The 56,781-nt window shown below is 61.4% G+C and carries 56 protein-coding genes and 1 pseudogene (2 of these 57 running past the window's edge); 35 read left to right on the top strand and 22 right to left on the bottom strand.

Features of this window, described 5'->3' with window-relative positions; all coding sequences use genetic code 11:
• Together ACLRGI_RS02780 and ACLRGI_RS02775 are read right to left on the bottom strand one after the other, a co-directional pair.
• Positions 1-399 carry the 5' portion of a MarR family winged helix-turn-helix transcriptional regulator gene (locus ACLRGI_RS02780; RefSeq protein WP_024819327.1) on the bottom strand. It extends 111 nt beyond the left edge of the window, so only the first 399 of its 510 coding nucleotides appear in the window; its start codon is at positions 397-399; its stop codon lies off the left edge, out of view.
• Positions 400-468: 69 nt separating this feature from the next.
• Positions 469-2,187, bottom strand: a complete 1,719-nt coding sequence (locus tag ACLRGI_RS02775; protein WP_419200186.1) for an AMP-binding protein — start codon at positions 2,185-2,187, stop codon at positions 469-471.
• 134 nt (positions 2,188-2,321) lie between these two features.
• Between ACLRGI_RS02775 and ACLRGI_RS02770 the strand changes: the two genes are divergently transcribed.
• Entirely contained in the window at positions 2,322-3,539 is a 1,218-nt protein-coding gene (locus ACLRGI_RS02770; protein ID WP_419200185.1) for an acyl-CoA dehydrogenase family protein, read from the top strand.
• A 17-nt stretch (positions 3,540-3,556) separates the two neighbouring features.
• Here the strand turns inward: ACLRGI_RS02770 and ACLRGI_RS02765 are convergent, their stop codons facing one another.
• From ACLRGI_RS02765 to ACLRGI_RS02755, 3 genes are all read right to left on the bottom strand, one after another.
• A complete protein-coding gene (locus ACLRGI_RS02765; protein WP_419200184.1) occupies positions 3,557-5,158 on the bottom strand; it encodes an APC family permease in 1,602 nt (533 codons plus the stop codon).
• A 156-nt stretch (positions 5,159-5,314) separates the two neighbouring features.
• Positions 5,315-6,967 carry a GMC family oxidoreductase gene (locus tag ACLRGI_RS02760; protein WP_419200183.1) on the bottom strand — a complete coding sequence of 551 codons (1,653 nt, stop codon included), beginning with the start codon at positions 6,965-6,967 and terminating at the stop codon, positions 5,315-5,317.
• Positions 6,968-8,479, bottom strand: coding sequence for an aldehyde dehydrogenase family protein (locus ACLRGI_RS02755; RefSeq protein WP_419200182.1), 1,512 nt, complete (start codon positions 8,477-8,479; stop codon positions 6,968-6,970). It lies immediately after the preceding gene.
• Between the two features lie 104 nt (positions 8,480-8,583).
• Between ACLRGI_RS02755 and ACLRGI_RS02750 the strand changes: the two genes are divergently transcribed.
• Complete coding sequence (locus ACLRGI_RS02750) at positions 8,584-10,170, top strand: molybdopterin-dependent oxidoreductase (RefSeq protein ID WP_419200181.1); 1,587 nt, start codon at positions 8,584-8,586, stop codon at positions 10,168-10,170.
• Between the two features lie 312 nt (positions 10,171-10,482).
• Positions 10,483-11,022 (top strand): GIY-YIG nuclease family protein, encoded by a 540-nt coding sequence (locus tag ACLRGI_RS02745; RefSeq protein ID WP_419200180.1) that lies wholly within the window; start codon positions 10,483-10,485, stop codon positions 11,020-11,022.
• A gap of 245 nt (positions 11,023-11,267) precedes the next feature.
• Here ACLRGI_RS02745 and ACLRGI_RS02740 read toward each other — a convergent pair whose 3' ends face one another.
• On the bottom strand, positions 11,268-11,486 hold the full coding sequence (locus ACLRGI_RS02740; protein WP_419200179.1) for a hypothetical protein: 219 nt from the start codon (positions 11,484-11,486) through the stop codon (positions 11,268-11,270).
• Positions 11,487-12,083: 597 nt separating this feature from the next.
• Complete coding sequence (locus tag ACLRGI_RS02735; RefSeq protein ID WP_419200178.1) at positions 12,084-12,443, bottom strand: hypothetical protein; 360 nt, start codon at positions 12,441-12,443, stop codon at positions 12,084-12,086.
• A gap of 79 nt (positions 12,444-12,522) precedes the next feature.
• On the opposite strand from ACLRGI_RS02735, the gene ACLRGI_RS02730 reads away from it, so the two are divergent.
• From ACLRGI_RS02730 to ACLRGI_RS02715, 4 genes are all read left to right on the top strand, one after another.
• Positions 12,523-12,753: a hypothetical protein gene (locus tag ACLRGI_RS02730; RefSeq protein WP_419200177.1), complete on the top strand. Its 231-nt coding sequence runs from the start codon at positions 12,523-12,525 to the stop codon at positions 12,751-12,753.
• A 1,073-nt stretch (positions 12,754-13,826) separates the two neighbouring features.
• Positions 13,827-13,958, top strand: a complete 132-nt coding sequence (locus ACLRGI_RS02725; RefSeq protein ID WP_419200176.1) for a hypothetical protein — start codon at positions 13,827-13,829, stop codon at positions 13,956-13,958.
• Positions 13,959-13,975: 17 nt separating this feature from the next.
• Complete coding sequence (locus tag ACLRGI_RS02720) at positions 13,976-14,278, top strand: hypothetical protein (RefSeq protein WP_419200175.1); 303 nt, start codon at positions 13,976-13,978, stop codon at positions 14,276-14,278.
• A 405-nt stretch (positions 14,279-14,683) separates the two neighbouring features.
• Positions 14,684-15,001, top strand: coding sequence for a hypothetical protein (locus ACLRGI_RS02715; protein ID WP_419200174.1), 318 nt, complete (start codon positions 14,684-14,686; stop codon positions 14,999-15,001).
• 317 nt (positions 15,002-15,318) lie between these two features.
• Here the strand turns inward: ACLRGI_RS02715 and ACLRGI_RS02710 are convergent, their stop codons facing one another.
• Both ACLRGI_RS02710 and ACLRGI_RS02705 read right to left on the bottom strand, forming a co-directional pair.
• A complete protein-coding gene (locus tag ACLRGI_RS02710) occupies positions 15,319-15,531 on the bottom strand; it encodes a hypothetical protein (protein ID WP_419200173.1) in 213 nt (70 codons plus the stop codon).
• A 115-nt stretch (positions 15,532-15,646) separates the two neighbouring features.
• A complete protein-coding gene (locus tag ACLRGI_RS02705) occupies positions 15,647-16,237 on the bottom strand; it encodes an SDR family oxidoreductase (protein WP_419200172.1) in 591 nt (196 codons plus the stop codon).
• A 67-nt stretch (positions 16,238-16,304) separates the two neighbouring features.
• Here ACLRGI_RS02705 and ACLRGI_RS02700 point away from each other — a divergent pair, with 67 nt between their 5' ends.
• The 3 genes from ACLRGI_RS02700 (at position 16,305) to ACLRGI_RS02690 (ending at position 18,039) form a co-directional block, all read left to right on the top strand.
• Positions 16,305-16,637, top strand: a complete 333-nt coding sequence (locus ACLRGI_RS02700; protein ID WP_419200171.1) for a metalloregulator ArsR/SmtB family transcription factor — start codon at positions 16,305-16,307, stop codon at positions 16,635-16,637.
• Positions 16,638-16,768: 131 nt separating this feature from the next.
• Positions 16,769-17,365 carry a hypothetical protein gene (locus ACLRGI_RS02695; RefSeq protein WP_419200170.1) on the top strand — a complete coding sequence of 199 codons (597 nt, stop codon included), beginning with the start codon at positions 16,769-16,771 and terminating at the stop codon, positions 17,363-17,365.
• 446 nt (positions 17,366-17,811) lie between these two features.
• The gene (locus ACLRGI_RS02690; protein ID WP_419200169.1) at positions 17,812-18,039 is read left to right on the top strand and encodes a hypothetical protein; all 228 of its coding nucleotides are present in this window, start codon (positions 17,812-17,814) and stop codon (positions 18,037-18,039) included.
• 213 nt (positions 18,040-18,252) lie between these two features.
• Here the strand turns inward: ACLRGI_RS02690 and ACLRGI_RS02685 are convergent, their stop codons facing one another.
• From ACLRGI_RS02685 to ACLRGI_RS02665, 5 genes are all read right to left on the bottom strand, one after another.
• Positions 18,253-18,738, bottom strand: coding sequence for a hypothetical protein (locus tag ACLRGI_RS02685; RefSeq protein ID WP_419200168.1), 486 nt, complete (start codon positions 18,736-18,738; stop codon positions 18,253-18,255).
• A gap of 759 nt (positions 18,739-19,497) precedes the next feature.
• Positions 19,498-20,199 carry a hypothetical protein gene (locus ACLRGI_RS02680; RefSeq protein WP_419200167.1) on the bottom strand — a complete coding sequence of 234 codons (702 nt, stop codon included), beginning with the start codon at positions 20,197-20,199 and terminating at the stop codon, positions 19,498-19,500.
• A 25-nt stretch (positions 20,200-20,224) separates the two neighbouring features.
• A complete protein-coding gene (locus ACLRGI_RS02675; protein ID WP_419200166.1) occupies positions 20,225-20,890 on the bottom strand; it encodes a hypothetical protein in 666 nt (221 codons plus the stop codon).
• Positions 20,887-21,492 (bottom strand): RNA polymerase sigma factor, encoded by a 606-nt coding sequence (locus ACLRGI_RS02670; RefSeq protein WP_419200165.1) that lies wholly within the window; start codon positions 21,490-21,492, stop codon positions 20,887-20,889. The genes ACLRGI_RS02675 and ACLRGI_RS02670 overlap by 4 nt, the downstream gene beginning before the upstream one ends.
• Positions 21,493-21,666: 174 nt before the next feature.
• On the bottom strand, positions 21,667-22,329 hold the full coding sequence (locus ACLRGI_RS02665) for a hypothetical protein (protein ID WP_419200164.1): 663 nt from the start codon (positions 22,327-22,329) through the stop codon (positions 21,667-21,669).
• Between the two features lie 191 nt (positions 22,330-22,520).
• Here ACLRGI_RS02665 and ACLRGI_RS02660 point away from each other — a divergent pair, with 191 nt between their 5' ends.
• The 3 genes from ACLRGI_RS02660 to ACLRGI_RS02650 all read left to right on the top strand — a co-directional run bounded on the left by ACLRGI_RS02660 (position 22,521) and on the right by ACLRGI_RS02650 (position 24,158).
• Positions 22,521-23,156: a TetR/AcrR family transcriptional regulator gene (locus tag ACLRGI_RS02660; RefSeq protein ID WP_419200163.1), complete on the top strand. Its 636-nt coding sequence runs from the start codon at positions 22,521-22,523 to the stop codon at positions 23,154-23,156.
• Positions 23,157-23,382: 226 nt separating this feature from the next.
• On the top strand, positions 23,383-23,847 hold the full coding sequence (locus tag ACLRGI_RS02655) for a hypothetical protein (RefSeq protein ID WP_419200162.1): 465 nt from the start codon (positions 23,383-23,385) through the stop codon (positions 23,845-23,847).
• Positions 23,847-24,158: a transcriptional regulator gene (locus ACLRGI_RS02650; protein ID WP_419200161.1), complete on the top strand. Its 312-nt coding sequence runs from the start codon at positions 23,847-23,849 to the stop codon at positions 24,156-24,158. Before ACLRGI_RS02655 ends, ACLRGI_RS02650 begins: the two co-directional genes overlap by 1 nt.
• A 169-nt stretch (positions 24,159-24,327) precedes the next feature.
• On the opposite strand, the gene ACLRGI_RS02645 is transcribed toward ACLRGI_RS02650, so the two are convergent.
• Positions 24,328-25,023 carry a TetR/AcrR family transcriptional regulator gene (locus tag ACLRGI_RS02645; RefSeq protein ID WP_419200160.1) on the bottom strand — a complete coding sequence of 232 codons (696 nt, stop codon included), beginning with the start codon at positions 25,021-25,023 and terminating at the stop codon, positions 24,328-24,330.
• Between the two features lie 99 nt (positions 25,024-25,122).
• Here ACLRGI_RS02645 and ACLRGI_RS02640 point away from each other — a divergent pair, with 99 nt between their 5' ends.
• The 3 genes from ACLRGI_RS02640 to ACLRGI_RS02630 all read left to right on the top strand — a co-directional run bounded on the left by ACLRGI_RS02640 (position 25,123) and on the right by ACLRGI_RS02630 (position 28,577).
• Complete coding sequence (locus ACLRGI_RS02640) at positions 25,123-26,400, top strand: glycosyltransferase (RefSeq protein WP_419200159.1); 1,278 nt, start codon at positions 25,123-25,125, stop codon at positions 26,398-26,400.
• Between the two features lie 21 nt (positions 26,401-26,421).
• Positions 26,422-27,090, top strand: a complete 669-nt coding sequence (locus ACLRGI_RS02635) for a hypothetical protein (RefSeq protein ID WP_419200158.1) — start codon at positions 26,422-26,424, stop codon at positions 27,088-27,090.
• Between the two features lie 281 nt (positions 27,091-27,371).
• Complete coding sequence (locus tag ACLRGI_RS02630) at positions 27,372-28,577, top strand: hypothetical protein (protein WP_419200157.1); 1,206 nt, start codon at positions 27,372-27,374, stop codon at positions 28,575-28,577.
• A gap of 255 nt (positions 28,578-28,832) precedes the next feature.
• Here the strand turns inward: ACLRGI_RS02630 and ACLRGI_RS02625 are convergent, their stop codons facing one another.
• The 7 genes and pseudogenes from ACLRGI_RS02625 to ACLRGI_RS02595 form a co-directional block, all read right to left on the bottom strand.
• Positions 28,833-29,753, bottom strand: coding sequence for a hypothetical protein (locus ACLRGI_RS02625; protein WP_419200156.1), 921 nt, complete (start codon positions 29,751-29,753; stop codon positions 28,833-28,835).
• A 102-nt stretch (positions 29,754-29,855) separates the two neighbouring features.
• The gene (locus ACLRGI_RS02620) at positions 29,856-30,089 is read right to left on the bottom strand and encodes a GNAT family N-acetyltransferase (protein ID WP_419200155.1); all 234 of its coding nucleotides are present in this window, start codon (positions 30,087-30,089) and stop codon (positions 29,856-29,858) included.
• On the bottom strand, positions 30,086-30,691 hold the full coding sequence (locus tag ACLRGI_RS02615; protein WP_419200154.1) for a TetR/AcrR family transcriptional regulator: 606 nt from the start codon (positions 30,689-30,691) through the stop codon (positions 30,086-30,088). Before ACLRGI_RS02615 ends, ACLRGI_RS02620 begins: the two co-directional genes overlap by 4 nt.
• 44 nt (positions 30,692-30,735) lie before the next feature.
• A pseudogene (locus ACLRGI_RS02610) lies at positions 30,736-31,494 on the bottom strand (MerR family transcriptional regulator).
• A gap of 77 nt (positions 31,495-31,571) precedes the next feature.
• Positions 31,572-32,222 carry a PadR family transcriptional regulator gene (locus ACLRGI_RS02605; protein WP_419200153.1) on the bottom strand — a complete coding sequence of 217 codons (651 nt, stop codon included), beginning with the start codon at positions 32,220-32,222 and terminating at the stop codon, positions 31,572-31,574.
• Positions 32,223-32,471: 249 nt separating this feature from the next.
• Positions 32,472-33,293: an NAD(+) synthase gene (nadE, locus tag ACLRGI_RS02600; protein ID WP_419200152.1), complete on the bottom strand. Its 822-nt coding sequence runs from the start codon at positions 33,291-33,293 to the stop codon at positions 32,472-32,474.
• Between the two features lie 66 nt (positions 33,294-33,359).
• Positions 33,360-34,379, bottom strand: coding sequence for a LacI family DNA-binding transcriptional regulator (locus tag ACLRGI_RS02595; RefSeq protein WP_419200151.1), 1,020 nt, complete (start codon positions 34,377-34,379; stop codon positions 33,360-33,362).
• 197 nt (positions 34,380-34,576) lie between these two features.
• Here ACLRGI_RS02595 and ACLRGI_RS02590 point away from each other — a divergent pair, with 197 nt between their 5' ends.
• From ACLRGI_RS02590 to mmsA, 19 genes are all read left to right on the top strand, one after another.
• Positions 34,577-35,422 (top strand): sugar phosphate isomerase/epimerase family protein, encoded by an 846-nt coding sequence (locus ACLRGI_RS02590; RefSeq protein WP_419200150.1) that lies wholly within the window; start codon positions 34,577-34,579, stop codon positions 35,420-35,422.
• Between the two features lie 62 nt (positions 35,423-35,484).
• On the top strand, positions 35,485-36,492 hold the full coding sequence (locus tag ACLRGI_RS02585) for a Gfo/Idh/MocA family protein (RefSeq protein ID WP_419200149.1): 1,008 nt from the start codon (positions 35,485-35,487) through the stop codon (positions 36,490-36,492).
• Positions 36,493-36,671: 179 nt separating this feature from the next.
• Positions 36,672-38,213 (top strand): ABC transporter substrate-binding protein, encoded by a 1,542-nt coding sequence (locus ACLRGI_RS02580; RefSeq protein ID WP_419200148.1) that lies wholly within the window; start codon positions 36,672-36,674, stop codon positions 38,211-38,213.
• A gap of 6 nt (positions 38,214-38,219) precedes the next feature.
• Complete coding sequence (locus tag ACLRGI_RS02575; protein ID WP_419200147.1) at positions 38,220-39,161, top strand: ABC transporter permease; 942 nt, start codon at positions 38,220-38,222, stop codon at positions 39,159-39,161.
• Entirely contained in the window at positions 39,158-41,050 is a 1,893-nt protein-coding gene (locus ACLRGI_RS02570) for a dipeptide/oligopeptide/nickel ABC transporter permease/ATP-binding protein (protein ID WP_419200146.1), read from the top strand. Before ACLRGI_RS02575 ends, ACLRGI_RS02570 begins: the two co-directional genes overlap by 4 nt.
• Positions 41,047-41,934 carry an ATP-binding cassette domain-containing protein gene (locus ACLRGI_RS02565; RefSeq protein WP_419200145.1) on the top strand — a complete coding sequence of 296 codons (888 nt, stop codon included), beginning with the start codon at positions 41,047-41,049 and terminating at the stop codon, positions 41,932-41,934. Before ACLRGI_RS02570 ends, ACLRGI_RS02565 begins: the two co-directional genes overlap by 4 nt.
• 68 nt (positions 41,935-42,002) lie before the next feature.
• Positions 42,003-42,863, top strand: a complete 861-nt coding sequence (locus ACLRGI_RS02560) for a sugar phosphate isomerase/epimerase family protein (protein ID WP_419200144.1) — start codon at positions 42,003-42,005, stop codon at positions 42,861-42,863.
• Positions 42,864-42,904: 41 nt separating this feature from the next.
• The gene (locus tag ACLRGI_RS02555; RefSeq protein ID WP_419200143.1) at positions 42,905-44,071 is read left to right on the top strand and encodes a Gfo/Idh/MocA family protein; all 1,167 of its coding nucleotides are present in this window, start codon (positions 42,905-42,907) and stop codon (positions 44,069-44,071) included.
• Positions 44,072-44,150: 79 nt separating this feature from the next.
• On the top strand, positions 44,151-45,371 hold the full coding sequence (locus ACLRGI_RS02550) for an MFS transporter (protein WP_419200142.1): 1,221 nt from the start codon (positions 44,151-44,153) through the stop codon (positions 45,369-45,371).
• Positions 45,372-45,430: 59 nt separating this feature from the next.
• The gene (locus tag ACLRGI_RS02545; protein ID WP_419200141.1) at positions 45,431-46,477 is read left to right on the top strand and encodes a LacI family DNA-binding transcriptional regulator; all 1,047 of its coding nucleotides are present in this window, start codon (positions 45,431-45,433) and stop codon (positions 46,475-46,477) included.
• Positions 46,478-46,568: 91 nt separating this feature from the next.
• On the top strand, positions 46,569-47,993 hold the full coding sequence (gene uxaC, locus ACLRGI_RS02540) for a glucuronate isomerase (protein WP_419200140.1): 1,425 nt from the start codon (positions 46,569-46,571) through the stop codon (positions 47,991-47,993).
• Positions 47,990-49,402, top strand: a complete 1,413-nt coding sequence (locus ACLRGI_RS02535) for a mannitol dehydrogenase family protein (RefSeq protein WP_419200139.1) — start codon at positions 47,990-47,992, stop codon at positions 49,400-49,402. The genes uxaC and ACLRGI_RS02535 overlap by 4 nt, the downstream gene beginning before the upstream one ends.
• Positions 49,403-49,446: 44 nt before the next feature.
• On the top strand, positions 49,447-50,676 hold the full coding sequence (gene manD / locus ACLRGI_RS02530) for a D-mannonate dehydratase ManD (protein ID WP_011773285.1): 1,230 nt from the start codon (positions 49,447-49,449) through the stop codon (positions 50,674-50,676).
• A 7-nt stretch (positions 50,677-50,683) separates the two neighbouring features.
• Positions 50,684-52,987 carry a gluconokinase, GntK/IdnK-type gene (locus ACLRGI_RS02525; protein ID WP_419200138.1) on the top strand — a complete coding sequence of 768 codons (2,304 nt, stop codon included), beginning with the start codon at positions 50,684-50,686 and terminating at the stop codon, positions 52,985-52,987.
• A 223-nt stretch (positions 52,988-53,210) separates the two neighbouring features.
• Entirely contained in the window at positions 53,211-53,333 is a 123-nt protein-coding gene (locus ACLRGI_RS02520; RefSeq protein WP_419200137.1) for a hypothetical protein, read from the top strand.
• Between the two features lie 327 nt (positions 53,334-53,660).
• Positions 53,661-54,158 (top strand): ImmA/IrrE family metallo-endopeptidase, encoded by a 498-nt coding sequence (locus tag ACLRGI_RS02515; protein ID WP_419200136.1) that lies wholly within the window; start codon positions 53,661-53,663, stop codon positions 54,156-54,158.
• A complete protein-coding gene (locus ACLRGI_RS02510; protein WP_419200135.1) occupies positions 54,158-55,114 on the top strand; it encodes a hypothetical protein in 957 nt (318 codons plus the stop codon). The genes ACLRGI_RS02515 and ACLRGI_RS02510 overlap by 1 nt, the downstream gene beginning before the upstream one ends.
• A gap of 337 nt (positions 55,115-55,451) precedes the next feature.
• Entirely contained in the window at positions 55,452-56,600 is a 1,149-nt protein-coding gene (gene chvE / locus ACLRGI_RS02505) for a multiple monosaccharide ABC transporter substrate-binding protein (RefSeq protein ID WP_419200200.1), read from the top strand.
• 160 nt (positions 56,601-56,760) lie between these two features.
• Positions 56,761-56,781, top strand: partial view of a multiple monosaccharide ABC transporter ATP-binding protein gene (gene mmsA / locus ACLRGI_RS02500; protein ID WP_105693694.1) — the 5' portion only. It continues 1,509 nt past the right edge of the window; 21 of the gene's 1,530 nt are visible here — the first part of the coding sequence; its start codon is at positions 56,761-56,763; the stop codon falls past the right edge of the window.

Here is a 56,781-nt window from a genome sequence, read left to right as displayed (position 1 = left end):
TGCCGCCGTCGCTTTTTTTGCGAGCGTGCGTCCCTCGGCCGTGAGCTCGATCAGGGTGGTGCGCCCATCGGTTGGGTGCGGTGAGCGGGCAACAAGGGCGGCCTTTTCCAGGCGGTCTACGGCGTTGGTCACCGAGGTGGGATGGACCTGCAACAGCGCGCTGGCTTTGTTCATGGGCAGCGCGCCGCTGCGGGCGAAGCTCAGCAACGCGAGGAGTTCGTAGCGCGCGAATGTCAGCCCGAACGGCTTGAGCACCGTTTCAATGCGCGCAAGGAGGATCTGCTGTGTGCGCATGATCGCGGTGATGGCAGCCATGGGCGCAGCGACATCGCCCCAGCCATGCCGTTCCCAGTTGCGTTGGGCATCGGCAATGGGGTCGCGGGGGAGCGGGGTGCCCATGGGCCTCCTTCGGTTGCTTGGCCTACTGCTTGTTTGGCCTACTGTCCGTTTGGCCTACTGTTCGGTTGCCTAGTCTTTCAGATTCGGGAACTCTTCCTCGGTGTATTCCACTCCAAGACCTGAAGGAAGCGGACCGTCGCCGTGCCTGGCCACTTCCGTGCCACGCAACTCAACCCGCCGGATCTTGCCGGAAATCGTTTTGGGCAGCTCGCCGAATTCGAGGCGGCGGATGCGCTTGAACGGGGCCAGGTGCTCACGGCAATACCTGAGGATGTCCTCCGCAACAGCCGGCCCGGCTTCGTAACCGGCGGCCAGCACCACGAACGCCTTCGGCACGGACAGCTTCACCGCATCAGGTGAAGGAACGACGGCGGCCTCCGCCACTGCGGGGTGTTCGATCAGGACGCTTTCGAGTTCGAAAGGTGACAGGCGGTAGTCCGAGGACTTGAAGACGTCGTCGTCCCGGCCGACGTAAGTGATGACGCCGTCGGAGTCCCTGCTGGCCATGTCGCCGGTGTGATAGTAGCCGTCGCGGAAAGCTTCGGCCGTTTTGGCTTCGTCGCCGAAGTAGCTTTTCATGAGCCCCACGGGCCGGGGGTCCAAGCGCAAGCAGAGTTCGCCGTCGTCGGCTTCCTGGCCGCTGACCGGATCCACCAGAACCACGTCGTATCCCGGCAGTGGCCGACCCATGGAGCCGATCTTCACAGGCTGGGCGGGGGTGTTGGCGATCTGGACGGTGGATTCGGTTTGGCCGAAGCCGTCGCGGATGGTGACGCCCCAGGCTTGCTCCACTTGGCCGATGACCTCGGCGTTGAGCGGTTCGCCGGCAGAGACCACCTTCCGTGGCGGGTTGGCGAGTTGGCTGAGGTCGGCCTGGATGAGCATACGCCAGACCGTGGGCGGGGCACAGAAACTCGTGACGTCTTCGCGACCCATTTGATCCATGAGGGCGCCGGCGTCGAAGCGTTGGTAGTTGTAGATGAAGACCGTGGCTTCGGCGATCCACGGCGTAAAGACGTTGGACCAGGCGTGCTTGGCCCAGCCTGGGGAGGCGACGTTGAGGTGGACATCGCCGGGTTCCAAGCCGATCCAGTACATGGTGGACAGGTGGCCCACGGGGTAGGAAGTGTGAGTGTGCTCCACGAGTTTCGCTCGTGACGTGGTGCCGGACGTGAAGTAGAGCAGGAGAGTCTCGTCCGCCTTGGTGGGGGCGTCGGGCGCAAAGTCCGTTCCGGCGTCGTGCGAGTCTGAGTACTGTTTGGCGTCCGGGTGGGTGCTCTCTGCACCGACCTCGATCAGGGTGTAATTGCCTTCGACGTCGGCGAACTTGCCGATGTTGGCACTTCCGACCGCCACCCAGGTGGCCCCGCCGCGCTCCACCCGATCCTGCAGGTCGCGGGCGCCCATGAGGGTGGTGGTGGGGATCATGACGATGCCCAGTTTGATGCCGGCCAGCATGAGTTCCCACAGCTCAACCTGGTTGCCGAGCATGATGATCATGTGGTCGCCGCGCTTGATGCCCTGGGAGCGCAGCCAGTTGGCCAGTTGGGAGGACCTCTGCGAGAGGTCCCTGAAGGTGCGGCGTGTGGAGCTGCCGTCCTGTTCAACAATGACCAAGGCGGGCTGGCTGCCCCTGGCCTCGTCTGCGGCGATGTGGTGAAACCAGTCGAGCGCGAAGTTGAACTCCTCGAAGCGCGGCCATTGGAATTCTGTGTGGGCCTGCTTGTAGTCCTCGCGCAATTTCAGCAGCCGGTCGCGGGCCGCACGGAAGTCTTCTGTGACTGTCATAGTCCGCCTTTCGCCTTCGGATTTCCTTGGCACCGTTGCCAAAGCATCCCGCCTAGTGATACACATCACCTTGCAATATACTAGGACATCCAAGGGTTTGGAAGAGCCTATGCGGGACATGACGAAGGGGTCTAATGCTCGACGAAAAAGCTGCCGGCACTGTTACCAGCGGTGCGGCATCAGAACACGTCCTGCCTCCTTATCCGGAGGCGGACTTGATGCACGTCATCGACCTGCTCCCACCTGAGGAGCGTGCGCGGTACCTGGAAATCAGGGAGTTCCTGCAGACGCGGATCCGCGCCGCCAGCATCGACTATTGGAACCGGGAGGAATTCCCGTTCGGGCTGCTGGCCGACATGGCCAAGTTCGGGCTGGGCGGGCTGCAAACGGACGGTTCCTCCAAGCTGTTCAAGGGCCTCATGTACACCGAGGTGGCCCGAGCGGACGTTTCCCTGTCGGCACTGGTGGGGATCCACAATGAGCTGATTGTCGGCATGATCGACGAGCTCGGGTCCACGGAGCAGAAGCGCACGTGGCTGCCCGGGCTGGAAGCTTTTACCCAGCTGGGTGCCTTCGCCCTGACAGAACCGGACCATGGATCGGACATCGCCGGGGGGCTCTCGACGACGGCGCGACGCGACGGCGGCGAATGGGTCATCAACGGTGCCAAGCGCTGGATCGGGGCGGCGACGATTGCCGACTTCGCGCTGGTATGGGCGCGGGACGAATCCGACGGTCACATCAAAGGCTTCATCGTGGAGAGCGACCGCCCCGGTTACTCGGCTACCAAGATTTCCCACAAGATCGGCCTGCGCATCATGCAGAATGCGGACATTGTGTTGGACGAGGTCCGTATTCCTGAGGAGAACCTCCTGCCGGGTGCCACGGAGTTCTCAAAAGCCAACGACCTCCTGCGCGATTCCCGGGCATGGGTGGGATGGCAAGCTGCCGGAATTCAGTTGGCCGCCTTTGATATTGCACGTTCCTACGCTTTGGAGCGCCGGCAATTCGGCAAGGAATTGGCCCGGTTCCAGTTGGTGCAACAGCAGCTTGCAGACATTTTGGGCAATGCCAATGCCTCACTGTCCATGATGGTGGAGCTCGCCCGGATTCAGCAGGCCGGAAAACTCCAGATGGTGCAGGCCGCCATGTGCAAAGCCACCACCACCCGGTTGGCCCGTTCGTCGGTGGCGATGGGGCGCTCTTTGCTGGGTGGGAACGGGATCATCACGGATTACGAGATGGCCAAGCTCTTTGGTGACGCAGAGATTCTATATACGTACGAGGGCAGCTACGAGATCAACTCCATGATCGTGGCCCGGGCGGTGACAGGGAAATCTGCGTTCGTCTAGGACCGCCCGGGCATGTGTCATGAGTTCTGCGCTACCGCCAAGGCCGGATCTGCGTCCGGGTCCGGATCCTGAACCGACGGCGCGACCAGGGCTGCGTGTTCGGCCAGGACTCCGGTGTGGTGCCTGATGCGGAGGCGGTAGAGGAGCGTTCCGCCGATGACTACGGCAGCAACGAAGATGACGCCGCCCCATTGCAGGTACCACTCAAAGGGCGGTACCGAGTTATAAATTTCCTGCCGGGGCCACACCAGGTTCAGCGTCATGGCACCGCCCCAGAGGACCGCCAGGATGTTTACGGGAAGTCCCCATTTGCCGAGGCTGAATCCGGGTTCTGATCCGTCGTCCTTGAGGGGCCACTTCTTAAGGAATCGACGCCGCAGCATGGGCACTGTCACGAGCAAGTACGACAAGTAGATCAGGACGATGCTGATGCTGGACAGAATGGTGAAGATGGCCGGCTGGGAAATATTGACGATCAGGGGAATCACAGCGACTACGCCGATGACAATGGCAGCCACGGTGGGGGTTTTCCGGGTGGGATGCACCTTGCTGAGCTGACGGCTGAAGGGGAGGTTGTTGTCCCTGGCCATGGCAAACATCATCCGGATAGCTGCTGCGTGAACGGCCAGGGTGCAGACCACAACAGCTACGACGATGCATGCCAGGAAGGCCTTGCCAAAAGGGCCGCCCAGCACGGACAGCACTATGTACTGCAGCCCGCCATCAGCCGCTCCGAGCTTGGGATCGGAAAGATCGGGTGCGGCAAGGATTCCGCCCAGAAGGAGCAGCCCGCCCAAGAGGAAGGACGCCGTGATGGCTCGCAGGATCGCCCGGGGAGCCGTGCGCTTGGGGTCTTTGGTCTCTTCGCCCAGTGAACTGGCGGTGTCGAAGCCGTACATGACATAACCGGAAGCCATTGCGGCGATGAGGAAGACTCCGAAGAATCCCAAGGGATGTTCTTCGCCGAATCCGTTGGTATCCAGGAGGACTTCCGGTCCGCGCACGGAGTGCCAGATGAGCGCAATAATCAGCAGGACGGCCGCGACCAATTCCACGAACACTCCCACGCTGTTGATCATGGTCATGAGCTTCACACCGAACGCGTTGATGAGCGTGGAAATCCCGATCATGATGCTGGCCAGGATGACCCCGTTGACGGCGAAGTCGTAAGGACCTGTTCCATCACCCACCAGTTGGAAGCCATCCCAGATTTGCGGCAAGGTGATTTGAAGGGCCAGGGCAACAGACCCCAGGGCCATGATGGAGGAGAGCAGCAGCAACCAACCCGCCAACCACGCCCACGTTCCAGTAGAAAGCCTTTTTGCCCAGTTGTAGACCGAACCGGCCACCGGATACCGTCCGGCCAGTTCGGCAAAGCACAGCGCGACCATCAGCTGGCCTACGAAGACGATTGGCCACGACCAGGCGTAGGCGGGTCCCGCCGTCGAAAATCCGAAGTAAAACAGTTGAAAAACGCCGGTGAGGATGGAGATGTAGCTGACGCCGGCGGCGAAGCTGGCAAACTTACCGATGCTGCGGTCAAGGGTTTGGGCATAGCCAAACTCGTCCATGCCGCTCGCATCGCTCTTACAGGGTCCTGATTTGCTGGGTTCTGACATTCGAACTCCTAATTCAGACATGCACGAATGGTGATTACCTGCGGCCGCCATTGGACGCAGTCGAAATCAAAAGCCGGGCACCACAGTGTGCCTCCGGCTGTTCCCCCATTGGTTCTTGCGTGGGTCTAAAGCGTGGATCTAAGAGCAGTTGCCTGTTCAGGCGAGGGACAAGCTGAAGTCCGCCTCCGCCGTCGTGGTTTCCTCCGTCCGGCTGGAACTGAGATCGGCCTTGATGAGGTCGGCGCAGCGCTCGCCGATCATCATCACGGTGATGTTGGGGTTCACGGTGACGTGTTCCGGCATGACAGAGGCGTCGGCCACGCGCAGTCCGGTAACGCCCTTGACCCGCAGTTCGGGATCCAGGGGTGACATGTTGTCCTCCACCGGGCCCATGCGGACCGTACCGACGGGGTGGTAGACGGTGTTGTGTGTTTTGCGGATGTAGTCCTGCAACTCTTCGTCGCTCTGTGCCTCGATGCCGGGGGAGAGCTCCCTGCCGGTCCATTCAGCCATGGCCGGCTGCGCCGCGATTTCACGGGCCTTGCGGATGCCGGCCACCATGACGCGCATGTCGTGCCCCTCCGGATCGGTGAAGTAGCGTGGGTCCACCATCGGCTTGTCGCGGAAATCCCGGCTACGCAAACGAACAGTCCCGCGGGAACGGGCATGGGTGACGTTGGGAGTAAGGCTGAAGCCGTTCTCCGTGGTGGGGTAGCCGTACCGCAGGGTGTTCATGTCAAAGGGTACGGAGCCGTAGTGCATCATCAAATCCGGGCGGTCCAAGCCCTGCTCGGTAGGAGTGAAGATGCCGATCTCCCACCACTGGGTGGAGGTCTGCACCATGGGCTGCTTGGCCTCGAACTGCACCACGCCTTCCGGGTGGTCCTGCAGATGCTCGCCGACGCCGGGGGAATCCACCAGCACCTCGATGCCATGGTGAGCCAGGTGGGCGGCAGGGCCGATGCCGGAAAGCATGAGGAGCTTGGGGGAGTCGATGGCGCCCGTGGACAGGATGACCTCGCGATGTGCTGAGAGCCTGTGCGTCCGGCCGAAAGCCGAGTCCACCACGTCGACGCCGGTGCAGCGCTTGTCCGCGTCGAACACCAGTTGGCGTGCACGCAAGCCGGTCAGCAGTGTGAAGTTTTCACGGTCCACGATCGGGTGGATGTAGGAAACCGAACTGGAAGAACGTGTCCCGTCCGAGCGGCGATTGATCTGGAAGAAATTGGCGCCGCTGATCACGGTGGTGCCGTCATTGAACTTCGCCCGGGGGATGCCGGCCTGCTCGCAGGCATTGAGGAGCGCGACACCCGCGGGGTCCACCGGGGGAACGTTCATCAAGTGCACCGGACCGTCGTGGCCATGGTGTGGAGCATCCGGACCGGCGTCCTCATTGGTTTCCAGCCGCTGGTACAAAGGCCACGCGGCAGCAGCGTTCCAACCGGTGGCGCCATACTTCGACTCCCACTCATCCAGGTCTTCGCGCGGAGCCCAGAAAGCGATGCAGGAGTTGTGGCTGGAGCAGCCGCCCATCACCTTGGCGCGGGCATGGCGCATGAAGGAGTTGCCGTTTTCCTGCGGTTCCACAGGGTAATCCCAGTCGTAGCCGGATTCCAGCAGCTCCATCCAGCGGTCCAGCTGCAGGATCTCCGGCAGGTTGCGGTCATCCGGTCCGGCTTCCACCAGTGCCACGGTAACGGCAGGGTCCTCGCTGAGCCTGGCGGCGACCGCAGCTCCCGCAGATCCGCCGCCAATGACGACGTAATCGAACCCGCGCTCGCTGAGGTTCCCGATGTTGTCGACGTGCATCTATTTCTCCTTGCCGTGGTCCGCGAACCAGCCGGTCACCTGGGGGCTGGTGTTCTGGTAGATGTGCTTGGCTTCCTGGTACTCACCCAGTCCAGTGGGACCGAGCTCGCGGCCGACGCCGGACTGGCCGAAGCCGCCCCACTCAGCCTGCGGAAGGTAGGGGTGGTAGTCGTTGATCCAGACAGTGCCGTGCCGCAAACGGCCCGCGACCCGCTGTGCCTTGCCCGCATCCTGGGTCCAGACGGCACCCGCCAGCCCGTAGATGGTGTCGTTGGCGGTGGCCACGGCTTCGTCTTCCGTGCGGAAGGTTTCCACTGTCACTACCGGGCCAAAGGCTTCATCGACGACTACCGACATTCCCCTCTGGACGCGGTCCAGGATGGTCGGCTGGTAGTAGAAACCGGCGTCGAACTTTTCGCCGTCCGGGGCCGAGCCGCCACACCGCAGTCGTGCGCCTTCGGCCACACCGCGCTGGACGTAGGCATCCACCTTCTCCCGGTGTGCCGCGGAAATCAGCGGTCCGGTTTCGGCGGACTCATCGAACGGGCCACCGAGGCGGATGTCCTTGGCCTTGCGGACCAGTTCGTCAACGAAGCGATCGGCAATGGATTCCTCCACCACCAGCCGCGCCCCGGCGGAGCAAACCTGTCCCGAGTGCACAAAGGCGCCGTTCAGCGCATTGTCGACGGCGGCGTCGAAGTCGGCGTCGGCAAACACGACGTTGGGGTTCTTGCCGCCAAGCTCCAGCGCCACCTTTTTCACGGTGCCGGCTGCGGCTGCGGCGATGCGCTTGCCGGTTTCCAAACCGCCGGTGAAGGAGACCAGATCCACGTCGGGGTGCTCCGAAAGAGGCGCGCCGGCTTCTGGGCCGGGGCCGGTCACCAGGTTGGCGACGCCGTCCGGCAGGCCCAGATCCTGCAGCAGCTGCATGGCAAGGATGGCGGTGGACGGGGTCAGCTCGGCGGGCTTCAGGACGAAGGTGCAACCGGCGGCCAGCGCGGGCGCGATCTTCCACGCGGCCTGAAGCAGCGGGTAATTCCATGGGGTGATGAGGCCGCAGACCCCGACGGGTTCGTAGACTATTTTGCTCACGACGGCGGGGTCCCCGGCGTCCACCACCCGGCCCGCCGACTGCCCGGCGAGGCGTCCGAAATATTCGAAGCAGGCGGCGATGTCGTCCATGTCGATGCGGCTTTCAATGATCCGCTTGCCGGTGTCCAACGATTCGGCGCGGGCGAACTTCTCGCGGCGTTCGCGCAGTTCCGAGGCGACCTTGAGCAGGAAAGTGCCGCGCTCGGGCGCGGGGACGTTCGCCCAAACGCCGGAATCGAAGGCCGCGCGGGCGGCGGATATGGCGCGCTCGGCGTCTTCGCGGCCGGCTTCTGACACCGTGGCGACCAGCTCGCCGTCGGCCGGGTTGTGGATCTCGCGCACGGCACCGGACGCAGCCGGTTCCCAGCGGCCGTTGATGAAGAGCGTGGAGACGGAATCGGAAAATGTGGCTTGGGTCATACGAAGCAGGCTAGTGCACTTTGAACATCTGTTCAAGGAAAATTATGAACAGATGTTCAAAGTGACACACCCATCCCTGCTTCCCGCTGCTACGAACCACTGACATGAAAAAGCTCGGACTCCGGACCAAAGGCCCCGAAACCATGGCAGCGCTGGCAGGCGTGGTGTCGGCCGCCGTCGTGCTCGCCGTTGCCGAGCTGGTCGGCGCCTTCTTCACTGCCAGGGCAACCCCGGTGTTTGCCCTGGGATCCACGTTCATCGACTTCACGCCGTCGTGGCTGAAGGACTTTGCGATCGCCACTTTCGGTACGAACGACAAAGCTGCGTTGTTCGTGGGCATGGGCCTGACCATCGCCGTATTGGCGTGCGTCCTGGGAGTTGTGGCCTACAAGAAGTGGGCCCTCGGCGTCCTGGGCGTGCTGTTCATGGGCGCAGTGATCGTGGCCGCGGTCCTGACTCGCGCAAGCGTGGGACCCGCCGACGCCATTCCCTCCGTCGTAGGAACCATCGCCGGCCTCATCGCCCTGCGCCGCCTCATCGTGCCATTGTGGGGGCTGAAGTCGTGGCCTGAAACACCCGCCGACATAGCGTCCGACGCCGACACTCACGTGGGCGGCTCCGGTACCAGCCGCCGTCGCTTCTTCGCTGCTGCAGGGATCACTGCGGTGGCCGCCGGAATCGCGGCGACCGGTGGGCGGCTACTGGGTGCAGCACGCAACAATATTGCGCAGGCCCGGGATGCACTCAAGCTGCCGGCGCCGATTAAGGCTGCGCCCCCTGTGCCTGCCGGCGTCCAGTCACCGGTCCCGGGAGTGTTCCCCTGGCTGACGCCGAACAGTGAGTTCTACCGCATTGATACGGCCCTGAGCGTCCCGGAAATCAACGTCGATGACTGGGTACTGCGGGTGCACGGAATGGTTGAGGAGGAAGTAACCCTCACCTTCCAGGACCTGCTCGACGCCGACCTGATCGAATCGCACGTCACCCTCACCTGCGTGTCCAACCCGGTGGGCGGGAAGCTTGCCGGAAACGCCAAGTGGCTGGGAATGCCCATCCGTGAAGTCCTGGCCATGGCCAAGCCGAAGGATGGTGCGGACATGGTGCTCTCAACATCCATTGACGGTTTCAGCGCGTCCACTCCGCTGGAGGTCCTGCAGGATGACCGTGATGCCATGCTGGCCATAGGCATGAACGATGAGCCGCTTCCTTTAGAGCACGGATACCCTGTGCGGATGGTGGTTCCGGGACTTTACGGCTTCGTCTCCGCCACCAAATGGGTGGTTGACCTGGAGGTCACCCGCTTCGCGGACAGCAAGGCTTACTGGACCCAGCGAGGCTGGTCGGAGCGCGGCCCCATCAAGACCATGGCACGCGTGGATGTACCGGCGTCCTTTGCGAGATTGAAGGCAGGCAAGGTCGCTGTGGGCGGCACCGCATGGGCGCAGACGCGCGGAATCACCAAGGTGGAAGTGCAGATCGACGACGGCGATTGGGTGGAAGCGACCCTCTCCGACGAAGCCTCCACCATCACGTGGCGCCAGTGGTCCTACGAATGGGATGCCACGCCCGGCATGCACTACGTCAAGGCCAGGGCCACCGACAGCACCGGCGAAACCCAGACGGACACGCGCGCCGATCCAGTGCCCGACGGAGCCTCGGGCTGGCCGTCGGTGGCAGTGACCGTGGAGTAGCTGTTCAGCTGGGCGGCTCAGTTTCGAAACACCGACTGGCCGCATCGAGCCTGAATCATCCCACCAAGGGTGTTTCTTATCGAGGGCAGTGGGACGGGAAAGTGTGTAGCGTTTAGGGTACCTTCACCGGGCAGTTTTGCGGGCGGGTCTTACGGGAATTCTGGTTCCGCAGAATGACGCGAATTTTGCTTAGCGCTGGTTGGGACCGCATGGCGGCCGGTGGGGGGACCGTCTATCGGGCCCGCTGCGCAGGAAGGGTCAGCCTGACTCTCCCGCTCGTGTCTGCTATTTAGTTGACGATACTGTTGCGTCGTGACGAACAGCTATGACCAAAGCGATTTGAACATCTACGGTGCCGAGGATGACTTCGAGATGGACGCCATTCTCGATGCGCTGGACGAGGCGACTTCGTCGATAACGCTCGACTCCGCTGAGCTTGCGGGCAAGGATTGGAGTCGGCTCCTTGCGGCGCCGAGACGTGCTGCAAGTGGCCTGACCCGCGCGGATCTGCCGAATGAGCCGGGGGTTTACCTGTGGTCGCGTGGTGGGGTTCCGCAGTATGTTGGTACGGCGACGAGTCTGCAGAAGCGGCTCTCGACGCACCTTGGCGGAGGTGTGAGCCTTGCGGGATCTTCGTTGCGTCGGAATGTATGTGAGCTGCTGTTTCAGATCCCGCCCAATGTCACGGGCAATCCGAACCGGCAGAAGGTGACGACTGGGCAGGCGACAGCGATTCGGAGCTGGCTGCTGGGCTGTGATGTTTCCTGGCTCCGAGCACGTACTGAGCGTGACGCTGCCGCGTTGGAGGCTCGGCTTCGGCATGTATTTCGGCCGCCGTTGAACCGGGTGTAGCCCTCAAGCTACGGACAGCGAGGCCACCGTGGCCATTCGCGCCTATCGGGCGATACCGCATGGTCCTACGGGCCCGTCACCTGCTGACGAGGACGTTGTCGTGGACCTTGCTCCAGCCCTCGGATTCAAGGGCCTGGGTATCGAAGCCGGTTGTCACCAGCTTCGCCGTGGGCTGTCCGATGTGGCCGACAGTGACGATTTCGCGGTCCCCCGTAATCCTGTCGCTACAGCCCGTGACCCATTGGTCAGGAGGCGCTGGTGTGATCAGAACCTTCGGCTGCGAAGTACTTCACTCCGGCGTCCTCAATGAGGAATCGGAAGTCGGAGGGCATTTTCGGGTCTAGGCTCTCAACTTCGGCCGGGAAATCGTCTTTAGCTTCGGCTGTCCTCTGTACAGCAGCGATTCCTGCATAGCTCGAGCACCCGGTCATTACCAGAAGAGCCGCAACGGCGGCAGTCGTCATCAATTTTCGGTATTTCATTGTTCCCCCAAACAGTTTGTATGCCCACCCTACTGGCGGTTGGAGCTGGCGCTGGTTCGCTGATGCGAAGCATGTGTCTGTCGAGGTCGCCCATTCCGGCGAACGGAAACTTGAGCATGTGTTTGATCTACGCACCGGCTCCTATCCGCCAAAACTGCAACCGTTGTCGCGTCTTGACCTCCAAGTAGCGCGCCACTTCTCTGAGATGAAGGCCGGCCCGTAAGGGATTCCTCAGCGCGCGTTTTAAGGCGAGCGAGGGATCGGCTTCTATGCGCTATTGCTCGAGCGCGGCTGGCAGGAGGCGAATGGCCTTCGGTCCAACTCCGTGAAGCGCCGCGAGGTGATCGAGGCCGATGCGCTCTGCATCATGCAAGGTCCGTACCCCTGCCTCCGCTAGTGCCCTGACGGCTGGAGCGCCGATGTTCGGCAGAGGTCGAGGGGCGTCCATGAGTTGAAGATTACGCACGTATCGACCGCCCGTTAGGCGGTGGCTCAAAGGGCGCAGATGTGCCCGAGTGTGGATCGCTAAGTGACACCGAAGAACCCTGCAAGTTGTCCCAAGCCATTGGCCCGACCTCGTCAGGGGGGGACCGATGCGATGAAGTCCTGGAGCTCCTTCCACCCCACATCGTGCCGCACGGCGGATCCGAGCTGCACCCTTCGCTGGGCAAGGACCGGCCACTGGCTACGGAGCACGACAACGCCCTCGCGGATCGATCCCTCAAGGGCATAGAGGTTGTCCACAATTCGGGCAAAGCGGGCCGCAGCCGACTTGGGGTCCTCTCGCAGCGACTCGTAGGCGTCAGCTCGACTCCAGAGCTCGGGTCCGGAATGCACGACGTTGTCCATGCCATCGCGACGCCTATAGCGGATGCCCCTCGCCGGGGGTAATGCGGATCGATCATCGAAGAAGTTCGCCAGCGGATCGAGCAGTAACAAACTCGGATAATAAAGCAGTGCGTCGCTCAAATCCGCGCGCAAGGATGCTTCGCTTCCGTAAGCGCTCGTCCATCCACCAATGAGAGAGGATTTCAAACCGGGGAAAGATGCAGACTTCGCTGTCACGACCCTCGGTGGTACCCAAGAGAAAGGTGCTGACAACCTCTACTTCGATATCACCATCAAGAACTTGTCGGAAGAAGGCGTCTTGGGACGTAGTGATGTCGAGTTAGTTGCTAACAGTGCTAAGGACGGTGACTATGATGTCCGTACGGTCCAGGATGACAAGGTGAAAGCCTTACTGGAATGAAAATCTCAAACCAGGGCAAAGCTCACCTATGAGAAGTGGTTGGAATTTCAACGACGCTTCTGAACCTACCTTTACAGTCCGCATTGATGGACTCGGTGGAAATAGTGTCACTTTTTCACACAAGTAGCAGCCAAGTTGGCTGACGTTTTAAGACGAGCGGCATCGTGGACGGCGGTTCACACGTACGAGGCGTGAAGATCGCTCAGACTGTCATTCATGTCGTCCTACGCGCAAATTTGCAGCCGCGATGCGTACTGGTCAGCGTTGCGACTCGCCGCGCAGATAGATCCGCCGAATGGCCATGACGACGCACAATGGCCGTAGCATACTCAACTGAGGAAATCTTGCGCCCGTCGGGTTCGCAGGCATCGAGCACGACGAAGGGTGTACCACTGTGTCCCAATCCCCGAGTGTCAAACTCCCGTGGCACCAGAACTTCGCCAATTGGTTCATTCTCACGGGGATCATTGGCACGTGCGTGATGGGTTGGTTCGCGGCAGGCCAGCCTGGCGTTCCACTGAAGGATGGTGATTACGGTTGCCGTACACCAGCGCAAGGTGGTATTTCGATTCCTGGGCCGGGAGCGACCGTCGTCAACGGCCGAGTAATTGACGCATGGGATTTCGATAGTTCAAATGGAACGACGCCATCCGTCCCATTCAGCAATCCTGAGCGCAAGAACCCCGGGATGTTCACGATGACGAGCGTTGGACCGGGTGGTTATAAGTACGAGTTCGAATGCACGTATTAGCGAATAGCAACACGGGTCGCGACGCGATGCAGCCGAGTGTGTGAAACGTTGCGAGTTTGTGCGTTGCGTCGGCGTGAGAACGAGAGCACGTCACGGCAGCGCGGGAGCGAAGCGGTAGCGCGTCGGGGCGGAGCGCAACGTTCGAGAGAGTTTTCGTTGGTTTTGCAGTTGTGCCCATGACGGTTCGGCTCACGATCAGGCGGTCGTTCAAACTCCAGAACACGTAGGCGGGGCCGCTACAGCTGTCCAGGGAAAACCAGTGCAGCAACTTCGACATGCGCTAGCCGAACCCGATAGGCCGGCATTCTTAGTCGATCTTCATATGACTGTTGATTCCGTAGCCCGAAATAAGGCCCTCGTTGTTGCGGCTCATTCCTATGTCGGTTGGGAAGCCGGCTATGAAGCCGCCAGTGGATGGCTCACCCAGATTGCCCTAGTGGCGGACCCGGAGTAGCCATCGACCGTGGATTGGTGAGTTCGCGCATGGGGATCGTGCTGGTGACGCCCGCCATGCTCGACAAGCTGCGTACAGACCGCAGCATTGCGAGCAATGCTGCGGTCTGTACGCTGCTGCGCCGAAGCCTCTTAGTACCAGTCATGCACGGGGTAACGTTCGAGGAGCTCGACCAGGTCACCCCGACACTCGCGTCGCGTGGTGGATTCAGCACGGCCGAAGAGCCCATGGAAGACATCGTCGTGAAGATTGCCGAGCTCGTCGGAATCGTTACGGAGGAAGAGGCTGACGAACTCCGCATGAAATCGGCCGCCAATTAGCGCTGAGTAGCAAGCCTCCACCAGCGCCAATGTTTACCGTTCGGTAACGACATCAGCGGCTTGCCCGTAAGCCGTGGTTTACCGGACACCCTGGTGCCCGGTAAAGGATCCTCTACCGGGCGCTAGGAATTTGCTGGGGACCCAGTGCAGCAGACCTACGGTCCAATTGGCATATTATCCTCAAGTAGCCGCGTAGGATTTGGGCTTCTGACTGGGCTAGCTTTGATGGGGCTCTCTGCACAGCAGGGGCTGTGTCAGTCGGAACACCGCCGATCAGACCTTCGATATGCAATGGACAGTGGGATAAATATGTCGTCAGAAGGTGGATTGATCGATGGTCCCACCGCGTTCATTTTGTGGCGATGGCGCTACCGGTTTACGACGATATCGCTTGCCATCTGCCTAGTGACTCTGATTATGAACAACTCCGGGATGCCGCAGTCCTGGTTCACCAACACCATGGTCGCCTGTATGGCGGCCAGTGTCATCCCTGTCATCGTGCTCATCAATTGGTGTGCCGTCCGGGAGCGCGCGGAGAAGCGGGCAGGGTATACGACTCTTAGGACGAGTCGTAACGAGCTGATGCAGCGGGATCCATACCTGGGCAGGGTCATTCGCCTGGCGGGCGCAACACCCTTGGAGCGTCAACGTTTCCTCCAGATAATTGCAGATACAAAAGCGCAGGTGACCGCTGAAGCCACCACCCGCAAACCCGTGAGCTGATCCATCCTGCGCAATTCTGTCACGATGTCGCCAGGAAACGCGCTGGTGAGCAATCAGTGGCGGAGCGTCGAGCAACGTCCGCCCTCAGCACGACAACACGTAGACGAATCGGTAGCGCCCGGTCAAGGATCCGCTATCGGAACGTTGCAGCGCCCCGGATGAGGTTCCCCTCGCGGGCTGCACCTTGCGCCAAATAGCGCCGTGAAAACACCGCCATTTATCGCTGAAGGTCACACTGGCAGATTGTGCTCGATCCGTCTCATAGACGGTCGTTTATGAGCATTCGGTTTGGATGCTCCCCACCGTGGCTCTGCCGGCTACACGTCCTTGCGCGGGCGGTGCCCGGCCCACCACTTCGTGATTAGGAGATCGCTGAGGTCAAATCGACCCTCGGGCAGCGCGGCCCGGATGCGCTCGTCGTCAAACGGGAGAGTAGGGCGGATTCCGTCGTGGAGTTCGGCTGCGAATGGCGCGGGCTCGCTAACACCTTCGGCGAGCATGCGCGCTTGTGCCTTCGCTACCAGCGGCACGACCATTGTCCACTCGGTTAGCTGCGCGAGTGCGCGGATGGCCCAGACCGGGAAACGGACGAAGACAGGCCGCCGCCCGGCGATGCGGGCGATCCGGCGAACAGCCGCGCCGAATTCAAGCTCCTCTGCTCCAAGGAGGGCGACGGTTGGGATGGGAACACGCCCCCTCGAGGGCTGCGAGCAGCACGTTTACTGCTTCCTCGACTGGTACGGGGCGGACTGTCCGGTCGCGGTACCCGACAGTCGCGAAGACCGGCCAGGTGCGCACAGCGCGTGTGGCGTGATCGATCATGTGGTCGCCCGGGCCGTAGATCATTCCCGCTTTGAGGATCGTGTGGTCTATCCCGGACTGCCGTATGAGTTCCTCTGCGGCCCACTTCGTCTCGTGGTAGGCCGAACCACAGTCGGGCCGGGCGCGGAGGAAGCTCAGCATTACGATCCGTTGTACGCCTGCCCGGCGGGCTGCCTCGATGACCGCCCGGGTGCCGTCGATGTGCACGCGTAAGAAGGTTTGGTTGCCGATCTCACGATTGATCCCCGCGCAATGCGCGACGACGTCGCAGCCGGCGAAGGCCGTCGACAATGCGTCCACGTCGTCGATCGGAACGCCCGTCCGACGGGACACGATAACGGCGTCCGCGGTGTCCAGCCGCTCGGCAAGGTGACGCCCGACGAACCCGGTACCGCCGGTGATGGCTACACGCATGGTATTGCTCCTTCGCTTATTAGCAATTAAGCTACAATGTACATAGCAATTGTGCTATATTGCAAACATGACAGACACAGCGTCAGACATCTTCGCCGCCCTCGCGCATCCGACGAGAAGGCAGATCCTGCAAGACCTCAAGGACGGCGAGCTGGCCGCGGGTGAGATCGCGGCGCGGTTCCAGGCCACTGGCCCGACAATCTCCCGGCACCTGAGCGTGCTGCGCCAGGCCGGCCTGGTCACCGAACGGCGCGACGCTAATCGCATCCTCTACTCGCTTGCAGGTGAACGACTTGCCCTCTCGGTCGGTGACTTCCTCTCTACCGTCTGCCCCGAGCAGATTGTGCTACGCGAAATCCGGAAGCGCAGCACTGGCCCGACAGCGGAGACACAAGTTTGACCGCCATCACTACGATCCTCACGCCCTGGTATCGACGCACACCTGGCCGGGCTGGAGGTGGCGCGGCACAGCCAGGCTCCGTTGCCCCAACAGGCATTCTCGACTATGAAACACCGGGGATCGCACGGCTGGTGTCTCGCTCGCAAGACCTCGCACAGTCCAGCGAGCAGGTGGCTGTGCTCCAGGCTGCTCACACGATCATCCGCGATGAGGTGCGTGCCGTATATGCGCTGGAGGAGAGCACTCCAGCTTCTAGAACGCTCGCTCGCGGCTTCGGGTCATGCAGCCAACGCCTCGCAATTCTCGAAAGTGCAGCGCGAGCCATCGGAGTTGCCACAAGAGTGCGCGCCCTACTCATCGATCGATCCTTCTGGTATCCGCGCTTCCCACACATCGGCCTTGCGCTTCCGGACCGGATACTGCTCGCGTGGCCGGAATTTAGCCTTGACGAGTGGCGGTCTGCGTCCGAGCTCTTCGGTACGATCGGATGCCGCGGAGGCGGATCATTCACGAACCGCGGCTCGGAAACGCTGTTCGAAGCCGCTGGGCGTTGCGCCGTCGACTGGGATGGCAGAGCAGACGACAATGCGTATAACCTCTCACAGTTCGTCCGAGCCGACTACGGGTACTTCGCGAACCGGGATGACGCCTTCAGGGAACTCGGGCAAACCCTGTGTGCACCATCTCGCGCAATCGCGGACCCCATTCTCCGCCACATCACCGCGTAACTACATCCCAGTTCGGTACTAATCGGCTTACGGCGGCCGGGGTGACATTTAGCTCTGCGAAAATGCCGCCACTTATCCCTGCGATTCACAACCCTGCCGCTTTGTCGTTTTCAGAAGCTAACTGCACTGACATCCCTGTGGTTTGCGGGAGTAGTGCAGTCGGCTAAGGACACGCTGGTGTCCGAAGTCCTATGCACAAAGCGTCACTTTGATCAGCGGTCGAGCGCTAAGGCGCGAGGGACGAAGGTTCCCGATGCTTTGGCCCGCTGGTCGGAAAGTCACGAGGACGAAGCGGCGCGTTGAATGGCCCGGTAGACGGTCCCTCACCGGACACTGGATAGTTTCCTTGCATGGACAGAGTTTGGCAGCTCACGATGCCGGCCTGGGCAGTTTCCGCGATCGTCTGTGCTTGAATCAACGCGTGCTCCTTATACTGACAACAACCGGTGACCGCTGACATGCCGCGGCCACCCCTTGACGAGTTCCTAACCGGGGAGTTGAACGACTTCATCCGGGCTCAGCTCCTCACGGCAATCGAGCAGTTGCAGACTGGGCGGCGATACTTCACGTACAACGCATTCAACGTGCTGCTCGACGCGGAAACAGACACAGCGACAGTTGAAGATGAGTTGACGTTGATCGCCAGAGCACGGTGGCGCTTGAAGAGTTTCTGACGCTTCTGCGAGCCACCGAGGGTTCATAGTCGATTGCTCCTCGCGGGTCCTCTATCGGACACAAATTCGCAGTGCAGATGACTACTGACATTCAGTGCAGTCAGCTTCTGAAAATGACAGGTACCTTTAGCCGGTGGCCTGAAGGTCGAAAATGCGCCGATCCGAGATTGGCCGGGCAAACGCCCGGTAAGGGATCCGCCAGCGGACAACAGGCTACTCGAGGAGAGTCTTCACCCGATCGACGTACTGCTGGCACAAGAGTTCGTAGTTCCTCTCATACCTGTCTAGATTTTCGGATTCGTCGGGCGGCAGTGTGAAGTACTTCCCGATTTCGAAAACTGACGTGCCGTCATCCGCGGTATGCACAACGTACTGGAATCGCGCTGCCGGATCTTCGTCCCCCATGTAGCGGGTGATTGCCAGTTCGCATGGAATCTCCTCCATCACTTCCACGGCGGACACGTTTTCGACGCCAGCATGCACCGAGATGAATACCTGAATCTCACCGAGACCTTCCACGTCAGGAGCACGAAAACCACAAACAACGTCCGGTGAAAGGAGTGGGCCTTTCTCCGCTGGTTTGATGAGGTCCCAGATCAGCTCGGGTGTGGCCCTGATCGCGGTGGACGCTGACACGAAATACACGGGGGCTTCGGTCAGGGGCGACGTTACTGCTGACCTTTTGAACCAAGGACTCATGGCGTGAGTGTATATCGACACGGCGGACCAGTAAGCAGCCCCCTTGGTTCTTCCGGAGCTCTGGCCGTTCCGACGTGTCCGGTAAAGGATCCCCAACCGAACGCGGAGGCGCTCGTCAGCCCCCCCTTACGGGACGAAGTGAGCTGCCGGAAGCAGAACAGTGTGGGGCGGTGGTCTGGTAGCGTCGGGCAACGAACACTTGGGGGAATATTGGACAGCAAATTTGCCAGGGTAAGACCTGATCGACCACGTCTAGCCGGGGTCCTGGCTACGAGCTTCTGTTCGCTGGCAGTTCTGCCCGCGATTTCATCCGCTCTTATCGCTGGGGCCACCATTACGTCCGTACTCACCGGGACTGGGGCTACGTCCAACCAGGCGCTGCAAGTTAGCGCCGTTCTGGCAACCTTTTTGGCCGGCTTAGTGGCATTCGTGATGATGCGACGAAGCGTCACCGCCCGTAAAACATGGGTTTGGGCGGGCTTGGCCATCATCCTGGTTGTAGCAGCATCCGCACCTATAGTTTGGGTTGCCGTACAAGCCTTCGCCGAGGAGTGGTGCGAATATCAACCCGGTGGCAGAGGCGGCGCCCAAATTCGCTCGGTTGATGATGTTCCGGTCCCGTGCCGTTAGGCCCTTGGAGAACCACGGCTCCCCACGTAGCTTTCCTTCAGCCCCGATTTCTCTTCGCTTCCGATGGCGCGATTTCAAGCCATACTCGGTTTCGCAGTCCGGGAGAGGATCCCTCAGGGTGCGTTGGTTCTATGTGGCGAGGGAAGGGATTCCGAGTTCGTTGCAGACTTCGGCTGTGCCGGGAAAGACTCCTACTTTCTCGTCGATGACGCACTCTGTGAGGAATGGGATGTAGTTGCCGAAGGTCCGGATGTTGGGGTCAGGATAGAGGGGGTTGCCGTTCTGATCCCTCGCGGGTTCGGCCAGGGTGCGTTCGGCAGGGAATCCCGCGGGCGGGGAGACAAAATCGTCGGGTACTAGATTATGGTTGATTCCATTCAGGATCATGACTCCCGAGTCCCAGACGCGGCTGCACTGGTTAATTGGATCGGCCACCTGCAAGAGTCCCGAGCTGGGATCTTCGGGTGTTGGGTTGGTTTTGCCATCAAACCCGACTTCCTCAATTCCTGTCCTCACAAAGGGCGGCCGCGCGGTCTCCGACGAGCCCTCAACCTGATATTCGGAAGCTATATCGGCGCGGTGGTAGCAGCGGATGTCGCGTTTGTCTTCCACTGCGACAGGGGCGAGGCCCGCGAGGGGTGTGGCCGCTTGGGAAGGGCCAGGTATTGCTGTGAAGACCGAGTCGCTTGCCGGCGCAGTCGCGTAGGCAGCAGCGTCTGCGGGTTGATCAGGTACTGCCGCGATGGCGCTGGCGAGTGTTGTTGAGGTGTAGTAGATCCCGCTGGCAGCGATGAGGGCTGTCAGGCTAAGTGCAGCGGTGGACTTCTTCATGGTGTGCCTCTTCTGTAGGTCTTGGCTATTTTTCGAGTGTGGGGATGCCGAGCTGGGCGCAGACTTCTGCGGGCCCAGGAATGACGGCTACGGCGTTATCAACGACGCATTCGGTCAGGAAGGGGATGTAGTTGCCGAAGGTCCGGATACTGGGATCGGGGTAGAGGAGGTTGCCGTTCTGATCCCTTGCCGGTTCGGTCAGGGTGCGTTCGGCAGGGACTCCCGGGGGCGGCGACACGAAATCATCGGCGACGAGATGATCATTGATTCCTTCGATGATCATGACTCCCGAGTCCCATACGCGGCTGCACTGGTTGATGGGGTCGTTGATCTGCATCATGCCGGCGTTTGAATCATCCGGGTTGGTGTTGTTCTTGGCATCAAAACCCACTTCGAAGATTCCGGTCGTGATGTACGGGGGCTTGGTCTCTCCTGGTGAGTTCTCGACCGGATAGGTGGTGGTGAGGTCGGCTTGGTAATAGCAGCGGATGTCTCTTTTGTCCTCCACTGGTGCCAATGCGACGTATACGCCAGCGGCGGTCGAACCGGCCAACGCCAACCCGGCAAATGTCATAACTGCCGGCTTTCGCCACCACGGGACATGTTTGGGTTCCCGTCGGGCTTCCTGAATGAGGAGCGCGCGCACGGCCTGTTTCGTGTCGTGCGGGTACTGGACGTCTGACAGATTCATGACAACCTCGATTCCAGGGCTGTGGGGTTTCCCGCGATGCCGCCGAGCAGATGGGGGGCGGCTGAACGAAGTTTTTTCTTGGCCCGGTTGACTCTCGACCGGACAGTGCCGACGCGGATGCCAAGCGACGCGGCGGTTTCTTCGTAGCTGTACCCGTTCATCACGCACAGCAGCAATACATCCCGCTCGCCATCGGTGAGCGCTTTGGTACCGGCTAGAAGCTCTTGTACCTGCCGCTCGGTGGCTATCCGTTCGACCGCAGCTGTGGCGTGATCCGGAACAAATTGGGTGTGTGGAAGGCGGTCCAAAAACTGCTCGTATCTACGAGCGGAACGGGCACTGTTTCGTGCAGCGTTGGTAGCAACGCCCAGCAGCCACGGCAGCAGCGAAGCCCGCTGCAAGGTCAAAGAGCCGCGTTGCCGCCACGCTTCCAAGAACGTGACAGAGACCAACTCTTCAGCGTCATGCCAGGATCCCGTCCGACTTAGGCAATATCGAAAGACGGCATCCGAATGCCGGTCGAACAACAAACCGAGCGCGTCCGCGTCCCCATCAACGCACCTCGTCCATAGCTCAGCATCCTGTTCCCCCAAGTCGTTCATACCTAGTAGTGTCCGACGCCTGCAGAAAAGTTCCCGCATCAGAACATAACCGGGCTGCCGCGCTTTCCACGCTTGAACAAAGCTATGCCCACGTCCCCGAACTCGTCTGGCAAGAACTGTAGAGGGTTCCCCCGTCCGGCACGACAACTTGTACTGACCGAATCGGTGGGCGGGCTAAACTGCTGCGGTGGTGGACCCGGATCGATCAATTGGCCGACGACGAGCGCCGGTTTTAACGAGGACAACGGAGACTACGGCGATCCAGAGGAAGACGGGTTGGAAGGAAACGATGAACAGCGGTATCTGTGTGATTAAGACCGGTCGCAGGATGGTCACGATACCGGCGATGACGCCAAACCAAGCGAGCCATCTGGGCAGCCCTCCCGCGCGCAGCGAGCTCAGGCTGATCGCGACGATGACCACGCCCAAAGCCACCTGCCCCTGAGCAAGAGCGGTGAACCACAGACCCTGCAGCAGAAGAGCGGAATTGACGTCGAGGCTATAGTCGGGGGTTGACCGAAGTACCACGGCGATACCGGTCGACAGTGTCTCGGACAGCAGCCCGCCGGCGAGAAAGATTGCCGAGCCGATGGAGACCACCCCATTTAGCCATTCGGAGTGCTCTGTCCGGTTGCTGACGTGCCGCATCCCCGCGAAGAATCCGATCGCAAACACGAAGATTAAGTTCGATAGGGCGAAAAAGACGACCATTTGGTCCACGTTCGCTCCGTCTTGGAGGTACCCGGCAAATTTCGGGCCAGCGCCCGCATCCCAGTAACTGGGTGTCCTTTGCAGCGCTACAGACAGTGGGCCGTTGATCACGATTGCCGCAACCATCCCGATTCCGCACCAACCCGTAAGGCGACGCGCTCTCCCATGGAGTAAACGGTGTTCCTGCACCGCCGCTGGAAACTTCGCGTTGCCCTTCATTTCTGGTGAGTTTGCCACTGTCCGCTCCATCTCACTTTAGTGGAACTCTAATGAACAAAGTTATACTCCACTTAGTTGCCCGTGACTATACTGACTTCATGATTCCTCCCAGCCGAATGACGCACCGGCAGCGTCAGGCTCAGGAAACCAAGGACCGCGTTATTGCCGCCGCGCGGGCGCTTATGGCAGCCAACGGATGGGCAGCCACTACCATTGATTCCATCGCCGCGGAGGCTGGCGTCGCCCCGCAAACGATCTACGCGGCGTTCGGAAATAAGCGTGCCTTGCTCGCAGGCATGCGCCACGCCATGTTGCGGGACTCGAAGATCACTGAATTGATGGCCAACGCGGCGGCCGAACCGGACGCTTCCCGCCGCCTTGGGCTATGGGCCCAAATGGTACGTCAGCAGATGGAGACGAGTTATGACGTCATCTCCATCCACCGCCAGGCCGCGGCGTCTGACGCGAAGGTCGCCGCAGACTACCGCAAAGTATTAGACAGCCGTGCACGAACCCTCGCGGAGTTTATCCACGGACTGCGTGCCGATCTCCCTCGCGGTATAAACGAAGCAACCGCAAGTGACCTCCTATGGTGCTTCTCGAACGAGGCAATCTATCGGGAGCTTGTCGAGGAACGAGGCTGGTCGGCGGACCGCTACCAGCAATGGCTAGCGGCAACCTTGGTGGCGCAACTGATCACCCAGCCGATCACAGGCGCGGTTCTACCGCGGTAAGATCTGCAAGTTGTCCGACCCCCTGATTTCGCGCAACCATACGACTGACGGATCACTGACAGAAGGCCTGAGCGTCCGCCAGGCCAACCGCAAACTGCCCCGGTGGAGGAATCCCTCAGCGGGCACTGGTGGGCCTAGTGGACGACCGGCTTTTGGGACGCTGAAATCAACTCACTCCGATCATCGGCTCTTGACTTTCCACATAAGAAAACGTTAGTTTTCCGATATGGAAAATAGAAGCGGAGAAACAGAGGCAACCGCAGCTCGCAAAGCCCTTGCAGCGCTCCGGCAGGACACATCGAGGGCCGCCCAGAGGGCCCGTGCTCCGTTCTGGTACCGCCTCGGGTTTGCACTGGCGGTGGTTGCATTTGTTCGAGCTTTCGGATTGGAAGACGGCGCATTCATCTTGGTCATTTCCATCAGCGCCGCAGCTGCGGTAGGACTAGGCCTTGTCCGCCCCTGGGTGACCAAGACCCAAGCCGATCCCTGGGCCGACAGCCCGGCCCTTCGATGGGGGCTGCTCCAAACGGCTGCCGTACTCGTACTCGGGGCGGCCGGCATCCTCCTCTTCACCATGACAAAAGAGGGATGGGTGCTGTGGCTCGGATCCGTCCTCGCGGGGGCCGCATGCCTTTGGTCAAGCGCCCGAATGGAGAATGCACTCGCCAATTCGATCCGCGAGAATCGATAATGCCTGCCCAAGAATCTCCGGTGCCAGCCTCGGACGACGTAATTCACAGCCCATACCGCCTGCGTATCTGCAGCCTCCTGCACCGGCTCGGCGACGCCGAATACCAACTCCTGCGAGACAGCCTGGACATAAGCCCTTCAGTTCTCAGCAAACACCTCAAACGGCTGGAGGAAGCCGGCTACATACAACTCTCCTCACGCACGGTCAACACCCGCCCACACGGCTGGGCCTCGCTGACGGAGACGGGCCGAAAAGCCTTCCTCTCCCATGTGGCATACCTTGAACAGATCATTCGCGACGCTGAAACCTAGCAATGGCCCATGCACTGATGGCGCTGCGCAATAATGCGTCCGGTCAAGGATCCTCCACCGTGGTAGTGGTGGACTGATCGGCCTTGCAGGTTGGTTGGGCATGCCGTTTTGGTTTCTTATGGCAGGCCGGAGACTAGTCCGCAATCGCTCTTGAATCCCAACGGGAAAGCTAGTGCGTGGTATCCAGGAGCAGCCGCGGGAGTGCGTGCTTGAGCCACTCCCCGAGGTGATCGACGGTCCAGCCCCGATCAACCGTGAACGCGAGGTAGGACTGCGGTGACAGCGTCGTGGCGAGGACGTCCGCCCCTTCCTCGACACTAAGTCCGGCTCGCAGCCAGCCGTACCGGGCCAGCGACTGCACTATGCGCACGCATCCGTCGAGCCGGAGCGCTTCGCTCCGCACCCACCACTCGGCGATGTACGGGTCGGACACATATGCGGCATGGCCAACGTCACTGATCGCGGACGTGCGCGCGTACACCGGCAATACCGCGTCCACCCAGAGCTCGAGCGCCTTGACTCCGTCAGGCTCTGCCAGCGCACGGTTAAAGGCCTGTGTCTCGTCGGGTCGCCCGATCTGCCCGTCCCGCGTGCGACCGAGGACGGCATTGCCCACGAGCTCTTCCAGCAAGCCGCCCTTCGTGCGGAATCCGAGGTAGACCGTTTGAACGGCAACCCCGGCTCGCTGGGCGATGGCCGTCATGGTGGTGTCGTGATAGCCGCGCTCCGTGAACTCGTCGAGCGCGGCATCCATGATCCGCCACCGGGTTTCAAGGGCTTTCTGTCGGCGCACACCGCGGTGGGCGGCAGACGCGCCTGGCAGACGAGTGTTCGGGCGCTGGGGCTCACGAGGGGACGGGGGCACGTCGACAAGTCTACTAGACTATTTCACTAGTGGCGCGCTACAGTAAGTTGGGAGGGGAGATCTTCCTCGGCATCATCGTCATTCCACTGGGGGGTGCACGTGAAAATTCTTGTCGCGACAGTCCCTGCAGCGGGGCACTTCAACCCGCTCACCGGGCCCGCCGTTCGCCTGGCTGAACGCGGCCACGATGTCAGGTGGTATGCGGGTCCTGAGTACGCGGCCCGGGTCGAGCGTCTCGGCCTGGAGGTCATCCCCTACGCGGAGGCGACCGAGATCACGGCCGACAACGTGAACGCCGTCTTCCCCGAGCGCCGGAAGCTCAAAGGCCCCAAGGCCATCGAATTCGATGCGGACGTCTTCTTCGCCCGACCGGTTGGGGCACAGTTCCACGACATCCGTGACGCCCGCGAGCGATTCCCGTTCGACGCTCTGCTGATCGACGGCGCGTTCTATGCTGGCTACCTCGCCGCGAAGCTTCTGGATGTGCCGGTGTTCGTGATGGGCTCGATTGCCGCTCCGACGCTGCGGGGGAGCAACCCGATCACACCGTTCTTCGGACTGCGTCCGGCTCGGACTTTCGCGGGCAGGATCGTCAATCGCATCGCTCGCGCCATGCTCCTTTCGGCCAGCCGGAAGGCTGTCGGGACGTTCAACCGATTCCTCGCAGAGGAAGGTCTGCCCAGCGTGACTGCCGAGGACTACCTCGACTGCACCCAGCAGCCGGACGTCGCGCGTCGAGTCTTCAATGTGGGGCTTCCCGAGCTCGACTTTCCCGACGCATATGTTCCGCCCAACACGGAGTGGGTAGGCGCGCTGCTGCCGCACCGTCTGAGGGCTACCGCATCGCTGGATCCGCGCATTCTGGAGCGGTCGGGTCAGGTCGTGGTCGTCTCGCAAGGAACCGTCGACAATCATGACCCGCGCAAGCTCCTGATCCCGGCGATCGAAGCGTTCGCTGGCGGCGACCGGCTGCTCGTTGTTGTGACCGGCGGCGTTGGAACGGACGCTTTACGATCCCGCTACCAGCGCGACAACCTGCTGATCGAGGACTTCGTCGACTTCGACGTGCTCTTCCCGCACACGGAGCTCTATGTCACCAACGGCGGACTCGGTGGTGTACTCCTCGCGCTCAGCCACGGCGTCAGCCTGCTCGTTGCGGGCACTCGCGAGGGCAAGGGCGACATCAACGTCAGACTTGCCTACCGCGGCCTGGCAGTGGATCTCCGCTCGGAGACACCCTCCGCTGGCGCGGTCGCGCGCGGCGCGGAGCGTGTGCTCCGGGACAAGGAGATGAAAGGTCGGATCGCCGCAGTCCGGAGGGCCCTCGCCGAATACGACTCAGTCGGCATCATCGAGCGCGGACTGCTAGAAACTTGAAGTGGAAAAGGAGCATGTGAGATGGACACCGTGCAGATCGATTCCGACGTCCGCGCTGGCCGCGCTCGAGTGCGGGCAGCGGCGCTGAGCATCCTCATTGGAGCACTCCTCGGGGTCACCTGGGCCGCCGGATTCCGGGCCTTCATGGCAGAGATTGCAGGCCCCGAGTCCACTTTCGGCTGGTACGCAACGTTCGTCGCCGTGCTCGGCGGCGCAGGAATCGTCGGCGGACTGTTGGGCTGGGCGGACCACATCCGCCGCACGGGCGATCGGCCGCCCTGGCGGTGGCTCGCATTGTCGCCGCTCATCTTGGGTCTCCTTCCCCTCACCGTGCCGGGGACGCTCGCGGCACTGGCGCAGGGCATCGGCACGGCCGGGATCGCCGTCGCGCTCATCGCCATCGGCCTCGGCTACGCCTTCGGCGGCCGGGGGCGCCCGTGGCTGCGCGTCGTCGTCGGCGCCTTGTCGGCTGTGGCTGCGGCCGCCCTCGTGGCCTTCACTCCGCTGATCAGCGAGGGGCGCATCTCGTTCAGCGACCCGCGCGGCGCATGGGCGGGAACGCTCGCTCTTGGTTCCGTCATCGTGCTCGGACTCGCGACGTCGATCCCGTTCCGCCCGGTGCTGCCGCTGATACGATCTGCCGATGCGCCGCCGGCCGTGTTGAAGGACCGTGCGCCGGACTCAGTGTGATCCACCGCGGTCGACTGAGTGAATCGGCCACAGGCCTCTGAGCGGCTCGCTTGAGGCCGGTCGGCACCCCCATGGTTGTTGTTGCTGACCCATCGACCGCGGGATCGAGGCCGTCAACAGCCTCGGCACACGTCGAAACAGACTCGCAAACACAATCAACACCACCGGCCGGCACCACAATGAGCGGCCCCGGGACCCACAAGCCCAGGAGCCGCTCATCTGTGCCTATTAACAACGAACACGGCAGGATCTATACGCGTGCAGCAAGCTAGGCTGAGCCGGTGTCCTACGATTTCTTTGTTTACGGTTCAGAAGCGCTCAGCCATGAAAACGTCGCAACCCGCATCAACAACATTCGCGGGCTGAGCTTCGACCCTGCTGAAAGCGGGCCCTCCGATGCACAAGCCTGGGGCTTTCTGGTCAACCGTGGCACTCAACGAAATTACGGCTTCACGGTCGAGGGTCCTTATCCTGACAGCGGGGATGACATTGACGATCGCCAGGCGAGCGTTGTCATTCCTGGGATCAAGTACCGGTACGACATCAGCGTTGAGGGCTGCGGTCCTGCAACGGAAATCCCTCATGCTTGGGCTTTCGCGAAGAAACTGGCCAGGGCTGTGAGCGGGGTGGCCATAGATGCGCAGACTGACGGGACGTGGCCGGAGCCAAAGGCGCCCCCGCTCACGGCTTATGAGGAGTACTACAAGCATCTGTCGCCCGGGGAGTTCGTCAACGGTGTCACGGCGCAGTGGTACTTCATTCAGAACGAGGACGCGGTCACACTGGGACAGAAGTACTTGGATGTGTGCAGGGAGCACCTTCCGCAAGCGCTGCCCAGGAATTACCAAAGGAGCCTTGGGAACAGGCCTTGGGAGCGCCCGGACGACGACTCCTCATTTCTGGAGGCGCTGCAGTCCAATAAGATGCCGTGGCTGCAAGCTACCGGCTCGGCCTTTGTTCAGAACCTCGGATTTTCAAAGCTGGTCGACGATGCGGATTCGGCACCTATGCATGTCGGAGCCATCTCTTTGAGCCTGTCAGCTTATGGAAATGGTGATGCCGGTACAGTGCCTGCGTTGAGACCGTTCTTCCTGGCGCTTGCAGAACGAGTAGGGGCCTTCTTTGCAAGCGCCGAAATCACGCGAAGCCATGTGACGGCCGAAAAGATAAAACGAACGGAGGAGGCGTCAAACCAGTGGTTTCGGGGCATGTGGCGCGGCCTTCCTGCACACCCCGTCTGGTGGAGCTATTTCGGTCCGCTCTACTCTGAACTTGTCGGGCCTCACCTGACGGGAAACGTCGAGGAGGCGCACGGGGCACTGTTTCACAGCTACGGTGACAAACCCCTCAACCGCGATGAAATCATGGCCCTGCTCCCAGGATCGGCATCCGGTTGGTTGCCCGGAGACCTCACCGCACCCTTTGACTTCTGCCGACCCCAGCAGCCGGTAGCTGCCACCATACCGTCGCCACTGAGGGCGCCATGAGTCGGCCCAACTGCGATGCGGACCCAGGCCCTGCACCGGTCCGGCAACCATCGAGGCAACTTAGACCCGCGGCGTACGGTGAGGGATCCCCTTACCGACAGCTCCGCGGCATCGAACTGCAGCTAGCCAACAATCAACTTCACTCTGTGGGAGCCAGCCCCGCCATGGATGCTGGCAATCGTGCCACAACTGGAAGCCGACGACGGCGGGTGCTGCCGCCGTCGTCGGCTTCCTTATCCAGTGAGTAAGCGGGCGTCAGCCGAACACCCTGGTACCAACAGGCAGCGCGGGCATGGACGAGGCCCCGCCGCCGAGGTCCTTGTCATTGACGGTCAGGCCGGTGGGGTCGTAGTAGGCGGCTACCTGACGCTGCTTGATGTAGCCCAGTATTATCTGCCCCTTTGTATCGCACTTCCGGGCGGTGATGGCCGTGAAATTCTGCCAGCCATTTGACGCAGCCGGGCGGATCGTTTTGGAGCTCCACTGGGTGGGTGTGGCATCCGGGATGAGGTACTGGCGCAGTTCGCCGGTGGAGAGGGTGGCCATCAATACGGCCACGGGTTTGCCGTTGACAGCAACTGAGGGCGCTGAACCGATCGATGTGATGGAGGCGCCTCCGCCGAACACCTTGACCGTGCCGGTGATGGTCCGGGCGTATGAGTCGATGGTGTAGCGGTAGAGCTCGCCGCCGTTGGTGAGCCGGAAGACGAACTGCTGGCCCCGGACATCGGCTGTGCCGCTGTAGGTGGTGGTGATGGACTTCTGGAACCAGCCGTTGCCGATGGTTGTCACGGGACCGTCAATGGAGTGCTTCCAAGTGCCGTCAGGTTGGAGATCCCGCCGTTGATCGTAGAACTTCGCCTTGCCGTCCGAGGAGGTGCCGAAGTAAGAGAACTTGCCGAAGGTTTCATCCCCTAGTCCGCCGGTCTGCGTCAGGTAAGTCGCATCGAAGGGCACGGGCGACGACCAGCTTCTGTTCTCCCATTGAAGCTTGCCGCCGTTGAGGAACACGGCACCGAGATTACCGTTAGGTTCCACGGTCAGCAGGGCGCCGTAGCAGTCGGTAGGTGTCGGCGTGGGAGTGGGATAGGCTGTGGCGGCGTTGGCTGGAGCGGCTCCGGAGAGCGCCAGCGCGCATGCGGCGAGGCCCCCGAAAAGTTTCGTGGTGAGTTTCATGATTTTCCCCCAAGGACTGATTGGTAGTCCCTCGATAATCGGGCATGCCCAGCCACTGCGCTATGGGGCGAAGTACCCACCCGGCATGCGCTTCGCGGCTACTTACCAGCTCTGGAGCTGGCTCGGCTTCTCCATGCAAAGAAGACGAGGCCGGTCCTGCCGACCGAGAGCGGCATCGATCAAAGCAGAGCCCGCGCGATGACCCCGGGCGGCGGGATCAACCCAAACGCGCTTGATTTCGCGGGCTTCCGGCGTCGCTTGGACGATGACAACACCTACGGCGTCGGGGCCACTCAAATCTGCGCGGCGGACGGACAGCCGGGCCTGCCCGGTCACGAAAGATTCTCGTGCCGCGAGGGGGCGAAAGCGATCTCTTCCGTGCGGGCAATGCCGCGCTCGATAGCCGCTTTGTCTATTCCCAGCAGTGTGGTGAGCCACATTCCGTTCTGCACCACGACGACGTCGGCCGCCCGCTCCCGGCATTCATCAGGGGAAAGCCCGGGTACGGCACTGCCGATCAAGGCCGCAAGCCCTTGCAGATACCTGTCGAAAGCTGCCGCGTTGATCTGCGCGAAGTCCTCATCCGCCTGGGCAAGGGCCCACAGTTGGAGGCGGAGGGAAAGATAGCTTGTCGTCAGAAGTTCGGGGTCTGCAACCCGGCGAAGAGACTCCCGGAGTCGCTCGTCCGGGGTTGAGGTCGGCGCCGGCTCCACCAGCAGGAGGTCGTGCTCTTCAATCTGGTGGAGCACCGCGCGGATCAAACTCGATTTGTCTTCGTAGTAGTAGTTCACAAGCCCAAGTGCGACGCCGGCTTCACGCGCCACGGCGCGCATATTGATACCCGCAATTCCGTGGCGGGACAGCAAGTCCAAGGCCGCGTCGAGAATTCGTTTCTGCCTGTCAACCTGTTCGCCGGACTTTACGGTGCTTGAACCCATTCGGTCAGACTATTGCGAAACCCCGAGCAGCGCATCCTGACCGTCTACAGGTTGTTTTCCGCGTAAACGCGCAGGGCATCCCGGACAAAGGTTGCCCCTGCTTCGCCACCGTAGTTGGCCGCGAACCGTGGATCGGCAACGTACATTTCGCCGAGTCCCGTGACGTAACCCTTGATGTCTTGGCCCGGTGCCGCCGTCGGGGTTCCCGGAATGCCGCGAAGCCACTCGACGTGGCGCCGCGCCAGGTCCTGTGCCTCGGCGCTGTCCGGCGAAACCCCGGACTCTGCAGCGAAGATCCAGTCCGTGCCCAGTTTCCGGACGCGGTCCTTCCACTGCTGCTTTTCTTCGACGCTCATTCCGCGCCACCAGGCGTCGCTGGCGGTGTAGGCATCCTTGCCCCAGCGCTCCTCCACCTCGTCCTTGTACTGAGTGTGGTCGAAGCCATCAAACATGTTCTGTGCCATGTACTTTCCATCCCCTTTCATTGTGTCGATTGTTTGCCGGACGGAGGCGATCTGCCGGGTCAGCCTGTCCTGCTCCCGGGCGAGCCATTCCAGATGGCTGCTCAGCGCTTTGACGGTGTCCGTCTCGCGATCAAGAACTTCGGCGATGGCCGGCAGGCCAAGCCCCAGTTCCCGGAGCAGGAGGATGCGCTGGAGCTGAACCAATGCCGGACCGTCCTAGTAGCGATAGCCGTTATGACCGGTCCGGCTTGGCTTGAGCAGCCCAATGTCGTCGTAGTGACGCAGCGTGCGGCTGGTAGTCCCTGCAATCTTGGCGATTTCCTGGATTGACCAGTCCATACGTCCTCCGTCCTGTGCTTGTTCTTCGACAGTAGAGGTTGACGTTACGTCAAGGTCAAGGGAATGGTGGCCGGCACTTAGTCAGCCAGGATCAGGTAGAGCGCCCGGCGGGTTTCGTCCAGCTTTTCGATAGCTGCCTGGCGCTGTTCGTCAGTAACGCCTGCACGGAACTGGTGGACGACGCCCATGAGCTTTCCGACGCTTTGGTGGAAGGCCGCGCCTGTTCCGTCGGCCTCCGTGTTCCATGCATTGGCGAGCTCTTCTTCATGCTCGGCGATGTAGGCCTTGCCGTCCTCGGTGAGGGTGAATTCGGTACGGCGGCCCTCACCGACGGCGACGATCAGCTCTTCGTCCACCAGCTGCTGGAGCGTGGGGTAGACAGAGCCGGGGCTGGGTCGCCAGGCTCCTGACGTCTTCTCGGCAATGGTCTTGATCAGGCCGTAGCCGTTGGACGGAGCTTCGGCCAAGAGCGACAGGATCGCTGCGCGGACGTCGCCACGGTTGGCCCGGCGTGAACCGCCGGGACCAAAGCCCCTTGGCCCAAAGCCAGGTCCGAAACCAGGGCCGAAACCACCGGGGCCGAAGCCGGGACCAAACCCGCCGCCACCGTGTCCGCCCGGTCCGCGCCGGCCCTTGCCGCGGTTGAAGCGGCCTCGTCCGTGTCCGTGTTCCGGATGCCCGTGGTCGTGCTCGGGGAAGGAATTGTCGTGTTCGTTGATGCCTTTCATAACAGCATCGTCCTTTCGGTTGAATGGTTCGCCGAAGGAATATCGGCGATAGTTAACGATATATCGGTAACTATCGCAACGTCAAGACCTTGAAGCCGGGATGTGAGAGATGGCTGGCTGGAAGGGCTCGGGATGTGAGAGACGGTTAAAGCACGACGGCGGGTGCGGACTTCCGTACGGAAGCCGGCACCCGCCGTCGTGGTTGGTCAGTCGTGGTTGGTCAGTCGTGGCTGGCCTTCAGGGAACCAGCTATTTCCACCACGTATCAAAGATGGTGACCGGGACGGTCCGCTTGTGGCGCGTGCGGAGGTACTTCTGCTCAATGAGTTCCGCCGCTCCGTCAGGCACGTCGCGGCCTTCGAGGTAATCGTCGATCTGGTCGTACGTGATGCCGAGCTCGTCCTCGTCGGTGCGGCCGGGCTTGTCATCCAGGAGGTCGGCCGTGGGGACTTTCTGCCAAAGGCGCGCGGGAGCGCCCAGTTCTGCAAGGATGGCGCGGTTCTGGCGCTTGTTGAGGCCGAACAGCGGAAGAATGTCTGCGCCGCCGTCGCCGAATTTCGTGAAGAAGCCCGTGACGGACTCGGCGCCATGATCGGTACCGACCACCAGGTAATTGTGTTCACCGGCCAGCGCATACTGCGCGATCATGCGTGCGCGGGCTTTGGTGTTCCCCTTGTGGAAGTCGGAAATTTCGGCGCCTGTGGTCTTCTCGAACTCCTCCTCGAAGCCGTCAACGGCACGGGAAATGTTGAAGGTCCACTCGGTCTTGGCCTTGATGAAGTCCAAGGCTGCCTGGGCGTCGTCTTCGTCGTGCTGGATGCCGTAGGGGAGTCGCACGGCCACGAAGTTCGCGTCCACGCCCTCCGCTTCGAGCTCCTCCACGGCCAGCTGGGCAAGCCGTCCGGCGAGGGTGGAATCCAACCCTCCGGAGATGCCCAGGACGAAGCCTTTGGTGCCCGTCGCTTTTACGTAGTCCTTAAGGAAGGCGACCCGTTTGCGGATCTCCTCCGCAGGATCGATCCGGGGCTGGACGCCCATTTCTTCAATGATCTTGGCCTGGAGTTCGCGCATGGTCCAACACTAGTCAGCATGGTTATCAACGCTCAACCATATTGCGTGGTGATTCCAGGGGGGTGGCTAGTTGGAAGGCGCCGGGCCCGTGGAACCACGGACCGTGAGGTGCGTGGGCATGACGGAGCGGCTGCGGTTTCCGCCGCCGGCCAGCGGATTCAACTGGGCCAGCAACATGGACACGGCCACGCGTCCTGCCTGCTCAATGGGTGAGCTCATGGTGGTCAGGGGAGGGTTGCAGAAATCTGCACCAAAGATGTCATCGCAGCCCACGATGCTCATGTCCTCCGGCACCCGAAGGCCTCGTTCACGGAGCCTTTGCAGCATGCCGATGGCGATGAGGTCATTGAACACGATGCACGCGGTGACCCCGCTGTGAACGGCAGCGTCCGCTGCGGCAGCACCGGACTGGGTCTTGGGGGCGAATGGCCCGATCCTGCGGACATCGACCCCCCGCTCCTCTGCTGCTTCTGACAGTGCAGTCCAGCGACGGGCACTGGACTGCGAAACGGCGGGGCCGGAAACATACGCAACAGATGTGTGGCCCAGTGAAATCAGGTGGTCCAACGCCTGCGGCATGGCTGAAGGGGTGTCGATGATGACTGCGGGAACGCCGCCGACGTCACGGTTGACGGTAACCATAGGCATGCGGGCAGCGGCAGCGGCAAGTGCTTCATCGTTGAGGCGGGAGGCGGCAACAATGACGCCGTCGGCGCTCTTGCGGAGTTGTTCCAGCGTGCTGGCCTCCACTTCGTCCGATTCCTCCGTATCCACGAGCAACTGCGTGTAGCCGGCCGCCTTGAGCTGGAGCTGCGTTCCCCTGATGAGGTCGAAGTAGAAGGGGTTGGTGATATCGGGAACCAGAACGCCCACGGCGTCTGTCCGGCCGGAGCTCAGCGCTTTCGCTTGGGAATTGGGAGTGTATTTAAGTTCGACGGCGGCAGCCTGGATCCGCTCACGGGTGCGGATGTTGACGCGCTCGGGATTTGCGAGGGCCCTGGATACGGTGGACGCCGCGACGCCGCACAGCGCAGCGATGTCATGGATGGTGGCAGGCCGGCCTGTTGCCATGGGTTGCGTCGCCATGGGCGTTCCTCTCTGAACGACAAATCATCCGGCTGTGACTAGTGCCACACCGTTGAACAAGAATGCCACACGATGGCAGCGAATGGCAATCGGTTGTCAAGTGCGTGCCAAGATGGCTAAACTCAAGGGACAAGACCCGCCTGTGAACTGCGTCACCGCGCCCCCGTGTGTCGCCGCAGGACTACCTAGGAGATTTCGTGACTCAACCCAATGTCGTGTGGAGCCTGTCCGGATTTGGTGATGAAGTAGACCCCGATCCCGCCGTTCAGGCCGCCGTCCTGTTGGCCCTCGGCGCGAGCCACATCGAAGTCCGCAGCGCCTGGGGGACCAACGTCTCGGAACTTGAGCACGAGGCAGTGGTGCGGCTCAAGGATATTTTGGACGAGAAGGGCCTCAAGGTTTCAGCTGTTGCCAGTCCCATCGGCAAGGTGGACGTCACACTCCCCGTCGAGCACGAGGTAACACGGTTGCGCCAAATCATTTCTGTTGCCAAAACTTTGGAGACCAAGTACGTCCGCATCTTCTCCTTCTACCGCGGAGAGGGCCAAAGCCAGGAGGACATCCGTGACGCCGTCATGGAGCGCATGTCCGCGCTGGCGGCAGAAGCCGCAACCCAGGACATCATCCTGCTCCATGAAAATGAGAAGGGCATCTATGGCGACACTCCCGATCGCGTCCTGGACATCATGCAGGCGGTGAATTCTCCCGCGCTTCGGGTTGCTTGGGACAATGCCAACTTCGTCCAGGTAGGCGTTAAGCCCTACACCGAGGGATATGCCCTCCTGCGTCCTTACCTTGAATACCTGCAGGTTAAGGATGCAATTGCCACCACGGGCGAAGTAGTTCCCTCCGGCGAGGGCGACGGCGAATTGGATGCCACTATCAGCGCCCTGGCTGCTGATGGCTACACCGGCTTCGCCTCGCTTGAGCCGCACCTGGCCAGCGCCCACGAGCTTGGCGGGTACTCGGGCCCGGTTGCCTTCGGCATCGCGGCGCGGGCCTTTGCCGGCCTCGCTGCCAGGAATGGCGTCACCCTGGCCTGACCGCCGGCGAACAACAACTCAGCATCAATCTCCACCCAGCGTTGACCTTCAAAGGAGCAGGTATGCCTACAGCAGCAGTTATCGGTTGCGGCGACATCTCGACCATCCATTTCGCGGCACTGGCCACCATGGACGACGCGGAATTGGTGGCGGTCTGCGATTCCGATCCGGAGCGGTTGGATGCGGCGTCAGCCGCCCACGGGGTGCCGGGGTACGCGGACTACCTGGACATGCTCCAAAAGGTTCGCCCCGACGTCGTGCATATCTGCACGCCCCACCACCTCCACGCTTCGGTTGCAGCGGACTGCCTGGAGCGCGGCGTGAACGTCATCGTGGAGAAGCCGCTGGCCCACACCATGGCCGAGGGGCGGCGGTTGATCGAAGCTGCCGAGCGGAGCCCGGCGAAGATCGCCGTCTGCTTCCAGAACCGATACAACGCGACGTCGCAAGCCATGCATGAACTGCTCGACGGCGGCACGCTGGGTCAGGTGATCGGCGCCTCGGCAACCGTCATGTGGCACCGCGACGGCAGCTACTACCGCAGCCGTCCGTGGCGTGGCACGTGGGCGGAGGGCGGAGGTGGCCTCATGATGAATCAGGCCATCCACACCGTGGACCTCCTGCAGTGGCTCGTGGGTGATGTTGCCAAGGTGGAGGGTCACGCGTCCACCCGTTCACTGGGGGGCGTGATCGAGGTGGAGGACACCGCGGAGTTCGTGGCCGAGCATGTGAATGGTGCGCGGAGCGTCTTTTACGCAACATTGGCCAACGCGGTGAATGCTCCCGTCACCCTGGACATCGTGACAGAGAAGGCAACACTGAGCCTGCGTGGCGACCTCACGGTGACTTATGCGGACGGCACGGTGGACGTTATTGCCGAGAGGGTGGCGGAGACGGGAGGAAGATCCTATTGGGGGGTCTCCCATGAGCTCCTGATCGCAGATTTCTACAGCAAACTGCACCATGCCGAGCCGTTCTGGATCAGCCCTGCTGAGGCCGGTAAATCCTTGGGAATCATCAAGGACGTCTATGCGCAAAGTTACCCGGAGGCGGCTGACCAAGTGGGCTGAGCCCATGGGGCAAACGCATCCTTGGAAATAGCTTGGCAACAATTTAAGAAACTTTTGACAATCGGTTGCCAAGACGTAGCAAAGTCCGTACTGTAAATCCCACAACCACAAAAGTGTGGCGCAGGCCACACGCCCCAAGCTCTGACTCCCATCAGGCAAAGACTCAGTAGGAGCCGACAATGAAGTTAGGTCCCAAGGCGGCAGCAGCCGCCATCGTACTCAGCGCATCCCTGGCGCTCACCGCTTGTGGCGGCGGGGGTGCCGGAACCGGAGCTGGTTCCACGGCCGGCGGCGGAACCACAGTCACCGCACTGACGCTCGGTACCCTCCGGGACATCACTTCCTGGGATCCGGCACAGGCCCACGTTGGCCACGCTCTCCAGCCGTATCAGGCAGCGTACGACTCCCTGATCCTTCGCGAACCGGACGGCAAACTCAGCCCGATGCTCGCCACGGCATGGAAGTACAACGACACCAACACCAAGCTCACTGTCGACCTCCGGACGGATGTCACCTTCAGCGACGGTGCCAAGTTCGACGCCACGGCCGCCAAAGCCAACCTGGACCACTTCAAGAAGGCCAACGGACCCCAGATGGCCCAGCTCGGCTCGGTCTCGGATATCGCCGTGGTGGACGCGGATACTATCGACATCAACCTCAGCGCGGCAGAGCCGGCTCTGGAATACTTCCTCAGCCAGGCCGCGGGCCTGATGGGTAGCCCGGCAGCACTCGGCACTGACGCCATCAAGACCGTACCAGTGGGCTCCGGCGCCTACGTGATGGACAAGGCAGCCTCCGTGAAGGATTCGCAGACTGTCTTCACTGCCCGCGAAGGCTACTGGAACAAGGACCTCCAGAAGTTCAAGAAGCTGACGCTCAAGATCCTCACCGATCCGACTGCCCGCACCAACGCCTTGGTGTCCGGCCAGATCGACGCCACGCTGCTGGATCCCAAGAACGGCAAGCAGGCCGAAGGCGCCAAGATGAAGCTTGAAACCAACCAGGTGGACTGGTCCGGATTGCTGCTCCTTGATCGCGATGGAACCAAGAACCCGGCCCTGGCCAACGTCAAGGTACGCCAAGCCATCAACCACGCTTTTGATCGGAAGACCATCCTGGACCAGGTAATGCTGGGCCAGGGCACTCCTACCACTCAGCCGTTCGGCAAGGACAGCGGGGCATGGACCGAGGAGCTGGAGAACTACTACAGCTACGATCCCGGGAAGGCCAAGCAACTTCTGAAGGAGTCCGGCTTCGAAGGCAAGGTCAGCATCGACGTTCCCACCCTTCCCGGTGCTGAAACCCTGATTTCCGTGCTCAAGCAGCAGCTTGCCGATGTGGGAATCACCCTGAACCCGGGCGCGGCCATCACCAACACCTTCACCGCGGATGTTGCAGCGCAGAAGTACCACGCCCTGTTCTTCAACCTTTTCCAAGGCGAGCCCACCGTGGCGATTGACCAGATCGTGTCCACCAAGGCCCTGTACAACCCGTTCAAGACCACCACTCCTGAGCTCGAGGCCAAGATCGCGGCCGTGCGCACCGGTGGTGCAGATGCCGGCAAGCTGGCCCAGGAAGTCAACAAGTACGTGGTGGAACAAGCCTGGTTCGCTCCTCTGTTCCGCGTAAACCAGATGTACTACCACAACGACAAAGTGAACGTCACGCCGCAGGCGCAGCAGGCCGTTCCGTCCATCTACAACTACTCGCCCGCCAAGTAGGACTCCATGATCAAGTTCATTGCGAAAAGACTGGGCAGTGGTCTGGTGGTGTTGTTCGTAGTCTCGGTCCTCACCTTCACCCTGCTGTACACCTCCAGCGGAAGTATCGCCCAGAACATCCTGGGGGACCAGGCAACGCCTGAACAGGTTGCCTTGAAGGAGCAGGAACTGGGACTCGACCAGCCACTCTTTGTCCGTTACTTCGCCTGGTTGGGCGATGCCCTCACAGGCAACCTTGGAGCCTCATGGTTCACCTCGGAGCCGGTGGCCAACTCCCTGGCCACCCGCATCCCGGTAACCATGACCATGGTCTTCACCGCAATGATCCTGATCGCCATCTGCGCAGCACTGATCGGTGTTGCCGCAGCCGTGAAGCGCGGCTGGGTGGACAGGGTGGTCCAGATCGGCGCGATCGTTGGGGACTCCATCCCCGGGTATGTGATCGGCGTGTTCCTGGTAACCCTCCTGGCCATCCAGCTGGGGTTCTTCCCCGCCACCAGCACCATCTCTCCGGGGGTGGGTCCGGAGGCCTGGGTCTATTCCATGACCCTTCCGGTGATCGCGCTGCTGATCAACGGCGTCACCGGCGGCGCCCAGCAGATCCGCAGCGCCGTGATCAAACAGCTTGAGCGTGACTACGTCCGGACGCTGCGCAGCCGCGGCATCGGGGAGCGCGAAATCCTCTTCAAGCACGTGCTCCGCAGCGCGGCACCCGCAGGCCTGACGGTGTTGAGCCTGCAACTGATCGGAATGCTGGGCGGCGTGGTCATCATCGAGCAGATCTTCGCCCTCCCGGGCATGGGTCCGCTGGCCGTCACCGCCACTACCCAAACCGATCTCCCCGTCGTCATGGGAGTGGTGATGTACACCGTGGTGGTGGTCATCGTCGTGAACCTCCTGGTGGACATCCTCAATGGTTGGCTCAACCCGAAAGTACGTGTCTCATGAGCGACTCCGTAGAAACAGCTGCAGTCACTGGCCTTGCGGCGAAGCCGGGTACAGGGCAGAGCGGCACGGTGGTCCGTTCCACCGTGATGCGCCGCCTCCTGAAGAACCCCATGGGCATCGCCTCCTTGGCGATCCTCCTGACAATTGCGGTGCTGGCCATCTTTGCGCCGGTGATCGCGCCCTTCGAAGAGAACTTCGCCAACATCTCCAAAACCCTCGCCGCTCCGGATTCAGTCAACATCATGGGCACGGACAGCGCAGGACGCGATACTTGGAGCCGTTTGCTCTTCGGCGCCCAGCTGACCCTGTTGTCCGCGTTGCTTTGTGCCGGTGTGGCAATCGCCATCGGACTCCCGGCCGGCCTGATCGCCGGGTACTACGCGGGTAAATTCGAGGCCGTCTCCAACTGGGTGGTCAGCATCCTCATGAGCCTGCCCGGCCTGATCGTCCTGCTTACCATCCGCGCAGCCTTCGGCCCGTCGGTGTGGATCTCCATGATTGCTTTTGGCATCCTGATCAGTCCTTCCTACTTCCGGCTCACCCGCACGGCAGTGCAGTCGGTCAGGAACGAGCTCTACGTCGACGCCGCCCGGGTTTCGGGTTTGTCCGATTTGAGCATCATTGCCCGCCACATCTTCTCCGTGGTCCGGGCGCCCATCATCATCCAAACCGCCGCGATCGCCGGTGTTGCCATCGCCATCCAGTCCGGACTCGAATTCCTGGGCTTGGGCGATCCCACCAAGGCAACCTGGGGCGTGATGCTCTCCGAGGGCTTCAAGAACGTCTACCTCACCCCGATGCTCCTCCTCTGGCCCGCATTGGCCATGGCCCTGACCATCGGCGGCCTGGTCCTTTTGGGCAACGCCATTCGCGATGCCCTGGAAGACGGCGAAAAGATCAAGCACCACAAGAAACGTGCCGTTGTCTCTGCTGAAAGCACGGGCTCCTCTGGAAGCACGACGGCGGACGCCGCCAAGGCGCGCCAGTCACGGAAGTCAGTGGCCGCCGTCGATGCCGGAACCGAGCACCACCTGGTCAAGGTGACCAACCTCGGCGTCGGCTATCCGCAGGCGGACGGTTCCATCAAAAAGGTAGTGGATGACGTCTCGTTCCATGTGGACCGCGGCGAAATCCTGGGCATCGTTGGCGAATCGGGTTCGGGCAAGTCCCAGACCGCGTTCTCCATCCTGGGCCTGCTGCCGGATAACGCACGGATCGTGGGCGGTTCCATCCAGTTCGACGGCAACTACACGGTGGCTCCGGGCGAGGACCGCGTGAGCCAGGAGCGGCTGTCCAAGCTGCGCGGCAAGCGGATCTCCTACATTCCACAGGAACCCATGAGCAACCTGGACCCTGCCTTCACCATCGGCTACCAGCTGGTCACGCCCATGGTCCGTGTCCTGGGAATCTCCAAGGCGGAAGCCCGCCAGCGTGCGCTCAAGCTGCTCACCGACGTCGGCATTGCCAACCCGGAACGAACCTTCAACGCTTACCCGCACGAGGTCTCCGGCGGCATGGCCCAGCGTGTGCTGATCGCCGGCGCCATCAGCTGTGAACCGGACCTGGTGATTGCCGACGAACCCACCACGGCACTGGACGTTACCGTGCAGGCCGACGTCCTTGATCTGCTCCGCGAGCTCCAGCAGCGCCTGAACATCGGCGTCATCCTGGTGACCCACAACTTCGGCGTCGTAGCCGACCTGTGCGACCGCGTAGCCGTGATGCAGAACGGCCGGCTCGTGGAAGAAGGCACCGTCCGCGAGATCCTCCGCAACCCGAAAGAGCCCTACACACAGACCCTGCTGGGCTCCATGCTCGAAGGAAAGACCCCCATGACCATGCTTGTGTCAAAGCCTGGATCAGCAGCAGAGAAGGAGCCGGTGGCATGAGTATCCCTTTTGATTCATCGCAGGGGGTGCCGCTGTTGTCGGTAGAGAACCTGGTGGTGGAGTATCCCAGCAAGAGGTTCCGGGCCAAGCCCTTCCGGGCGCTGACGGACATCAACATCACCATCGGCCAGGGTGAAACCCTTGGCTTGGTGGGTGAGTCCGGCTCGGGCAAGACCACCCTGGGCAGGGCAGTTCTGGGCCTCGCCCCTGTCACCGCCGGAAAGGTGATCTTCGAAGGCAACGACATCAGCAACGCTTCGCGCAAGGAACGCCGGACGCTGAGCCGTGACCTCCAAGTGGTGTTCCAGGACCCCTACACCTCCCTGAACCCGGCACTGGAAATCGGCGATATCCTGGCCGAACCGCTGGGCGTGCAGGGCATGGAGCCGGCTGCAGCCAAGAAGCGCGTCAAAGAACTGCTGGACCAAGTGGGCCTGCCAACCGACGCAATCCACCGGCTGCCGCGTGAGTTCAGCGGCGGCCAACGTCAACGCGTTGCGATCGCCCGGGCACTTGCCCTGTCCCCAAAGCTGATTGTCTGTGACGAGCCGGTCAGTGCGCTTGACCTCTCCACCCAAGCCCGTGTGCTGGACCTCTTCCTTCAGATCCAGAAGGACACCGGGGTTTCGTACTTGTTCGTATCCCACGACCTCGACGTCGTGAGGCACATCAGCCACCGCGTGGCCGTCATGTACCACGGCGAGATTGTGGAGCAAGGCCCCGCCGAGGTGGTCACCCGCGATCCCGAACACCCTTACACGCAGCGGTTGCTGCTCGCCTCGCCCGTGCCCGATCCCGACCGGCAGGAACAGCGCCGTGCAGACCGGCACCGCTTGCTCGCGACCCAACACAGCCAGATTGAACAGCAAGGTGCCGTGGCCTGAACAGCCCGCACCCCCATCACACATCCAGCGGCCCCTGTACCAGCGGCCGGAAAACCCGGAGGAAAAAAGTGGCCACAATAGGCGTCCAAGCCATGATGCTGAAGGACAGTTTTGCTGATGTTGGAGCATTCGAAACGCTCCGCAAGGTCAGTGCGATCGGTTATAACGCGGTCGAAATTTCCCAGATCCCCATGACGCCGGAGAACGTGGGCGAGCTGGACCGGGCCCGCACGGAGCTCGGCATGGACATTGCTGCGCTTTCGGTCAATATTGAAGGCCGCAAGGGCATGCCCGTGGAATCGTTGGCAGAGAACTTCGACAAGATCGTGGACGATGCCAAGCGCTTGGATACCTCGCTGTTGCGCATCGGCATGCTTCCCTTCGGGGCCATGAAGTCGTTGGAGTCCGTGGTTGAGTTCGCCAAGCAAGCCAACGGCTACGCGGAACGGCTGCAGGAACAAGGCCTCAGCCTGTACTACCACAACCACCACATTGAGTTCGCCAAGTTCGATGGCAAATACATGCTGGACATCATCGCTGAAAACTCACCGGCCATGGGCATGGAGATCGACGTGCACTGGGTTCAGCGTGGCGGCCTCGATCCCGTGCGGACCCTCGAAAAGTACGCCGGCAAGACAGCCATGGTGCACCTGAAGGACTACAGGATCGGGCAGATGCCGGCTTCTGCTTTCGGGCTCCTGGAGAAGGGCGACTTCCCGGGCTTCATGGCGGAGTTCAAGAATGTGGTCCAGTTCGCCGAAGTGGGCGAGGGCAACCTGGACTTCCCGTCCATCATTCCTGCAGCGGTAGCCGCCGGTGCCCGGTACCTCCTGGTGGAGCAGGACGAACTCTACGGCCGCACGGTTTGGGATGCACTCCAGACCTCGTACGACAACCTGGTGGCCATGGGCCACGCCCACCTTTTCTAGATTTCCACACGTCCCGGTTTTCAGCACAGGAGATTGCAATCATGAGCAAGAAAGTACGCCTCGGCATTATCGGCTTGGGCCAACAAGGCGGCGCCTACGCCAAGTTCATCAAGGACGGACTGGTCCCGAACATGGAGATCGGTGCCATTTGCGATGTCGATCCCGCCAAGAAGGAACTGGCCGCATCACAGTATCCGGACGTCCCGTTCTACGACGACTACATCTCCATGCTGGAAAGCGGCTCCGTGGACGCGATCGTCACGTGCGTGCCGCACTTCCTGCACCCGGAAATGGGCATCGAAACCCTCAAGCGCAACATCCATGCGCTGGTGGAGAAACCAGCCGGCGTCTACACCAAGCAGGTCAAAGAACTCAACGAGTTCGCCGCCTCCAAGCCCGAACTGTCCTTCGGCATCATGTTCAACCAGCGCAACAACCCGCTGTACAAGAAGCTCAAGGAAATCGTCGATAACGGCGAGATCGGCAAGATCCGACGCTCCAACTGGATCATCACCAACTGGTGGCGCCCGCAGGGTTACTACAACTCAAGCGAGTGGCGCGCTACGTGGGGCGGCGAGGGCGGTGGCGTCCTGGTCAACCAGGCTCCGCACCAACTGGACCTGTGGCAGTGGATCTGCGGCGTCCCGCAGTCCGTGTACTCCAAGGTGGCGTACGGCTTCCGCCGCGACATCGCCGTCGAGGATGAAGTCACCGCAGTGGTGGACTACGGCGACGGCGCCACGGGCGTTTTCGTCACAGCCACCCACGACATCGTGGGAACCGACAGGTTCGAAATCCTGGGTGATCAAGGCAAGATCGTGGTGGAAGACAGCAAAGTTGCCACGGTCACCCGCCTGGTCAAGCCCGAGCGGGAAATCAGCGACTCCATGGGCATGGACGGTGTCCGTAAGCTCTTCATGGGCCAGCTGAACCGCGAAGAGCTGTACAGCAGCGAGGTCATCGAGTTCGAGTCAGCGTGGGGCGGCCAGCACGCCGGGGTCCTGGAGAACTTCGCCGCCAACATCCTGGACGGCACGCCCCTGCTCGCTCCCGGTTCGGACGGTATCAACGGCGTCCGCCTGGCCAACGCCATCCACCTCTCAAGCTGGACCGGCAAGGAAGTTTCCCTGGACTTTGACGAGGACGAGTTCCTGCAAGAACTCAACAAGCGCATCGCCGAAGAGGGCAAGTTTCCCGAGCGTTCCTAGCATCTGCTTGGGCGTTCTTGGTTTTTGCACTGGTCGTTCTTCGTTTTTGCCAGGGGGTTGGCGTGGGTAGGGTGGGCCAGTGACCCTTGCCCCGCTGATGGCTCCCCATACTTCGACGAACGTTCGGCGTGCTCGCGGCGCTGTCAGTCTGTTGTTTTTTACCAACGGCGCGATCTTCGCAAGCATGGTGCCGTGGTACCCGGTCATTAAGGTCGATCTTGGGCTGAGCAACGCAGCCTTGGGTTTGGCCGTGGCCGCTTTCCCGTTGGGTGCACTATTGGCGGGCCTAAGCGCAGGCCTGCTGGTCCGGCGGTTCCGATCGTCCAGGGTGGCGGTTGTGGCCACGATCTTTGCCACAGTCGCCACTCTTTTGGCCGGTATAGCACCGTCGTGGGCTGTCATTGCAGGCGGGCTCTTCGTTGCCGGAGCCATGGATTCCCTTGCCGACGTCGCACAAAATTCCCACGGGCTTCGTGTCCAGCGGCTCTACGGGAGGTCCATCCTCAACTCGTTCCATGCTGTGTGGAGCATCGGTGCAGTGGCTGGAGGAGCAGCCGGCGCCGTTGCCGCCGGGCTGGGCGTATCCCGGACCCTGCACTTCGTCCTGATCGCCGTGATGTGTGTGGTGCTGGCCATCCTGTCCCACCGGTTCCTGCTGCGGGGTTCCGATCCGCTGCCCGATGATGCGGCCACGGATGCGGGTGTCGGAATGGCCAAGGGCTCCGTTCGGAGCCGCACATGGTCCCTCAGCAGATACGGCACACTCCTGCTTCTGGTGATGATTGGGTCTGCGGGGGCCTTGATGGAAGATGCCGGCAACTCTTGGTCCGCGATCTATCTCACGGAGGGCTTCGGAGCGTCGGCACTCGTGGCTGGAACAGGCTTCATTGCGCTGCAGGGCATGCAAGTGGTGGGACGGCTCCTGAGCGATCGGCTGGTGGACCGCTTTGGCCAACATTCCGTGGCGCGCTCCGCAGGGTTGATTGTTCTGGTTGGGATGGGCTTGGCGTTGGGCTTTCCTTCTCTGGTGGGTAGCATCATTGGGTTTGGCCTCGCCGGTTTGGGTGCGGCACCCCTTATCCCGGCCGCGGTACATGCGGCTGACGGGCTGCCTGGATTCCGGCAGGGGGAGGCGCTCACGATTGTCAGCTGGTTGCTTCGCTTGGGATTCCTCGTCTCACCTCCAGTTGTCGGTTGGGTAGCGGACGTTTCGTCTCTCCGGCTCGGCTTGTTCCTGGTCCCCGTTGCCGGACTCCTTGTGATCATTTTCTCGCGCGTGCTCGGCAACAAGCCCCGGTAGCCACGAGATCGCGGATGGCAACCGGCCTTTTTTGTTGCCATGCGGTCTACGATGGAGCGGTGACTGATGTGACGAACTCCGGAACACCTGCTGCCATCACTAAACGTGGGCGGGGGGAGAAGTCCTCTGCCACCATTTATGACATCGCCAAGCTGGCAGGAGTGAATCCGTCCACTGTGTCCCGCGCCTTGAGCAAGCCCGGCAGGGTCAGTGCAAAAACGCAGAAGATCATCGAGGACGCAGCGGAGCAGCTGAATTATCAGGTGAATCCTTTTGCCCGCGCCCTGCCAACCGGTCGGACGCAGACCATCGGTTTGATCGTTGCGGACATCACCAATCCAACGTTCTTCGACATCATCCGTGGCGCTGAAACCACCGGTTCCGCCCGGGATTACACGCTGGTCCTGGCTGAATCCGCCGAGTCACCTGAGACGGAAGTGACAGCGGCCCGCCGTTTACTGAGCACGGTGGACGGCCTCATCCTGGCCAGCCCGCGAATGGATGATGACCATATTCGTGCCCTGGCCGCTGATAAGCCCGTTGCGGTCATCAACCGCGAGGTCCAAGGCGTTCCGTGCGTCGTCCCGGATGTCAACAAGGGGATCAGCGAGGCCGTGCGAAGCCTCGCGGGCCATGGGCATACGAAGCTCGCATACGTCGCCGGGCCGCAGCAGTCATGGATGACCTCCCGCCGTTGGGATGGCGTCAAGTCGGCATGCGAATGGTCCAAGCTGGGTTCCGTGCGGTTGGAATCGTCCAAGCCAACGGTCGACGGCGGCAGGCAAGTTGCGCGCGACGTCCTGGAAAGCGGGGCGACGGCAGTGATCACCTACAACGATCTCCTGGCCATCGGCTTGATGCAGGAGTTACAGGCCGGGGGAATGCGCGTCCCGGACCAAATCAGCATTGTGGGCTTCGACGATATCTTCGGCGCCGACTTCACCACCCCGGCACTGACCACCGTACGTTCGCCTTTGGGAGAGTGCGGTACCCGCGCCGTCACCATCCTCCTGGACATGCTGCAGGGCCATGACGCACCCAAGCAGGCCGTTTCCGTGGAAACGGAGCTTGTGGTGCGAGGGTCCAGCGGGCGGCTCCTCTCCTAAATCCTGCAGGGAAACGGCATAGCCCTGCAACGAAATGGCAATTTTTGGCAACCGGTTGACAAGATTGATGGCCGGCCCGCAAGATTGATCTATGTCACAGTCCATTGCCGCACACCCTGACAGGCTCCTGCCCGCAGATCCCGGGACGCGCAGCATCGCGCGATCCTTGTTGGAGCGCGTCCAGGACCTGCCCATCATTTCTCCGCACGGCCACGTTGACGCCGCTGTCATCGAACAGAACACGCCCTTCCCGGACCCGGCGGCACTCCTGGTCAGCCCGGACCACTACGTCACCCGCTTGATCCACGCCAATGGTGTTCCGATGGATCAATTGCTGGCAGGTACGGCGTCCGGCCCACAATCACGCGAAATTCCGCAGTCGCGCGAAATATGGCGGCAGTTCGTTCAGGCCTGGCCCCTTTTCGAAGGCACAGCTTCCGGGTACTGGCTCCGTACCCAGTTCAACGATGTCTTCAAGCTCGAAGCAGACCTCGGAGCCATGCCGGCCGATGCAAGCTACGACGCCATCGCCGCAAAACTGGTGGAGCCGGACTTCCGTCCCCGCCAGCTGTTCAAGGACTTCAACATCGAGGTCCTGGCCACCACGGATGATCCCTTGGACGATCTTGCCAGCCACAAGGCCCTCACCAATGACCCCAGCTTCAATGGACGGGTTCTTCCCACGTTCCGCCCGGATGCCTATCTAAACGTGGCGCATGCCAGTTGGAGCACCAACGTTGAGCGGCTGATCGAAACCGCGGGCGACGGCGCAACCGGCTATGCCGGCTACATCGCGGCCCTGGAAAACCGCCGTCGCTATTTCGTGGAACACGGCGCAGTATCCGCGGACCATGGCGTCCGGACGCCTGCCACGCTCAAGCTCGATGCTGCGGAAGCGGAAGCACTCTTTGATCGTGCCCGCGCAGGTAAGGCAAGTGCCGAGGATCGCGACGCGTTCGAGGCCCACATGATGTACCAGATGGCGCGCATGTCGGTCCAGGATGGCCTGGTGATGACCATTCATCCCGGCTCCTACCGCAACCACCATGGACCCACGTTCGCTGAGTTCGGCGCCGATACCGGTCACGACATTCCGTTCGCCGTTAACTACACCGAAGCCATCCGACCGTTGCTGCAGGACTTTGGTACGGCCAAGGATTTCCACCTGGTGCTCTTCACCCTCGACGAGACTGTTTTCTCGCGCGAACTGGCGCCGTTGGCCGGCTTCTACCCCTCCGTCTACATCGGTGCACCGTGGTGGTTCCTGGATGCACCGGACGCCATGCTGCGGTTCCGCTCGGCGGTTACGGAAACGGCTGGCTTCTCACGTTCGTCCGGCTTCATTGACGACACCCGTGCGTTCTGCTCCATTCCCGCCCGGCACGACGCCTCCCGCAGGATTGAAGCGTCCTTCCTCGCGCGTCTTGTAGCTGAGCACCGCGTTACTGAAGACCGCGCGCACGAGCTGATTCTCGACGTCGTCGATTCCTCGCCACGCAGGGTATTCAAGCTATGACAACCGAACTGCCGCGGCTCAACCGCGACGTAATGGCGGACCCCAAGGCTCCAGTGCGCATGGTGCACCTGGGCCTCGGCGCGTTCCACCGCTCCCACCAGGCCTGGTTCACGCAGCACGCCGGTGATGCAGGGGAGTGGGGCATCGCTTCATTCACCGGTCGTCGCCCGGACGCCGCCGAGGTACTGGCTGCCCAGGGCGGACTGTTCACAGTGGTGGAACGATCGGACTCCGGTGATGCGTTCGAGGTTATTGGCAGCATCGTGGAAGCCGTGGATGGCGCCAACGTGGACCGGTTGGTGGAACTTCTGGCAGCGCCCCAAACTGCTGTGGTCACGCTGACCATCACCGAAGCCGCCTACGGATCCAGCGCCGACGATCTTCCGCAGCTGCTTTCCGGCCAAAAGCCCGCGACGCCGTTGGGTCGCTTGGTCCTTGGCCTCGCGGCACGCAGGGATGCCGACGGCGGATCCCTCGCCGTTGTTTCGTGCGACAACCTCTCGGACAACGGCAACGTGGCGCGCAATGCCGTAATGGATCTTGCCCGGGGAGTGGACCTTGCCCGGGGAGTAAACGCCGGCCTGGCGGACTGGATTGACGTCAGCGTCAGCTTCGTCAGTACGTCAGTGGACAGGATCACGCCGCGAACCACCCCTGAAGACGTTGCCCTGGTCACTGAACGGTGCCGATACCGGGATGAAGCCCCCGTTGTGGCCGAGCCATTCCGCAACTGGGTACTCAGCGGTGATTTCCCTGCCGGGCGGCCCCGCTGGGAGGACGCCGGCGCGGTTTTCGTGGACTATATAGAGCCCTACGAAAACCGCAAATTGTGGCTCCTCAACGGCGCGCACTCCATCCTGGCCTACGCCGGACAGCTGCGCGGACACACCACTGTTGCCGAGGCCCTGGCTGATGCGGTGTGCTTGCAAGCCGTGGAGGAGTTCTGGGACGAAGCGTCGCGGCACCTTAGTGATGACGATCTGCGTATTCCCGAGTACAGGGCGGCACTGCTGGAACGCTTTGGCAATTCGCGGATCGCCCACCACCTCGCCCAGATAGCGATGGACGCCAGCACCAAGCTACGCATGCGGGCTATCCCCGTGCTTCGGGCTGAGCGTGAGGCGGGTCGGAGTGGTGAAGCTGCGGCCCGGATGATTGCCGTGTGGGCCGCGTTCGTGGAGTCGGATCCGGGCCTGCAGGATCTGCAGTCGGATGCCGTGGCGGAGGCCAACCAGTTAGTCGGAGGTGAGCGCATCGCTGCCCTCGTGTCCCTGCTGGATTCTGATTTCGCCCGGGATTCTGCCGTGGTGAAGCTTATCGAGGACCTCAGCGCGGGGTTCCCGCGCGCCGAGACACATCCCGGCAAAGGACTTCGGCAACCGATTGCCACTGTAAGCAATCCGACCTAAAATCGTACTTAATCTCCACCAGCCACATCCCGAAAGGAAAAGCTGTGAAAATCATTGCCGCTGAAGTCTTTGTGACCAGCCCCTCCCGCAACTTCGTCACGCTCCGCATCACCACGGAGGACGGTGTGACGGGCATTGGCGACGCGACCCTCAACGGCCGTGAACTTGCTGTGGCTGCGTACCTCAAGGAGCACGTGGCGCAGCTGCTGATCGGGAAGGATCCGCACAGGATCGAGGACACCTGGCAGTTCCTGTACCGCAGCTCGTATTGGCGCCGCGGACCCGTCACCATGGCTGCCATTGCCGCCGTCGACATGGCGTTGTGGGATATCAAGGGCAAGGTGGCCGGGATGCCGGTGTATCAGCTGCTCGGTGGTGCTTCCCGCAATGGGCTGCGCGCCTACGGCCACGCGTCCGGTGCTGACATTCCATCCTTGTTCGACTCCGTGCGGGAGCACCTGGAACTGGGTTACAAGTCCATCCGCATCCAGACCGCGGTCCCGGGCATCAAGGCCGTTTATGGTGTTGCAGCGCAGGCCCAGGCCTCGGGCGAACGCTACGATTACGAGCCCGCCGGCCGCGGCAACTTCCCGCTGGAAGAAGACTGGGATACCCGCGCGTACCTGCGCCACCTTCCCACCGTGTTTGAAGCGGTGCGCAATGAGTTCGGCCCGGAAATCCCGCTGCTTCATGATGGGCACCACCGCATGACGCCCATCCAGGCCGCCAAACTCGGCAAGGCATTGGAACCGTACGACCTCTTCTGGCTGGAGGATTGCACCCCGGCCGAGAACCAGGAGGGACTGCGCCTGGTCCGTCAGCACACCACCACCCCGCTGGCCATCGGCGAAATCTTTAACACCGTGTGGGACTACCAGACCCTCATCAAGGAACAGCTGATCGACTACGTCCGTGCAGCCTCCACCCACTTCGGCGGCATTTCCCCGCTGAAGAAGGTCATGGACTTCGCAGCGCAGTACCAGATCAAGTCCGGCTTCCACGGCCCCACGGACATCTCTCCGGTGGGCTTCGCCGCCCAGCTGCACGTGGGCCTGGCCATCCACAATTACGGCATCCAGGAATACATGCAGCACTCGGACAAGACCAACGAGGTCTTCCAGCAGTCCATGACGTTCAAGGACGGGTACCTGCATCCGGGCGACAACCCCGGCATCGGCGTCGAATTCAACGAAGAAGCAGCAGCCGCGTTCCCGTACCAGCAGGCCTACCTGCCGTACAACCGCCTGGTGGACGGCACAGTCCATGATTGGTAAAGAGGCCATGACTGGTAAAGAGGCCATGATTGGTAAATCTGCCTCCCTTGACGGCAGGCGACGCCACCACATCGTGGTGATGGGCGTGGCGGGCTGCGGCAAGAGCACCATTGGTGCTGCCCTCGCCGAGCGTCTCGGCGCTGAATTCCTCGACGGCGATTCGCTGCACCCCCAGGCGAACATCGACAAGATGGCCTCGGGTACTCCGCTGAACGACGACGACCGCGCACCATGGCTGGCCGAAATCGGCAGGCGCTTCCCGGCGTCGAACTCTGCTCTTGTCATTGCGTGCAGCGCGCTCAAACGCAGCTACCGGGACATCATCCGCCGCGCTGATCCGTCCGTGGTTTTCGTGCATCTGCACGGCAGTCGCGAGTTGCTGAACGCACGCATGACTGCCCGGCCCGGACATTTCATGCCGCCCTCACTGCTGGACTCGCAACTGGCCACTTTGGAACCTTTGCAGGCCGACGAAGCCGGAATCGTAGTGGACATCGCAAAGTCCGTGGAGGGCATCGTGAATGAAGCAAGCACGGCGCTCAATGGCTTGGCTGCGACGGCCGCGGGGCCTTTCCTGGTGGACCTCAAGGCGGCCCCGTTCAACTTGGACGACGCCGCGGTGGAGTGGGTGGAGAGCACCATCGGGTCCATGACGCTGGAAGAGAAGATCGGCCAGCTGTTCATCAACCACAACAACGATTACTCGCCGGCGTACCTCGATGGCGTGCTGGAGAACTTCCATGTGGGCGGTATGCGCTACCGGCCGGGTCCCTCGGCTGCCGTGCAGGAACACCTTCGATACGCGCAGTCCAAGACCCGGATCCCTTTGCTTATTGCTTCCAACCCCGAGATGGGCGGCGCCGGCAGCTGCGACGACGGCACGTTCGTGTCCACGCACCTGCAGGCAGGTTCCCATCCCGATAAGAAGATTGCCCGGCAGATGGGGCAAGTGGCCGGCGTCGAAACTGCTGCGCTGGGCTGCAACTGGGCCTTCGCCCCGATCGTGGACATCCACTACAACTGGCGGAACACGGTCATCTCCACGCGGGCGTTCGGAAACACCCCGGACATTGTGGTGGAACGGGCCAAAGAGTACTTCGACGGCATCAGTGAATCACCCACCGCTTGTGCCATGAAGCACTTCCCCGGTGACGGCATTGATGAGCGGGACCAGCACGTGGTCACGTCGTACAACACCCTTGCGTATGACGATTGGAACGCCAGCTACGGGCATGTGTACCGCGAGATGATCGCGCACGGAGTGCAGTCCATCATGGTGGGACACATCGGTGCTCCCGAGGTGTCCAGGCATTTCCGTCCCGGTTTGTTGGATGCTGAAATCCTGCCGGCAACGCTTGCTCCGGAGCTGCTGCAGGACCTGCTGCGGGGCGAGCTGGGCTTCAATGGGTTGGTCCTCACGGACGCCTCGCTGATGGTTGGCCTGACCCAGGCAATGAAGCGCAAGGACCTTGTGCCTGCCACGATCGCAGCGGGTTGCGATATGTTCCTGTTTTTCCGGAACCCGGAAGAGGACTTCGGATACATGCTGGACGGCTACAAGTCGGGCGTCATTACCGAGGGCCGTTTGCAGGATGCCCTCCGGCGGATTCTTGGCCTGAAGGCCAGCCTGGGACTGCATGTTGCTTCCAGGGAATCGTTGGTTCCGGCGGCCGGGGCGCTGGCGGTTATCGGCAGCGAAGCGCACCGTGCCATTGCGTCCGAAATTGCGGACAAGACCGTCACCCTGGTGAAGGACACGGCACGCAACCTGCCGATCACGCCGGACACCCACAAGCGCATCCGCCTGTATGGGGTCTCGGGCGGAGCCGATTTCACGAGGGCTGACCCACTGGCGTATCTGGACATTGTGCAGGAAGAACTGGAAACCGCCGGCTTCGAGGTGGATGTCTTCAAGACAGCTGAGCAGCGCGAGGCGGCAGGGGAGTCCGGCATGAACTTCATGCGGGTGGTGTCCGAGGAAGCCACGGGGGACTACGCAGAGCGGTATGACGCTGCTTTCGTCTTTGCCAATGTGAAAGGTTTCGCACAGGAGGCTTCCATCCGGATCAAGTGGTCCTCGCCGATGGCAGCAGAGATTCCTTGGTACGCCACGGAAGTTCCCACGGTGTTCGTCTCGCTGAACCAACCGAACCACCTGATTGATGTGCCCATGGTCAAGACGGCCATCCACGCCCACGGAGCAACGCGCGAAGCCATCCGCGCAACCGTTCGGAAGATCCAAGGCAAGTCCGAATTCCAAGGAACGTTCAACCAGAACGTCTTCTGCGATTCGTTCGATACCCGCCTCTAAGATAATTCTTCGGACATCGCACGGCGTTTACTCGCTCAACTTGCTCAGCTTGTCCTTGCTGCCGCCGAGATATACGCAGATTTTCAACGTTCAACCTTCAGACTGCCGTTCTCCTTGGTGCCCCAAGGTTTGGCGCTCAGCGCCTTAAATGTCTATGGCTTAAGTTTCTCTGGATGAGGCACAAGAGTGCGAGAAGAAACTGACGAGAAAGGTCCTTCGGTTTATGGCGACTTTTAAGATCAACTACGACGTGCCGGGCGGTGGCTTCTATCCCGACATCAAGACAGACTCCTTCAAGAGGTCGACGGGTACTTTTACTTTGTTGATGAGCAGCGTGACCTTGTAGTTGACTGCCTCGCGGAGGCATTCGTTCGACGGGTACACCGCGAAGACAGCTAGCGGGAACGCTGCCAGTGCCTCGCTCGATTTCGGTCGTCGAGGCGCTGGCCTTGCCGCGGCTCGACCTCGTCACATCAACCATCGCTGCGGCGAGCGGGAGTGACTGAGCGAGGTTCCTGGCCCATTGCTGGGAAGTTCGTTCCAGTTCAGGGTCGCCCACAGCGCCAGTCAAAAATGTCTGTGGCAACAGTTACGTTAGTAACAGACCCGCATCGAAGGCGGTGTCTGTCGGTAGACTGACTTGTAAGCAACAACGTGTTTGAGAGGGAGTGCGGTGGCTGCGGAAGCGTCAGAACTCAACTACAAGGCTATCGGCGAATATGCCGAATTTGTGGGTAGGCACTACGGAATCCACTCCAACGACGGGCCTGCGGACATCGAAGCACTGGTGCGTGACCTGGGTGGTCGCATCGAGTACGCCGAGTCGAACGAGTCGATGCATGTGCGCTCGAAAGGTGATTTCACCATCTACCTGTCTGAATACACATCGCGGCGGCGAGACCGGTTTACGATTGCCCACGAATTGGGTCACTACTACCTGCACTATGTCCACCCCGAAAAGACCACTGAAGATGGATTTGGGCGTGGTGAGCGCAACCTTGTAGAGACGCAGGCGAACGTCTTTGCGGCGTCCCTCTTAATGCCCGCCGACCTGTTCAAGGCAGCGCATCGGGAGTTGGGAGGCGAGTCGTGGTCCCTTGCCGAGCGCTTCGGAGTGTCGCCTAGTGCAGCCGGCGTCCGTTGCCAAGTTCTCGGCTTGGCTGTCCGTTAGTGGCTCCTGATCCCCGGTCCTTGCTCTTCCTTTCCTGCGACATAGTTGGTTCTACCCAGTTCAAGCAAAACCGATCGAAGAACTGGCAGGCCACGTTCCTGGCGTTTTACAGACAGTTTCCGCAAGTTTTGGGGCAAATGGCCCGACATTACCCAGATCTGGATTTTAAGTTGTGGAAGCCGGTCGGGGACGAACTTATTTTTACCTGCCGTGTGGAGAAAGAGATTGACGTCTACAATGCTGTGCGCGTTTGGTTGGCGGCAATGTCGGAGTACGAGAGCGGCACGCTGTTCAAGGAAAACTTGGCGACAAAAGGTGGTGCGTTTATTGCGACGTTCCCAGGTCCTGACAGTGAATCCACTATTCCTATAAACCCTTCCTCTGAAGACTCGGACGAAGATCCGGTCGAGCTCAACAGGATTGCTCTATCGGGCCGGAGAAGCCCGATGAGGTACCTTTACGACTACTTCGGGCCGAGCATCGACACGGGCTTCCGGATCTTTGGCGTTTGCTCACAACGCCACTTCACGATGACCGTTGAGGTTGCGTGGGCAATGAGTCGGTGCCTTCAGGACACCGGGATGGACAAGTCCTCGGTGCACGTCGACGACTTCACGTTGCTGACCACGCAGAGTCTGAAGGGGGTCTGGGGCGGCCGCGAGTACCCGGTGTTCGCAATCGACCGTCAACACGACGATCTCGTCAACAAGGCGCTGGAACAGATCAAGGGGCGAGCGCTCCAGTCAAATGACATCGCCGTACTCTGCCACGAGTGTTCGCAAACGGACGAATGGCCGTCCCTGTTGTACCTTCCTCAGTCAGGCTTTGAATTATTCAAAAAGGTGCCGAAGGAGAGCGTTCGGCCCCTTGAGAAGATCCACCGTGATGGTAGGGAGGACCTTGCGCTGGGCCTTGGCGGAACGGAATCTTTGGAGGAGAACCCTCCTCGAATTTGAGTCGCATTCGTGAGAGCGGGGAAGAGTTCCTCTTGCCATCAAGGAGGAGCGTTCGTAGCCCGGCACTGCCCACAAAGCAGTGCCGGGCTTTCTTGTGCCTGCGCCCGAGTAGCGCGCCAATTGTGAACGCTAACAACGTTTCAAGTCAAGAGCTGGCGGATTGGTTCAGTGCTGCAATCATTTCGTGATCCGCAGCACTTGACCAGCGGCATTGTTAGCGTTCACAATGGCATTCGCACCACCTTTCGTGGCATGTGGCACCCAGCTGGCCGCAGACCACGCAACGCTTCACCGTGCCGGACGCGCAGATGCTCCGGCTGCATCAGAGTTCGCGGCAATGCTGCCGCGTAAGGAGAGCATCGTGAGATTGAAGAAACTCCTGGGCGCCGTTGCGGTTGTCCTAACGTTGACTGTCGGGGCCACAGGCTGCGGTAGTCGCGGTGGCTCTGCCGAGTCCACCAGCAGTGCAAATCCCAGCGATTCACTGGTTGGCATTTCGATGCCGACCCAGACGTCGGAGCGTTGGATTGCTGACGGCGCCAACGTTGAGAAGTCCCTGAAGGACCTTGGCTACAAGACCGACCTCCAGTTCGCCAACGACGACATTCCCACGCAGGTTTCCCAGATCGAGAACATGCTGACGAAGGGTGCCAAGGCGCTCATCATCGCAGCCATCGATGGCACCACGCTGACGGATGTCCTGGCCAAGGCCAAGGAGCAGAACGTCAAGGTCATCGCCTACGATCGCCTCATCAACGGCACGCCGAACGTGGACTACTACACCACGTTCGACAACTACACCGTGGGTGTCCAGCAGGCCACCTCCTTGCTGACCGGCCTTGGCCTGGTTGACGCAAGCGGCAAAAAAGTTGAGGGTAAGGGCCCGTTCAACGTTGAGCTGTTTGCAGGCAGCCCGGACGATAACAACGCCAACTTCTTCTGGACCGGCGCCATGGACACCCTCAAGCCGTACCTGGATGCAGGCACCTTGAAGGTTCCCAGCGGCCAGACCAAGTTCGAGCAGGCAGCCATCCTGCGCTGGCAGGCACCCGTGGCCCAGAAGCGCATGGAAGACATCCTTACCTCGGCCTACAGCTCCGGAACCAAGCTCGACGGCGTGCTGTCGCCTTATGACGGCCTGTCCATCGGCATCATTTCCGCACTGACCAGCACCGGCGGCTACTCCACCGGTGACCTGCCTGTTGTTACAGGCCAGGATGCAGAGAAGGGCTCAGTGAAGTCCATCATCGCCGGCGAGCAGTACTCCACCATTTTCAAGGACACCCGCCAGCTCGGCGCTCAGGCCGTGAAGATGGTCGACGCTGTCCTCAAGCGAACCGAACCGGAAACCAACGACACCAAGACCTACGACAACAAGGTCAAGGTTGTCCCGGCCTTCCTCCTGAAGTCCGTCATCATCACCAAGGACAACTTCCAGAAGGAACTGATCGACTCGGGCTACTACACGGAAGCCGACGTCAAGTAATCACGTCCCCGGTCTGTGGCCCCACCGTTCTGTGCTGAAGTACGGAGTTCTGTGCAGCAGCGCGCAGTTGCTTTAGTACCAGAGCGTGGGGCCACAGCCTCCTTTAGAGCCTCCGAATCCTCGGCCTGGCCAAGTTTCAACCAGTCAGCGGGAATTGACGATGAACGTACCCATTCTTCAA

The organism is Paenarthrobacter sp. PPS72, from assembly GCF_048537125.1.
GTDB classification, from domain to species: Bacteria; Actinomycetota; Actinomycetes; order Actinomycetales; family Micrococcaceae; genus Arthrobacter; species Arthrobacter nitroguajacolicus_E.
The sequence above is the reverse complement of the archived record's forward strand: the minus strand, read 5'-3'. Positions and strand labels throughout refer to the sequence as shown.

Excerpts from the sequence above, each read along its gene's own strand:
- ACLRGI_RS02775 (WP_419200186.1), bottom strand. The coding sequence starts at position 2,187 with ATGACAGTCACAGAAGACTTCCGTGCGGCCCGCGACCGGCTGCTGAAA.
- ACLRGI_RS02770 (WP_419200185.1), top strand. The coding sequence starts at position 2,322 with ATGCTCGACGAAAAAGCTGCCGGCACTGTTACCAGCGGTGCGGCATCA.
- ACLRGI_RS02765 (WP_419200184.1), bottom strand. The coding sequence starts at position 5,158 with ATGTCAGAACCCAGCAAATCAGGACCCTGTAAGAGCGATGCGAGCGGC.
- ACLRGI_RS02760 (WP_419200183.1), bottom strand. The coding sequence starts at position 6,967 with ATGCACGTCGACAACATCGGGAACCTCAGCGAGCGCGGGTTCGATTAC.
- ACLRGI_RS02755 (WP_419200182.1), bottom strand. The coding sequence starts at position 8,479 with ATGACCCAAGCCACATTTTCCGATTCCGTCTCCACGCTCTTCATCAAC.
- ACLRGI_RS02750 (WP_419200181.1), top strand. The coding sequence starts at position 8,584 with ATGAAAAAGCTCGGACTCCGGACCAAAGGCCCCGAAACCATGGCAGCG.
- ACLRGI_RS02740 (WP_419200179.1), bottom strand. The coding sequence starts at position 11,486 with ATGACGACTGCCGCCGTTGCGGCTCTTCTGGTAATGACCGGGTGCTCG.
- ACLRGI_RS02730 (WP_419200177.1), top strand. The coding sequence starts at position 12,523 with ATGAGAGAGGATTTCAAACCGGGGAAAGATGCAGACTTCGCTGTCACG.
- ACLRGI_RS02725 (WP_419200176.1), top strand. The coding sequence starts at position 13,827 with ATGACTGTTGATTCCGTAGCCCGAAATAAGGCCCTCGTTGTTGCGGCT.
- ACLRGI_RS02705 (WP_419200172.1), bottom strand. The coding sequence starts at position 16,237 with ATGCGTGTAGCCATCACCGGCGGTACCGGGTTCGTCGGGCGTCACCTT.
- ACLRGI_RS02700 (WP_419200171.1), top strand. The coding sequence starts at position 16,305 with ATGACAGACACAGCGTCAGACATCTTCGCCGCCCTCGCGCATCCGACG.
- ACLRGI_RS02685 (WP_419200168.1), bottom strand. The coding sequence starts at position 18,738 with ATGAGTCCTTGGTTCAAAAGGTCAGCAGTAACGTCGCCCCTGACCGAA.
- ACLRGI_RS02680 (WP_419200167.1), bottom strand. The coding sequence starts at position 20,199 with ATGAAGAAGTCCACCGCTGCACTTAGCCTGACAGCCCTCATCGCTGCC.
- ACLRGI_RS02675 (WP_419200166.1), bottom strand. The coding sequence starts at position 20,890 with ATGAATCTGTCAGACGTCCAGTACCCGCACGACACGAAACAGGCCGTG.
- ACLRGI_RS02670 (WP_419200165.1), bottom strand. The coding sequence starts at position 21,492 with ATGAACGACTTGGGGGAACAGGATGCTGAGCTATGGACGAGGTGCGTT.
- ACLRGI_RS02665 (WP_419200164.1), bottom strand. The coding sequence starts at position 22,329 with ATGGTTGCGGCAATCGTGATCAACGGCCCACTGTCTGTAGCGCTGCAA.
- ACLRGI_RS02660 (WP_419200163.1), top strand. The coding sequence starts at position 22,521 with ATGATTCCTCCCAGCCGAATGACGCACCGGCAGCGTCAGGCTCAGGAA.
- ACLRGI_RS02655 (WP_419200162.1), top strand. The coding sequence starts at position 23,383 with ATGGAAAATAGAAGCGGAGAAACAGAGGCAACCGCAGCTCGCAAAGCC.
- ACLRGI_RS02650 (WP_419200161.1), top strand. The coding sequence starts at position 23,847 with ATGCCTGCCCAAGAATCTCCGGTGCCAGCCTCGGACGACGTAATTCAC.
- ACLRGI_RS02635 (WP_419200158.1), top strand. The coding sequence starts at position 26,422 with ATGGACACCGTGCAGATCGATTCCGACGTCCGCGCTGGCCGCGCTCGA.
- ACLRGI_RS02625 (WP_419200156.1), bottom strand. The coding sequence starts at position 29,753 with ATGAAACTCACCACGAAACTTTTCGGGGGCCTCGCCGCATGCGCGCTG.
- ACLRGI_RS02615 (WP_419200154.1), bottom strand. The coding sequence starts at position 30,691 with ATGGGTTCAAGCACCGTAAAGTCCGGCGAACAGGTTGACAGGCAGAAA.
- ACLRGI_RS02605 (WP_419200153.1), bottom strand. The coding sequence starts at position 32,222 with ATGAAAGGCATCAACGAACACGACAATTCCTTCCCCGAGCACGACCAC.
- nadE (WP_419200152.1), bottom strand. The coding sequence starts at position 33,293 with ATGCGCGAACTCCAGGCCAAGATCATTGAAGAAATGGGCGTCCAGCCC.
- ACLRGI_RS02595 (WP_419200151.1), bottom strand. The coding sequence starts at position 34,379 with ATGGCGACGCAACCCATGGCAACAGGCCGGCCTGCCACCATCCATGAC.
- ACLRGI_RS02585 (WP_419200149.1), top strand. The coding sequence starts at position 35,485 with ATGCCTACAGCAGCAGTTATCGGTTGCGGCGACATCTCGACCATCCAT.
- ACLRGI_RS02580 (WP_419200148.1), top strand. The coding sequence starts at position 36,672 with ATGAAGTTAGGTCCCAAGGCGGCAGCAGCCGCCATCGTACTCAGCGCA.
- ACLRGI_RS02575 (WP_419200147.1), top strand. The coding sequence starts at position 38,220 with ATGATCAAGTTCATTGCGAAAAGACTGGGCAGTGGTCTGGTGGTGTTG.
- ACLRGI_RS02570 (WP_419200146.1), top strand. The coding sequence starts at position 39,158 with ATGAGCGACTCCGTAGAAACAGCTGCAGTCACTGGCCTTGCGGCGAAG.
- ACLRGI_RS02565 (WP_419200145.1), top strand. The coding sequence starts at position 41,047 with ATGAGTATCCCTTTTGATTCATCGCAGGGGGTGCCGCTGTTGTCGGTA.
- ACLRGI_RS02555 (WP_419200143.1), top strand. The coding sequence starts at position 42,905 with ATGAGCAAGAAAGTACGCCTCGGCATTATCGGCTTGGGCCAACAAGGC.
- uxaC (WP_419200140.1), top strand. The coding sequence starts at position 46,569 with ATGTCACAGTCCATTGCCGCACACCCTGACAGGCTCCTGCCCGCAGAT.
- ACLRGI_RS02535 (WP_419200139.1), top strand. The coding sequence starts at position 47,990 with ATGACAACCGAACTGCCGCGGCTCAACCGCGACGTAATGGCGGACCCC.
- ACLRGI_RS02525 (WP_419200138.1), top strand. The coding sequence starts at position 50,684 with ATGACTGGTAAAGAGGCCATGATTGGTAAATCTGCCTCCCTTGACGGC.
- ACLRGI_RS02520 (WP_419200137.1), top strand. The coding sequence starts at position 53,211 with ATGGCGACTTTTAAGATCAACTACGACGTGCCGGGCGGTGGCTTCTAT.
- chvE (WP_419200200.1), top strand. The coding sequence starts at position 55,452 with ATGCTGCCGCGTAAGGAGAGCATCGTGAGATTGAAGAAACTCCTGGGC.